Below are 56,119 nucleotides of genomic sequence, written 5' to 3'. Positions count from 1 at the left end.
CGCCAAGGGCCTGTCGGCGAACACGTCCGGCCAGCTGCGTGCCATGATGAACCGCACCGCGACCAGCGGCACCGCGGCCGGGGTGATGAGCGGGCTGCGCGGCACCATCGGCGCCAAGACGGGTTCCGCGGAGGTCGACGGGCAGACCAAGTCGAACAGCTGGTTCGCCGGCTACCGCGACGACATCGCCGCCGCCGCCATGACCCAGGACGGCGGTCACGGCATCGACGCGGCCGGTCCTATTGTCGCAAGCGTGCTACGGATCGGTGGCTGACGTCACCCGCCCAGGGCGGGACTCTAGGCTGTTGCAGTCGTTGGGGAGCGTGAGGGCTACGGGGCGCCGGGGACCCTGGGGAAGTGCGCGGAGGAACTGAACTGTGGGCAAGAGAAGGCGCGTCGCCGAACGCCGCAAGAAGAGACCCGCCGTCATCGGCGGGGTGATCGCCGCCGTCGCCGTCGGCGCCGGGCTCGGCGGTTACGCGCTGTACGGCGGCGGAGCGGCCGACGCGGCGTCGAAGGCCGCCGTCAAGCCCGTCAAGACCGGCCCGCTGTCGGCGACCGAGGTGCAGACGACGGCGCGGACCTTCCTGGCCTCCTGGCAGCAGGGCAAGGTCCCGCAGGCTGCCGCCGTCACCGACGACGCCGCGGCCTGCGTCCGGCTGCTCACCGGCTACGCCAAGGACGCCCACATCACGGGCGTCAAGCTCACCGAGGGCACGCGCACCGGCGCCAAGGTCCCGTTCTCGGTGAAGGCGACGGTGTCGTACAAGGGCGTCAGCAAGCCCCTGTCGTACGACTCCGCGTTCAGCGTCGTGCGGCGCACCAGTGACGGCAAGCCGGTGGTGGACTGGCACGCCGCGGTCGTCCACCCGGACCTCGCCGACGGCGACACCCTGGCGACCGGCGCGTCCGGCACCCCGCCCGTCACCGCCCTGGACCGGGACGGCGGCGAGATCACCACCGCCAAGTACCCCTCGCTGGGCACGGTCCTGGACGGGCTGCGGGAGAAGTTCGGCAAGAAGGCCGGCGGCAAGGCCGGCGTCGAACTGCGGGTGGTGCGCGGTACGGCGTCCCAGAAGGCGAAGCTGTCCGACAAGACCCTCCTGGAACTCAGCAAGGGCACCCCGGGCACCGTGAAGACGACGCTCAGCCCGACCCTCCAGGCGGCCGCGGAGAAGCAGGTCACCACGCAGAAGAACGCCTCGGTCGTCGTGATGCGCCCGTCGACCGGCGAGATCTACGCGGTGGCCAACTCCAGCCACGGCTTCAACGTGGCCTTCCAGGGATCGCTCGCCCCCGGCTCCACCATGAAGATCGTCACCTCGACGATGCTGTTCGAGAAGGGGCTGATCACCCCGGACGCCTCCCACCCCTGCCCCAAGACGTACAAGCTGGCCGGGTGGACGTTCCACAACGACGACGACTCCGAGATCAAGAAGGGCACGTTCAAGATGGCCTTCGGGGCGTCCTGCAACAACGCCTTCATCAACTTCGCGCCCAAGCTCTCCGACAGCGACCTGACGACCGAGGCGCAGCAGGTGTACGGCCTCGGCATGAACAACTGGGCGATCGGCGTCCCGACCTTCGACGGCTCGGTCCCGGTGCAGAGCGGCGCGCAGATGGGCGCCTCGCTGATCGGGCAGGGCGGCGTGCGGATGAACCCGCTGAACATGGCGTCGGTGGCGGCCACCGTGGAGACCGGCACCTTCCACCAGCCGTACCTGGTCGCGCCCTCGGTCGACAACCGGACCCTCGCCAAGGCCTCGCGCACGATGTCCGCGAAGACGCAGTCCGAGCTGAAGGAGGTCATGCAGTACACGGCGGCGTACGGCACGGCCGCCCAGGCGATGGCGGGTCTCGGCCCGGACTACGGCGCCAAGACGGGCTCGGCGGAGGTCGACGGGCAGAAGAAGCCGAACGGCTGGTTCACGGCGTACAAGGGCGACCTGGTGGGCGCGGGCGTGGTGCAGGCGGGCGGCCACGGCGGCGACACGGCAGGACCGATCGTGGCGGCGCTGCTGAAGCTCGGCTCGTCGCTCTAGGCGCGGCTAGCGGGCCACGGGCGCGGCCATGTAGGTGCGCCTGAGGAAGCGCAGCAGCGTCTTCGACTCGAACTGAACCACCGACGTGCCGTGGTCGGAGTGGAGTTCGACCACGGCCTGCACCCGCCCCAGCGGCCACACCCGTACGTCACCGGACTCCGCCGGCACCCTGAGCCCCTGCTCCAGCAGCGCGCGCGAGAACGTCCACTCGTCCGTCCCGGGCAGGCCCACCCGCACCGATCGGGGGTCGGTCTCGGGGTCGTACCGCAGGATGACGGGCACCGCGCCCGGGTCCTCCCGCAGGTCCTCGTCGGTGACGATGTGGGCTCGCGCGTACTGCTCGACTACAGACATCGGATTGCCCTTTACGCTCCGTTACCCTGGCGAAAGCTGTGCAGCCGCTTCTTCTCCAATGTCCCACATTTGACCGATTGCGCCCGTGGGACCCTTGCGACGCCTCGTGTGCGGTACACGACTCCCTCGCTCTTGCAAAAGGTTCGCAACAACATATTAAAATCGGACGGTGCATGTACCTGACGGATTCATAGACGCCCCCACCTCGGCGGTGACCGCGGTGGTCGCGGCCGGCGCCCTCGCCGTGAGCCTGCGCGGCGCCCGCCGCGAACTCGACGAGCGCACGGCGCCGCTCGCCGGCCTGGTGGCGGCGTTCATCTTCGCCGTACAGATGCTCAACTTCCCCGTCGCGGCCGGAACAAGCGGCCATCTGCTGGGCGGAGCCCTCGCCGCCATCCTCGTCGGGCCCTACACCGGTGTGCTGTGCGTGTCCGTGGTGCTGCTGATGCAGGGCATCCTGTTCGCGGACGGCGGCCTGACCGCGCTCGGCGTCAACGTCACCGACATGGCGATCGTGACGACCGTCGTCGCCTACGCCGTCTTCCGGGGCCTGCTGAAGGTCCTGCCGCGCACCAGGCGCTCGGTGACCGCCGCCTCCTTCGTCGCCGCCCTGCTCTCCGTCCCCGCCGCCGCGGTCGCCTTCACGCTGCTCTACGCGGTGGGCGGCACCACCGACGTGTCGATCGGCAAGGTCGCCACCGCCATGATCGGCGTGCACGTCCTCATCGGCGTCGGCGAAGCCGCGATCACCGCCCTCACGGTCGGCGCGGTGATCGCCGTACGCCCGGACCTCGTGTACGGGGCGCGTGAGCTGCGGCAGGGGCTGAAACTGCGGGTGAACGGCGAGCTGGTGGACGCGCCCGCGACGCCCGCGGCACCCGTCGCGGCGCGCACCTCGCGGCGCACGCTGTGGATCACGGGGCTCGCCGCCTCCCTGGTCCTCGCCGGATTCGTCAGCTTCTACGCCTCGGCGTCCCCGGACGGCCTGGAGAAGGTCGCGCACGACAAGGGCATCGACGCGAAGGCCCGGGAGCACGCCTCCGCCGGCTCGCCGCTCGCCGACTACGGCGTCGAGGACGTCTCCGACGCCCGGCTCTCCGGCGGTCTCGCGGGCGTCATCGGTGTCGGCGTGACCGTCGTCGCGGGCAGCGCGGTCTTCTGGGCGGTGCGCAGGCGCCGGGACGCACAGGCACCGTCCGGGGCGCTCTGACATGGGCGCCGTGGGCGGAGCCCACCGGCTCTACCGGCACGCGCACTCCCCGGTGCACGCGCTCCCGCCGCACACCAAGCTCGCCGCCGTCCTCGCCTTCGTGGTCGTCGTGGTCTCGACACCGCGCACGGCGATGTGGGCGTTCGCCCTGTACGCCGTGCTCCTCGCCCTCGTCGCCCGCCACGCGCGCGTGCCCGCCGCCTTCGTGCTGCGCCGGCTGCTGATCGAGGTGCCCTTCGTCGCCTTCGCGGTGCTGATGCCGTTCGTGGCGGAGGGCGAGCGGGTCGACGTCCTCGGCCTCTCGCTCAGCGTGAACGGCCTGTGGGGCGCCTGGAACGTGCTCGCCAAGGGCACCCTCGGGGTCGCCGCCTCCGTCCTGCTGGCGGCCACCACCGAACTGCGCGAACTGCTCCTCGGCCTGCAACGGCTCAGGCTCCCGCCGCTGCTCGTCCAGATCGCCTCCTTCATGATCCGCTACGGCGACGTCATCACCGACGAGATGCGCCGGATGCGGATCGCCCGGGAGTCGCGCGGCTTCGAGGCGCGGGGCGTGCGCCACTGGGGCGTGCTCGCGAAGTCCGCCGGCGCGTTGTTCATCCGCTCCTACGAGCGCGGGGAGCGGGTCCACCTGGCCATGGTGAGCCGCGGGTACGCCGGTTCGATGCCGGTCATCGACGAGGTGACCGCGTCCCGGACGCAGTGGACCCACGCCCTCGCACTCCCCTTGTCCGCCTTCGTCGTCTGCGTGTTGGGATGGGCCCTGTGACCGACTCCTACGCCTCCCTGGAGGTCTCCGGCCTCGCCTTCGCCTACCCCGACGGCCACCAGGCCCTGTTCGGCGTCGACTTCACCGTCGCGCGCGGCGAACGGGTCGCGCTGCTCGGGCCGAACGGCGCCGGCAAGACCACCCTCGTGCTGCACCTCAACGGCATCCTGAGCGGCGGCACGGGCACCGTCACGGTCGCCGGACTGCCGGTCGGCAAGCGGCACATGGCGGAGATCCGGCGCCGGGTCGGCATCGTCTTCCAGGACCCCGACGACCAGCTGTTCATGCCGACCGTCCGCGAGGACGTGGCGTTCGGCCCGGCCGCGGCCGGCCTCAAGGGCGCCGCACTCGACGCCCGCGTGCGCACCGCCCTGGACCGGGTCGGCATGGCCGGCTTCGCCGAACGGCCGCCGCACCACCTCTCCTTCGGGCAGCGCCGCCGGGTCGCCGTCGCCACCGTCCTCGCCATGGAGCCGGAGATCCTGGTCCTGGACGAGCCCTCGTCCAACCTCGACCCGGCCTCCCGCCGCGAACTCGCCGACATCCTGCGCTCCCTGGACGTCACGGTCCTGATGGTCACCCACGACCTGCCCTACGCCCTGGAGCTGTGCCCGCGCTCGCTGATCCTGAGCGACGGCACGATCGCCGCCGACGGGCCCACCGGCGAACTCCTCTCCGACGACGCCCTGATGCGCGCACACCGCCTGGAACTGCCCTTCGGCTTCGACCCGCGCGCCGCGACGGCCGGACACGGCGGCCTGCGCCCCGGCCGGCAGTGAGGCACAGCTCACGCCCGTACCGCCCCGGTGCCGAGGAATCGCAGGCCCGGCGGGGGTGTTGCCCCCTAGGACGCAGGCAACCAGGAGGGACGTGGCGGACGTGGACGTGAACGGCACGGTGGCCGAGGGCTTCGAACCGGTCAGGGACGCGTTCGCGGCCAACTTCGAGCTGCTCGGGGACCGGGGCGCGGCGGTCGCCGTGTACCGGGACGGGCACCGGGTCGTCGACCTGTGGGCCGGTGCGCGGGACGTCGACGGGGACGCCGCACAGGCGCCCTGGGAGCACGGCACCGCCCAGATCGTGCGCTCGGCAACCAAGGGCGTCGCCGCCGCCGCCCTGCTGCTCCTGCACCAGCGCGGCGAACTGGACCTGGACGCCCCGGTGGGCGATCTCTGGCCGGAGTTCAAGGCGGCCGGCAAGGAACGGACCCTGGTACGGCACCTGCTCGCGCACCGCGCGGGCGTACCCGTGCTGGACCGGCCGCTCACGCCCGCCGAGGCCGCCGACCCCGAGCGGGGCGCGGCGGCGGTGGCGGCGCAGGCTCCGGTGTGGGAGCCGGGCACCGACCACGGCTACCACGCGCAGACGTACAGCTGGCTCACCGGCGAGCTGGTGCGGCGGGTGACCGGACGGGACATCGGCGCCTGGATCGCGGACGAGATCGCCGGACCGGCCGGTGCCGCGCTGTGGCTCGGACTGCCCGAGGCGGAGCGGGCGCGTGCCGGGCGGGTCGGTCCCGTCGAGGCCCCGCAGGCCGCCGGCACCCTGCGGACCCGGCCCAAGCGGTCCGTGTCCGAGGCGTACGCCGATCCCGCGTCCCTGACCCGCCGCGCGTTCGGCGCGATCACCCCGCTCCCGGACGAGAACGACCCCGGCTACCGTGCCGCCGCCCTGCCCGCGTCCAACGGCATCGCCACCGCCGACGGCCTGGCCCGCTTCTACGCCGCCCTGATCGGCGAGGTGGACGGCGGCACCCGGCTGTTCACGCCGGAGACCGTGGAGCTGGCCCACGGCGAGCAGGCCGCCGGTCCCGACCGGGTGCTGGTCGTCTCCACCCGCTTCGGGCTCGGCTACATGCTGCACGGCAGCGCGTCCCCGCTGCTCTCCCCCGCCTCCTTCGGCCACCCGGGCCGCGGTGGCGCGCTGGGCTTCGCGGACCCCGCGTCGGGCATCGCCTTCGGCTACGTCACCAACGGGTTCCGCAAGAGCGTGACGGCGGACGCGCGGGCGCAGGCGCTGGTGCGCGCGGTGCGCGCGGCGACGGCGTAGGGACCGCCGCCGCGCGCGTCCGCGCTCTCACACGTTGATCGGGTGCGAGTGCCGCCCGGAGTCCGCGTCGATCTCGCCGTGCGCCTTGCTCAGCAACTGCATGGCCAGTTCGTTCAGGGCGCGGGCGCCCGCGATCTCCTCGCCGACCCTCGGCTGGTTGCTGTCGGACTCGTGCCGGCTCGCATGGCCGTGCGCGCGTATCTCGGTGCCGTCGGCCAGCCGCACCAGGGCCACCGCGCGCGTGTGCGTGTCGTCCTCCAGGAATTCCAGCTCGACGTGCCATCCCACCGCGGTCTGCGTCATGGGGACCACCTCCGCAATCGCTGCTTCCAGGGTGCTCCCTCGGGGCCCGGCCCGTCACGTCGGCACCGGCCGCGCGCGGGTCAGCCGCCGTCGAAGCTGGCAAAGTAGGCCGCGACCATGTCCTCGTCGGCGTGGCCCTGCGCGGCGGCGCGGGCGAAGCGTTCGGCGGCCGCCTCCGCGAGGTCGAGGCGCACGCCGTGGCCGGCGCCCGCGGCGACGATCAGCCGGGCGTCCTTCCCGGCCGTGTCCACCGCGAAGGACGGCGGGGTCAGTCCGCCGTCGAGGATCAGGGCGGCCTTGGCCCGCAGGTAGCCCATGTCGAGCGGGCCGCCGGCGATCAGGTCGAAGAAGCCGTGCGGGTCCACGCCGAGGCCCTTGGCGAGGGCCAGCACCTCGCCGGTGGCGGCGGTGGCCGCGAGGACCCAGCTGTTGGCGACCAGCTTGAGCCGGGTCGCGGCGGCCGACGCGCCGTCGTCGCCGGTCCACAGCGTGCGGGCGCCGACGGCGTCGAAGACCGGGGCGACGGTCTCCCGGCCCTGTTCGGGCCCGGCGGCCAGGACGGTGAGCTGTCCGGCCTCGGCGGGCTGGCGGGTGCCGAGGACCGGGGCGTCGTAGAAGACCAGGCCGTGCTCGCGGGCGAACGCGGCCAGGGCCGGGATCTGGTCGAGTCCCGCGGTGGTGGACTGCACCCAGACGGCTCCGGGCCGCAGCGCGCCGGCGGCCTCGCGGACGACCTCCAGCACGGTGTCGCCGTCGTACAGCATGGTCAGGACGACATCGGCGCCCTCGACGGCCTCGGCGGGGGTGTCGGTGACCTGCGCGCCGTCGGCGGCCAGCGGTTCCGCCTTGGCACGGGTGCGGTTCCACGCGCGGACGGTGTGCCCGGCCTTCAGGAGGTTGCGGGCCATCGCGGCACCCATGATGCCGGTGCCGAGAAGGGCCACGGTGGGCTTGTCGGTCATGACGTCTCCCTGATCGTTCGTAGCTTCCACAGGCCAGCTTGGCGCAGAATCCGCGGGGCACCACATGAACGCCGAGAGGGAGAGCGCGGGAACTAGGCCGTGGGCTCGCGGACGTCCACGACGGTGGCGCCGGCGTGCTCGACCAGCGCGGCCGGCGGGATCGGGAAGACGGCGTGCGGGTCGCCCGCGGCGGCCCACACCACGCCGTGCCGCAGCAGCGCCCGGTCGGCGAGCACGCGCGTGCGGGTGCGGTGCCCGAAGGGCGGCACTCCGCCGATGGCGTACCCGGTGGTCTCGCGGACCACGTCCGCCTTGGCCCGGGTGACCTTCTGCGCGCCCAGCTCCTTGCGGACCAGCTCCACGTCGACGCGGGAGGCGCCGTCCATCAGCACCAGGACCGGCACCCCGTCGGCCGCGAAGATCAGCGACTTGCAGATCTCGCTCAGCTCGCAGCCGACCGCGGCGGCGGCCTCCGCGGCGGTCCTGGTCGCGTCCGGGAACCGCCGGACCCGGGCGGTCAGCTCCCCGAGCCCCAGTTCCTCCAGGGCGGCGGCGAAACGGGGATGGGCTCCAAAGCCCTCGGCATCGGCGTCAGCGGCGGCGGTCGTCGTCATGGGGGCACGGTAACGAAGACGACGCGACGGCGGCGAACGGTTTGCCCGGTTCCGCGCACGAGGAAGCCGGTGAGGGCGCCCCGTCCCCACGGACCCTCACCGGCGGTCTGTCACGAGCCGGGCGTCAGACGCCGACCAGCTCCCGGTCCTCGTCGTCCTTTCCGGCGTTCCGGTCGGACAGCGCGCGCAGGCCCTCGCCCTCCACGTCGACGTTGGGCAGCAGGCGGTCCAGCCACTTCGGCAGCCACCAGGCACGCTTGCCGAGCAGGGCGAGCACGGCCGGGACGATCGCCATGCGGACGATGAACGCGTCGAAGAAGACGGCGATCGCGAGGCCGAAGCCGATCATCTTGATCATGGACTCGCTGGAGCCGATGAAGCCGGAGAAGACGGCCATCATGATGACGGCGGCGGCCGTGACGACCCGGGCGCCGTGCTTGAAGCCGGTGACGACGGCCTGGCTCGGCTTCTCGCCGTGGACGTACGCCTCCCGCATCCGGGTCACCAGGAACACCTCGTAGTCCATGGCGAGGCCGAAGACGACGCCGACCATGAAGATCGGCATCATCGACATGACCGGGCCGGTCTCCTCGACGCCGAGCAGGCCCGACAGCCAGCCCCACTGGAAGACCGCGACCACGGCGCCGAGCGCGGCCATCACGCTGAGCAGGAAGCCGAGGGCCGCCTTCAGCGGGACCAGGACCGAGCGGAAGACCACGATCAGCAGCAGGAACGCGAGGCCGACGACCAGCACCAGGTACGGGATCAGCGCGTCGTTGAGCTTCTGCGAGACGTCGATGTTCATCGCCGTGGAGCCGGTGACCAGGACCTTGGCGTCGGTGTCGGCGGTGATCTCGGTGCCCTGGTCGCGGATGGCGTGGACCAGGTCCTCGGTGGTGGTCGAGGACGGCTTGGACTTCGGGACGACTGTGATGGTCGCGGTGTCGCCGGCCTCGTTGGGGCGGGCCGGGGTGACCGTGACGACGTCCTTGAGGCCCTTGATCTCGCTGTCGACCTTCTTGAAGGCGGACTTGGGGTGGGCGCTGTCCTTGGCGTCGACGACGACCATCAGCGGGCCGTTGAAGCCGGGGCCGAAGCCGTCGGAGAGCAGGTCGTAGGCGCGGCGCTGGGTGGTCGAGACCGGCTGGGAGCCGTCGTCGCCGAGGCCGAGCTGCAGGGAGGTCGCGGGGACCGCCGCCGCGCCGAGGCCGACGACACCGAGCAGCAGGACGGCGACCGGGCGCCGGACCACGAAGCTCGCCCAGCGGGTGCCCATGTTGGGCCGGTCGGCGTGCTTCCTCTTGGGCCGGCCGCCGCCCAGCAGCCTGCTCTTCTCACCGGTCGGCCGGATCCTGCGCCCGGCGAAGCCGAGCAGCGCCGGGATCAGGGTGAGGGCGATCAGGACGGCGACGACGACCGTGCCGGCCGCGGCCACGCCCATCTTGGTGAGCATCGGGATGTTGACGACGGAGAGTCCGACCAGGGCGATCACGACCGTCAGGCCGGCGAAGACGACCGCCGAGCCCGCCGTGCCGACGGCGCGGCCGGCGGCTTCCTCGCGTTCACGGCCCTCGGCCAGCTCCGCGCGGTAGCGGGAGACGATGAACAGGGCGTAGTCGATGCCGACCGCGAGGCCGATCATCGTGGCCAGGGTGGAGGTGGTGGAGCCCAGGTCGAGCGCGCTGGCCAGGGCGGTGATCGTGGAGACGCCGATGCCGACGCCGATGATCGCGGTGAGCAGCGGGAACCCGGCCGCGAGCAGCGAGCCGAAGGTGATGACCAGGACGACCGCGGCGATCGCGATGCCGATGACCTCGCTGGAGCCCGTCTCGGGCGAGGCGCTGAGCGCGTCGCCGCCGATCTCCACGGTCAGACCTGCGTCCCGCGCGTCCTGCGCGGCCGCCTTCAGGGCGTCCCGTGAGGAGTCCTCCAGCTCCATGCCGGAGACCTTGTAGCTGACCGAGGCGTAGGCGACCTCGCCGTTCTTGCTGACGGCGTGCCCCTTGTAGGGGTCGGCGACCGAGGAGACCTCGGAGTCCTCGCCGAGTTCCTTCACGGTCTTCTTGACGGTCGCCTTGTTGAGCTTGTCCGTCATCTTCTCGCCGGCCGGCGCCTTGAAGACGACGCGCGCGGTGGCGCCGTCGGAGCTGGTGCCGGGGAAGCGCTGGTCGAGCAGGTCGAAGGCCTTCTGGGCCTCGGTGCCCGGTATGGAGAAGGACGTGTTGCCGGCGGCGGGGGCGCTGGCGGCGCCGACGCCCGCGAGGGTCAGCAGCGCCACCCACAGGAGGGCGACGTAGTGCCGTCGCCTGAAGGCGAGCCGGCCCAGTTTGTAGAGGAACGTGGCCACGAGGACGTACTCCCGGTGCAGGTCGTGGGGTATTCAGGGCAGGGGTGACCGACCCGGCGGGCGGCACGGGTGATCGGCCCGACGACGTGAGCGGAGACGTCAGGTGGGCTGGGTGTGGGGAGGGGTCAGCCGGTGATGGGTGCGCGGAGCGCGGGGAGCACCACGGCGTCGATGTAGGACAGGAGGAAGGCCTGGTTGGGCGGCTGCTCGTCGATCAGGGAACGGGCGGCGAACCCACCGATCATCATGTGCATCACGTAGCCGATCGCCGGGTTGTCCGCACGGACCTCGCCCCGGTCGACGGCACGCTGCAGCACCTGGTGGAACTCGGCCATCTCGGGCGCGACCAGATGCTCCTTGAACGCTTCCAGGAGATCCGGGTTGCCGTGCACCGCCATGGCGAGACCTCGCATGAGCGCGGAGTTCTGCTCCATCTCGCAGTCGTCCGAGCGCAGGGTCAGGGCGCGCAGATCGCCCCGGAGCGAGCCGGTGTCGATCGTGCCGAAACCCGCGCCACCGGGCTTGTTGTGGCGGACCGCCTTGGCCACCAGTTCGGCCTTGCCGCCCCACTGGCGGTAGAGGGTGGCCTTGCTGGACTTCGTGCGGGCGGCGACGGCGTCCATGGTGAGGGCGTCGTAGCCGACTTCGCGGAGCAGGTCGAGCACGGCCTCGTACAGCTCGGCCTCACGCTCGGGCGTGATCCGACTGCGACGCGCCGTTGCGACCTCAGCCATGCCACTCACCCTTCCTTGCTCCATCGGTACCTGAGTGTGTACATCGTGCACCACAGTGCGTACATACCTCAGTGCGTACATGGTGAAGATACCCCGAGTCCTAGAGAAACGAAACCGTTTCGTACGTGTCCTCGCTCACGTGGATCCGCCCGGTGTCCGCGCCGCACCCGCGCCCACGAGTTGCTGGCCCACCGCACCCGGAAAAGCATGGGGAGGTGAGCTATCTGCGCCTTCCGCACCTCCACGGCGACCTGTTGTGTTTCGTGGCCGAGGACGACCTCTGGCTGACCTCCCTGGACACCCCGGGCCGCGCCTGGCGGCTCACCGTCGACCGCACCAAGGTGGGCCATCCGCGTTTCTCGCCGGACGGCCGCCAGGTGGCGTACACGAGCTGGCGGAGCCTGGTGCCCGAGATCCACCTGGCCGACGTGGACGGCGGGCCGGGACGGCAGCTGACGTACTGGGGCACCGCCGACACCCGGGTGTGCGGCTGGACCCCGGAGGGCGACATCCTCGCGGTGGCCTCGCAGGGGCAGCCGTTCTCCTACTTCACCTGGTCCTACAAGGTCTCCCCGGACGGCGACCCGGGCCGCAGACTCCCCTGGGGCCCGGTCGCCGACCTCCAGGTCGCCGACATCGACGGCGAGCGCAGGACCCTGCTGCTCACCGGCACCCCACCGCACGAGCCGGCCGGCTGGAAACGCTACCGGGGCGGCGCCATGGGCCGGCTCTGGCTGCACGGGCAGCGGCTGCTGGCCGGCATCGGCGGCCACCTCGACTCCCCGATGCTGGTCGCCGGCCGGGTCGCCTTCCTCTCCGACCACGAGGGCGTCGGCAACCTCTACTCGTGCGCCCACGACGGCTCCGACCTGCGCCGGCACACCGACCACGACGCCTTCTACGCCCGCAACGCCGCCAGCGACGGCGTCCGGGTGGTCTACCAGTGCGCGGGCGACCTGTGGATCGTCGACGACCTCTCCCCGGACTCGGTGCCGCGCAGACTGGACGTGCGGCTGTCAGGACCGCGGGCCGGGCGCCGCCCCTACCAGGTGCCGGCCGCCCAGCACGTGGACGGCGTCTCCGTGGACGAGACCGGCCGGGCCAGCGCCGTCGTCGTTCGCGGCAGCCTGTACTGGCTCACCCACCGCGACGGCCCGGCCCGCACCATCGCCGACACCCCGGGGGTGCGGGTGCGGCTCCCGGAGATGCTCGGCTCCACCGGGCAGATCGCCTACGTCACGGACGCCGACGGCGAGGACGCCGTCGAGATCGCCCACCTGCCCCGGGCCACCGGCTGCCGGCCGCCGCGCAGGCTGGCCTCCGGCCGCCTGGGCCGGGTCCTCGAACTGATCTCGGACCCGCTCGGCGAGCGGCTGGCGGTGGCGGCCCACGACGGCAGGCTGCTGCTGATCGACGTGGGCGACGACACCGCGGACGAGGACTCCGACGGCGAGGTCACCGAGCTGATCCGCTCGGACAACGGCCCGGTCCGCGATCTCGCCTTCTCCCCCGACGGGTCCTGGCTGACCTGGTCGCATCCGGGCATCGGCCGTTCGCTGCGGCAGATCAAGCTGGCCCGGATCAGCGACCGCCTCGTCCTCGACCTCACCGACGGCCGGTTCGAGGACGAGAACCCGGTCTTCACCCGTGACGGCCGCTACCTCGCCTTCCTGTCCTGGCGCGGCTTCGACCCGGTCTACGACGTGCACACCGGCGACCTGTCCTTCCCGCTCGGCTGCCGCCCCTACCTGGTCCCGCTCTCCTCGGCGACCCCCTCCCCCTTCGCCCTCAGCCCCGACGGGCGCCCCGCGGCGGGCGGCCTGGACCCGGTCGAGGACGAGGAGAGCGGCGAGGGCGGCACCGTCACCATCGAGGTGGAGGGGCTGGCGAGCCGGGTGACCCCGTTCCCGGTCTCCGCCTCCAAGTACTCGGCGATGTACCCGGTCGCCGGCGGCGGTCTGGTCTGGCTGCGCTGGCCGATCTCGGGCGCGCTGGGCGAGACCTTCGTCAACCCCGCCGACACCAGCGGCCGGCCGACCCTGGAGTACTTCCACATCAGCAAGGCGAAGAAGTCCGAACTCGTCGACCACCTGGACTGGTTCACGGTCAGCGGCGACGGCAGCCGGCTGGTCGTGGTCGACGAGGGCGAGCTGCGGGCGGTGCCCTCGACCGAGTCCGGCGACGCCGACTCGACCGTCTGGATCGACCTGCGCCGCATCCTGCACACGGTCGACCCGCCCGCGGAGTGGCGGCAGTCCTACGCCGAGGCCGGCCGCCTCATCCGCGACTACTTCTGGGACCCGGGGATGTGCGGCATCGACTGGGACGCGGTGCTCGGCCAGTACCGTCCGCTGGTCGAACGGGTCGCCTCCCCCGACGAGTTCGCCGATCTGCTGCGCGAGGTCCTCGGCGAACTGGGCACCTCGCACGCCTATGTCAGCCCCGCCCGCCGCAACGAGGGCCCGCCGCACTACCAGCGCTTCCAGGGCCTGCTCGGCACCGACTTCGTACGCCGGGACGGCGGCTGGACGGTCCGGCGGATCCTGCCCGGCGACTCCTCCGACTCCAAGGCCCGCTCCCCGCTCGCGGGCACCGGGATCCGGGAGGGCGCGGTGCTCACCCACGTGGACGGCAGGCCGGTCGACCCGGTGACCGGCCCGTACCCGCTGCTCGCCGGAGCGGGCGGTACGACGGTGGAGCTGACGTTCGTGCCGGGCGACGGCGAGCCGGGACCCGCACGCCGGGTCGCCGTCCTCCCGCTGCTCGACGAGCGGCCGCTGCGCTACCAGGACTGGGTGGCCAAACGCCGTGCCGTGGTACGGGAGCTGAGCGGCGGCCGCTGCGGCTACCTGCACATCCCGGACCTGGGCGGCTCCGGCTGGGCCCAGTTCAACCGCGACCTGCGCCGGGAGGTCTCGCTGCCGGCGCTCATCGTCGACGTGCGCGGCAACGCGGGCGGCCACATCAGCGAACTCGTCGTCGAGAAGCTGACCCGGACCATCCTGGGCTGGGACCTGACCCGGAACGCGCAGCCGGTGTCGTACGCCTCCAACGCCCCGCGCGGCCCGATCGTCGCGCTCACCGACGAGGCCACCTCGTCCGACGGCGACATGATCACCGCCGCGATCAAACTGCTGCGGCTCGGGCCGGTCGTCGGGCAGCGCACCTGGGGCGGGGTCGTCGGCATCACCGGGCGGCACCGCCTGGGCGACGGCACGGTGATCACGGTGCCGATGAACGCGGCCTGGTTCGAGGAGTACGGCTGGTCGGTCGAGAACCACGGCGTCGCCCCCGACGTGGAGGTCCTGCGCACCCCGCTGGACTGGGCGGAGGGCCGCCACGTGGAGATGGACGACGCGATCCAGCGGGCCCTCGACCTCCTGACCGACCACCCGGCGGCCCAGCCGCCCGACTACAGCGACGCCCCGAACCGCTCCCGCCCCAAACTCCCCCCGAGATAACGTGCCTAAGGGGGCGCGGGGAACTGCGCGAGCAACCACGACGCCCCCGCACCCGCCCCTCCGCCACGCCCCACACCCCTTGGGCGCGCCCTTCCCCCGCAACGACGCAGGGCGCCCTCCCAGAAGGAAGAGCGCCCCACGCTTCGGCTCAGCCAGTGCAACGACTAGGCGTCGTAGTCCTGGTCGAACCGGTCCCGCATCTCACGCTCGGTGTCGTCGATGTTCTGACGACCCCGCTCGGTCATCTGCCGGCCACGCTCCTGCGTCGTCTGCTGGCCACGCTGGGCGGCCTGCTCGCCACGCTGCGCGGCCTGCTCGCCACGCTGCTGGGCCTGCTGGCCGCGCTGCTGCGCCTGCTGCTGACCCTCGTGCATCTTCTGCTTGGCCTGACCCTGCGTCTTGCCGGCCTTGTCCTTCATACCCATGTGGGTTCACTCCCGTGGAGGGTGAGGGGATCGGCCCTCAGTGGGGCCTCGACCAGATTCACACGGGCCGGTCACGCACGCATTTCGATCAGTGACGGTGCGTAGCGCGGGCCTCCTCGTCGGCCGCGCCGCCCGCCCCGACGAGCCCGGTGCGCATGCCCTGGAGGCGGGGCGCGAACCGCTTCATCTCGCGCTGTCCGACCGTCCCGATCAGCGCCGGCAGGTATCCGCGCACGCCCTGCATCCCGCGCAGCCACCACTGCCCGTACACGTGCGCCGAGCGCCGCTCGATGCCCGCCACGATCCGGTCCACCGCCGGGCCCAGCGGATACGTCTTGTTCGACGGCCACGGCAGCCGCTGCCGCAACTCCCGCATCACCGCGTCCTGGTCGGCGCCGCGCACCATGTCGGTGTCGGTCCAGGACAGGTACGCGACCCCGACCCGCACTCCCTGGTGGCCGACCTCCGCGCGCAGACAGTGCGCGTACGCCTCCACACCGGACTTGGACGCGCAGTACGCCGTCATCATGGGCGCCGGCGTGATCGCGGCCAGCGACGCCACCTGCAGCAGGTAGCCCCGGCTCTCGGTGAGCACCGGCAGGAACGCGCGGGCCGTCACCGCCGAGCCGATCAGGTTGACCTCGATCACCCGCCGCCAGGCCTCGGGATCCGACTCGGCGAACGGACCGCCGTTCGCCACACCGGCGTTGGCCACCACGATGTCGGCCTTCCCGAACCGTTCCTTGACCTCGCGCGCCACCCGGCTCATCGCCTCGTGGTCGGTGACGTCGGCGTACCAGTACGCGCTGTCGGTGTGCAGCCGTCCGGAGACCTCCTTGAGCGCCTCCTCCTCCAGGCCGACCAGCGCGACCTTCGCACCGCGCGCGGAGAGCTTGCGGGCGAGCAACTCGCCGACCCCGCGCGCCGCTCCGGTGACGACGGCGACCTGTCCTTCGAGACCGACCCTGCTCATGAGCCCTCCTTGATCCGCTCGGGCGCCTCGGCGCCGGCTCGGCCGTGGGTGTCCGTCACGTACGTGGTGACCAGTTCCCGGATCTTCTTGCTGACCAGTTCCGGCGCCTCGACCGGAGTCATGTGGCCCATGCCGGGCAGTTCGGTGAGACCGACGCAGTTCGGCAGCGCCGCGACCAGCGCGCGGGCGTGCGGAAGGGGCGTGAGCCGGTCGGACGTGCCGCTGATGACCGCGGTGGGCGCGCTCAACTCCCGTACGCCGGCGTCGAGGTCGAGGCCCGCGAGGACCAGCGCCCAGGCGTGGCGGACGGCACGCGGGCAGGCGTGCACGATCCGCGCGCACGCCTCCACCATGTCCGGGGCGGAACCGGGGCCCATGGTCGCGTACTTGAGGACGCGCCGGGCGGCGGGCGTGACCGGGCCGAGCGGGGCGCGCGAGGCCAGGACCTGCGCCGTCAGCCGGGTCCGCACGGTCCCGGCGCGCAACGGCAGGACACGCGCCTCCGCCACCAGCCGCGAACTGCCGGTGCTGCACAGCAGGACGGCGGCGGCGTGCTCCCGGAAGCCCGGCCGTGCGGCGGCCGCCATGACGCTCATGCCGCCCATGGAGTGCCCGGCGATCACGGCCTGTTCCCCGGGCGCGAGCGTGTGCGCGAGCACCGCTTCGAGGTCGTCCGCCAGCGCCCGGGTGGTGCACGCGGAACTCGCGGGACTGCGCCCGTGGCCGCGCTGGTCGTACGCGACGACCCGGTGGTCGACGGCCAGTTCCCGTATCTGGGCGGCCCAGAAGGCGGTCGAGCAGGTCCAGCCGTGGGCGAGGACGACGGGGGGCGCGTCCTCGGGGCCGTGCACCTCGACGTGCAGGTGCGCGCCGTCGGCGGAGACGGCGGTGAGTTCCCGTGCGGGCGCGGGCGGGGCGTACGGCCCGCTGGTCACGTGGGTGAGGCGGCTCACGCGACCGCCTCCGCGCCGGACTCGGCGCCGTGCGCGGCGTCGGCGGCGGCCAGCGGCGGGCGGACCACCTCGTACTCGGAGAGGTCCACGCGCTGGGTCGCGCGCCGGAACTCGGTCGTCGTGCCGGGCCAGATGGTGGTGTTGCGGCCGTTCGCGTCCAGGTACCAGCTGGTGCAGCCGCCGGTGTTCCAGACGGTGCGCTTCATGCGCTCCTGGACCTTGTGGTTCCAGGCGGCCACCGCGGCGGGGCGCGCGTCCAGGGCCGCGCGTCCGCCAAGGACGCGGAGCTGGCGCAGGTAGTCGGCCATGTAGTTCAGCTGGGACTCGATCATGAGGATCATGGAGGAGTTCCCGAGGCCGGTGTTGGGCCCGATGATCGTCATCCAGTTGGGGAAGCCGGCCGCGGCGGCGCCGCGCAGCGCCTCCATGCCGCCCTTCCAGGCCTCCGCGAGGGTCCGGCCGTCGGCGCCGACGACGCGTTCGGCGATGGGCATGTCGGTGACGTGGAAGCCGGTGCCGAAGACGATCGCGTCCACCTCGGCACTGCTGCCGTCGGCGGCCACCAGCGTCGACCCGCGGACCTCGGTGAGCCCGCCGTCCACCACGTCCACGTTGGGCCGCGCCAGCGCCGGATAGTAGGTGCTGGACAGCAGGATCCGCTTGCAGCCGATGCGGTAGTCCGGGGTGAGCCTGGCGCGCAGCGCGGGGTCCTTGATCGCGCGGGCCATGTTGCGCTTGGCGAGGCTCTCCACCAGGCCGAGTTCGTCGGGGCGCTTGGTGAACGCCTGGACCTGGAGTTCCCTGATGCCCCACAGGAAGCCGCGGCGGGCCTGCGTGGTGAAGGGCAGCGCCCGGTGCAGGCGGCGTTCGCCCGCGCTGATGGCACGGTCCACGCGCGGCATGACCCACGGGGGCGTGCGCTGGAAGAGGGTGAGGCGGGCGACCTCGGGCTGGATGGCGGGCACGATCTGGATCGCGGAGGCGCCGGTGCCGACCATGGCGACCCGCTTGCCGCGCAGGTCGTAGTCGTGGTCCCAGCGGGCCGAGTGGAAGACCTTGCCGGGGAAGGTGTCCAGCCCCGGGATCTCGGGGATCTTCGGGTCGGACAGCGGCCCGGTGGCGGACACGACGACGTCGGCGGAGAGTGAACCGGAGGCCGTCTCGATGTCCCAGCGCAGCTTCTCGGGGTCCCAGGTCATCCGCTTGACCTCGGAGTCGAAGCGGAGGTGCGGCCGCAGCCCGAACACGTCGGCGACGTGCTCCAGGTAGGCGCGGATGTGCTCCTGCCCGGAGAAGGTGCGCGGCCAGTCGGGGTTGGGCGCGAAGGAGAAGGAGTACAGGTGGGACGGCACGTCGCAGGCGCACCCCGGGTAACTGTTGTCCCGCCAGGTGCCGCCGACGCTGCCGGCCCGTTCCAGGACGACGAAGTCGGTGATCCCTTCCCGGCGCAACCGCACGGCCGCGCCCAGTCCGCCGAACCCGGACCCGATCACCGCCACCCGTACCTGCTCGTGCTGGGCCATCCGGAGCCTCCACGCATCGACCACGATTACGCCAGTGAACACTGGCACGATTGGACTGTAGAACAGCTCCGTACCGATGGGTAGGGGGCGGGCGGACGAAAGTTACCGGCGGTACAACATAGGCTGCGCATGTGGCAGACGACGGTGGACGGGGCAGCGGGACACGCGAGTACCGCATGGAGGAACTGGCGGGCCTGGCCGGCATCACCGTGCGCACGCTGCGCTTCTACCGCGAGCGCAAACTGATACCGCCGCCGCGCCGCGAGGGCCGTATCGCCTGGTACGACGACCATCACCTGGCCCGGCTGCGCACGATCTCGGCACTCCTGGAGCGCGGCCACACCCTGAACGGCATCGCGGAACTCGCCGAAGCCCTCGACCAGGGCCGCGACGTCGCCGACGTGCTGGGCGTCGAGCCGACCGAGGAGGAACCGGTCCGCCTCACCCCGCAGGAACTCGCCGCCCGCTTCGAGGGCCAGGTCACCACGGAGAACCTCGCCACCGCGCTGGACCTCGGCTACCTCGGCACCGACGGCGACGACATCGTCCACATCAGCCGCCGCCTGCTGGACGCCTCGGAGGCCCTGGTCCGCGAGGGCTTCCCGCTCGCCGAGGTGCTGGCGGCCGGCCGCAGCGTCCGCGAACACGCCGACGCCCTCGCCGAGCTCTTCGCCGAACTCGTCCTGCGCCACGGCCCCGAGGAGGACATGGAGCGCCTGCGCCCACTGGCCCGCAGCGTGGTGGAGGCGGAGGTCTCCCTGGCCCTGGACCGCCGCATGAGCAAACGCCCCCGAGACACCCCCTAGTCCCACCAGAACGACCAGGAAGCCCGCCCGACGAGATCCGCCGCGTAGTCGGGAAACGGCGTCGGCGGGTCGTCGACGATGTTGTCCGCCGCGGCCTCGTTGGGCGTCGGGCCCGTGTCCGCCGTCGGCCGCCGCGTCACCTCTCGAAGGTCACCGTCACCGGTGCGTGGTCCGACCAGCGCTCCGCGTGGGTGGACGCCCGCTCCACGACCGCCTTGACGGCGCGGGCGGCCAGGCCGGGGGTCGCCATCGCGTAGTCGATGCGCCAGCCCGAGTCGTTGTCGAAGGCCCGGCCCCGGTAGGACCACCAGGTGTACGGGCCCTCGGTCTCCGGGTGCAGGGCGCGGACGACGTCGACGTAGCCGCCGTCGGACGGGTCGAGGACGCCGGTCAGCCACTGCCGTTCCTCCGGCAGGAAGCCGGAGTTCTTCGTGTTGCCGCGCCAGTTCTTCAGGTCGGCCTGCTGGTGGGCGATGTTCCAGTCGCCGCAGACGACGACCTCGCGCCCCTCGGCCGCGGCCCGCGTACGCAGCTCCTTCAGGTGGGCGAGGAACTGGTCCATGAACCGGTACTTCTCGTCCTGCCGCTCGGTGCCGACCTCGCCGGAGGGCAGGTAGAGGGAGGCGACGGTGACGCCGGGCAGGTCGGCCTCGACGTAGCGCCCGCTCGCGTCGAACTCGTCCGACCCGAAGCCGACCCGCACGCTGTCCGGCTCGCGCCGGGTGTACAGCGAGACACCCGCACGCCCCTTGGCGGACGCCGGGGCGTGCACGACGTGCCAGCCGGCCGGCGCGCGCACCCCGTCCGGGAGCTGCTGCGGCTCCGCGCGCACCTCCTGGAGGCAGAGCACGTCAGCGGACGTCTGCGCGAGCCACTCCACGAAGCCCTTCTTCGCCGCGGCCCGCAGCCCGTTCACATTCACCGAGGTCACAGTCAGCACCAGGGCACGATACCGGCACACTGGACACAGTCCGATGCCCACCGCGCTTCCGCCTGCACGAATATGCGATGTCTCACATGAACATACGTCCCGTTCCCTTCGATCACCCCGACGCCGTCAAGCTCAACGACGAGGTCCAGGCCGAGTACCACGTGCGCTACGGCGACGGCGGCGACGCCACCGCGCTCGACACGGCCGACTTCACCCCGCCGAACGGCGTCTACCTGATCGCGTACGACGAGTCCGACCGCCCCGTGGCCACCGGCGGCTGGCGCAGCCAGGACGAGAACGGCGAGGGCAACGAGGACGGCGACGCCGAACTCAAGCGCATGTTCGTCGTCGAGGGGATGCGCGGCCGGGGCCTGGCCCGCCGCCTGCTCGCCGCCCTGGAGGACGACGCCCGCGCGGCCGGCCGCCGCCGCATGGTCCTGGAGACCGGCACCAAGCAGCCGGAGGCCATCGCCCTGTACGCCTCCAGCGGCTACGAGCCCTGCGTGAAGTTCGGCTATTACCGCCACTACGAGTCGAGCCGCTGCTACGCGAAGCCCCTGCAGGCGGACTTGTAATCCACGTCACACCCCGCCGCCCCAACTCGCCTTCCGGCACCCGCCGGATCGCGGGCCGGGCCGTTCCGGAAACGCAAGAGATCCCGGCGATCGGAATGACCGCCGGGATCTCTTCGTGCAGTGGACCTGTGGGGATTTGAACCCCAGACCCCCTCGATGCGAACGAGGTGCGCTACCAGACTGCGCCACAGGCCCTTGCAACGAGTGAAACTCTAGCATCCCCGTCGGGGTGCTTGGAAATCCGTTCCCTGACTGGTCAGGGACGGGGTCCCGGCAGGGACCCCGCGCCTTCCCCGGGTCACTCGTTGGCCGCGCGCGGCCGCTCGCCGTCCTCGTACTGGTCGAACAGCGGCGTGCGGCCGCGTTCCCGGGCCCGCCGCGCGGAGGCCGCGCGGCGGGCGTCCGTCCGGCCGTCCGCCGGCCTGTCCTCGGCCGGCTGCTCCTCCGCCTCGGCCTCCGCCACCGCCGGCGCGCTCTCCTGCTCCGGCGCGACGGAGCTGGACCGTGCCGAACTCCAGGCGTCCGGTGCGCCGAGATCCACCTCGGAGGTGGCGCGGGGCGCGACCGGCGCCGTCACGTACGTCGGCAGGGGCACCGGCACCGGGTCCCAGCTCTCCCCCTGCCCCGGCCGCCGCTGCCGCTCGCGCTGCTGGTCGACCCACTCGGCGTGGTCGGTCTGCTCGACGAGGGCGCGCCGGTCGGCCGCGAGCGCGGACAGGCCGGGGTCGGTCTCGGCCCCTGGTCCCTCGTCCGGTTCGTCGGCCGCCGCGCCGGGGTCCACAGGAGCGCGCCGCCGCGGCTGGCGTTCCCGCAGCCGCTGGGCGGCGGCCTCGGCCTGGCGCCGGTCCATCTGGTAGGCGAAGCGCCGCCGTTCCTGCGTGCGCAGGTAGGCGATGTAGGCGCTGAGCATGACGGCGGGCACGCCGGGCGCCCACAGGAACGCGAGCCCGCCGACGGCGGCGACGATCGCGCCCATCGTGAACGCGACGAAGAGCAGCACGGTGGTGCGCCGGCGGCGCGCCAGCGCCTTCGTGCGCCGGGCCCGTGCCGCGGCCGCCTGTGCCGAGCTGGCACGCTGGGCGTCCGTGACCCGCTTGCGTGCGGGGGCGGACGCGGAGGCCGGGGCCGGCGTGGCGCCCGCCGGACGGGCCGGTGCGGACGGGGACTTGGCCGCCGGCGGGACCGCGTGGTCGCGTACCGGTTCCTGGCGCCCGGGCGTCTCCGGCTCCGCGTCCGCCCGGACCTGACGGCGGGTCGGAGGCATGGCGAAGGCCCGGACGTCCACCGACTCGGTGACGACGTCCGGCTCGCCGGCGTCCTGCTCCCCCTCGGGGGCGGAGCGCGCCCGCAGGTCCTTGGCGTACCGGCGCTCCATCCCCGCCCGTCCGGACAGCAGCCGGATGGCGGTGCTGAAGCGTTCCGTCGGACGGGCCTCGTTCAGCTCGTCCTGCCTACGGAGCCACATCGGCACCAAGTAGGCGGCCCAGGCCCCGACAATGACTGCGTAGATGAGGCCGCTGCTGCTCACGCCTCACACGGTAGAGGGGTTTGCGTGGGGCCATCTGCCAATTGCGCCGGTGTGTCGCACGATCTGGCTGATATTTCGAACTTTTTTTGTGACCGATGCGATCAGCGGCCCACCGGAGCCGGGAATTCAATGCCCCGAGACGGTCACCAGGCGATCAATTTCGAACACGTATTCCATTTCCGGGCTAGCCGGGATTCCCTGGAGTGTTCTGCGGATTCCAGGGCAGGTTCGGAGAGCCCGGCCCGTTCGGCGACCCGCTCCTCGAGCGTTCCCGCCGCCAGCGGTTGAGCAACCCTTCGGGCACCTCTTCCGCGGTGAGCGCGAAGACGAGGTGGTCGCGCCATGCTCCGTCGATGTGGAGATAACGCGGTCGCAGCCCCTCCTCGCGGAATCCGAGTTTCTCCACGACCCGGCGGCTGGGCCGGTTCTCGGGGCGAATGCAGACTTCGATGCGGTGCAGGCCGACCGAGCGGAAACAGTGGTCCACGACCATCGCCACGGCCGTCGGCATCACCCCGCGGCCGGCCACCGACCGGTCCACCCAGTAGCCGACGTGCCCCGAGCACATCGACCCCCAGGTGATGCCGGCGACCGTCAACTGCCCGACCAGGCGCCCCTCGTACTCGATGACGAACGGCAGCATGCGGCCCGCGTTCGCCTCCGAGCGCAGGTGCCGGACCATCTGCCGGTAGGTCGGCCGGTGCGTTATCGGCCCGCTGGGCGTGGGCGGCGGGATGGTCGCCTCCCAGGGGCGCAGCCAGTCGCGGTTGCGCCGGTTGACCTCGCGCCAGGCCCGCTGGTCGCGCACCTTTATGGGCCGGAGGACGATGTCGCCGTCCACCAGCACGACGGGCCAGGATGGGCTGTTCAGCTCGCACCCCCGGTACCGGGTCTGGGGTGGTCGCCGCCTCGGATCTGGTCGACGGCGTGGGCCAGCAGCGGTTCCAGGACGGCCAGGCCGTCCCGTACCCCGCCGGTGGACCCCGGAAGGTTGACGATCAGTGTCCGGCCCGCCACCCCGGCCAGTCCCCGGGAGAGCGCGGCGGTGGGCACCTTCTCCCGTCCGAACGCGCGGACGGCCTCGGCGATGCCCGGCACCTCGTGGTCGATCACCGCGCGGGTCGCCTCCGGCGTCCGGTCGGTGGGCGAGATGCCGGTGCCGCCGGTGGTGACGACGACGTCGTACCCGGCCGCGACGGCCTCGCGCAGGGCGGCGGTCACCGGGTCCCCGTCGGGCACGACCCGCGGCCCGTCCACGGCGAAGCCGAGATCCGCCAGACCGGCCGCGACCAGCGGCCCGCCCCGGTCCTCGTAGACGCCGGCGGCGGCCCGGTTGGAGGCGGTCACCACCAGCGCCCGGTACGGCGCGCCGCCGGCGGCCGGCCCGGCGTTCACGACCGGCTCCAGTCGCCCGACTTGCCGCCCGTCTTCTCCTCCACGCGTACGTCCGTGATGACCGCTCCCTTGTCGACCGCCTTGACCATGTCGATCACGGTGAGCGCGGCGACGGAGACCGCGGTGAGCGCCTCCATCTCGACGCCCGTGCGGTCCGTCGTCCGCACGGTGGCCAGGATCTCCACCGCGTCCTCCGCGACCGACAGATCCAGTTTCACACCCGAGACCGACAAGGGGTGGCAGAGCGGGATGAGGTCCGGGGTGCGTTTGGCGCCCATGATGCCCGCGATGCGCGCGGTGGCGAGGGCGTCGCCCTTGGGGACGCCCTCGCCCCGCAGCAGCTCGATCACGCGGGGCGAGACGAGGACGCGTCCGCTGGCGCGGGCGGTGCGCGCGGTCACCTCCTTGCCGGACACGTCGACCATGCGGGCGGCGCCCGCCTCGTCGATGTGTGTGAGGCGGTCTGGCGCAGGGCGGCCGGGGGTCTCCCCCCGGGAAGGCTCAGTCATGCTGTGTGGCGCTCCCGGTCCTGGCCCGTCGCGGTGCGGCGCTCGGGCCTGCTGTGCGCGACACGGTACCGCCAAGGCGGCGCGGACGGCCGGGCAGGACCGCCCGGCGCGGGGGTGCGGGCGCGGGTCAGCCGAGCAGGACGACCTCGACCTCGGTGCCGGGCTCGACGGACTCCGTGTCCTCGGGGACGACGATCAGCGCGTCGGCGTGGGCCAGCGCGGCGATCAGATGCGAACCGGAGCCGCCCACGACGCTCACCTCGCCGTCGGCGTACGCCCCGCGCAGGAACTGCCTGCGGCCCTTGGGCGAGCCGAGCGCCCGGTCCGCCCTGAGGGTCGCCGTGGCCCGGGGCCGGTGCACGTCAGGGAGGCCCATCAGGGTGCGGATGGCGGGGCGGACGAACAGCTCGAAGGAGACGTACGACGACACCGGGTTGCCGGGCAGGGCCAGCAGCGGCGTGTGGTCGGGGCCGATGGAGCCGAAGCCCTGGGGCTTGCCCGGCTGCATGGCGAGCTTGCGGAAGTCGATGCCGCCGCCCGCCTCGTCCGCGTCGCCGACGTGCGCCAGCGCCTCCTTGACGACGTCGTACGCCCCGACGCTGACCCCGCCGGTGGTGACCATCAGGTCGGCGCGCACGAGCTGGTCCTCGATGGTGGCTCGGAGCGTGTCGGCGTCGTCGACGACGGCGCCCACCCGGTAGGCGATGGCGCCCGCGTCGCGGGCCGCGGCGGTCAGCGCGAAGCTGTTGGAGTCGTAGATCTGGCCGCTGCCGAGTTCCTCGTCGGGCTGGACGAGTTCGCTGCCGGTGGACACGACGACCACGCGCGGGCGCGGGCGCACGCGGGCCGTGCCGCGGCCGATCGCGGCGAGCAGCGCGATCTGCGGCGGCCCGAGGATCGTGCCGGCCTCCAGGGCGAGGTCGCCCGCCTTCACGTCGCTGCCCCGCGCGCGTACGTGGGCGCGTGCCTCGGCCGGCCGGTGCACGCGCACGTGCCCCTCGGCGCCCTCGGGCGCGAGGCTGCGCGCCCGCATCCCGGCGACCGGTCCCTCGCCGAGCCCGCCGTCGGTCCACTCCACGGGGACGACGGCCTCCGCGCCGGGCGGCAGCGGGGCGCCGGTCATGATGCGGGCCGCCTGGCCGGGGCCGACCGGGGTCAGCTCGGCCGCGCCCGCCGCGACGTCCCCGACGACCTCCAGGACGGCCGGGAACTCCTCGCTCGCGCCCGCCACGTCCGCGACCCGTACCGCGTATCCGTCCATGGAGCTGTTGTCGAACGGCGGCAGCGACAGCGGCACCATGACGTCCTCGACGAGGACGCAGCCCTGGGCGTCGAGAAGCTGCAGTTCGATGGGGTCCAGGGGGCGGATGGTGGTGAGGACGTCCTCCAGGTGCTCGTCCACCGACCACAGGTGGTCCGGGCCGGCGGGGCGGGTCGCGGTGCTGCTCAACTCTGCTGCATCTCCTCGGCTACGTAACTGCGAAGCCAGGTCCGGAAGTCCGGGCCCAGGTCTTCACGTTCGCACGCGAGCCTGACAATGGCACGCAGGTAGTCGCCGCGGTCGCCGGTGTCATAGCGGCGGCCCTTGAAGACGACACCGTGCACGGGACCGCCGACCCGCTCCTCGGCGGTGGCCGCCGACGAGTAGGCCTCGGCGAGCTGCTGGAGGGCGTCGGTGAGCTGGATCTCGCCGCCGCGGCCCGGTTCGGTGCGCCGCAGTATGTCGAAGACGTGCGGGTCGAGGACGTAGCGGCCGATGATGGCGTAACCGGACGGGGCGTCCGCCGCGTCCGGCTTCTCCACCAGGCCGGTCACCCGGACGACGTCGCCGTCGACGGTGGTCTCCACCGCGGCGCAGCCGTAGAGGTGGATCTGCTCGGGGTCGACCTCCATGAGCGCGATCACGCTGCCGCCGTACTGCTCCTGGACCTCGACCATGCGCTGGAGCAACGGGTCGCGCGGGTCGATCAGGTCGTCGCCGAGCAGGACGGCGAAGGGCTCGTGGCCGACGTGCGGGGCCGCGCAGAGCACGGCGTGGCCGAGGCCCTTGGGGTCGCCCTGGCGGACGTAGTGCATCGTGGCCAGGTCGCTGGACTCCTGGACCTTGGCGAGCCGGCCGGCGTCGCCCTTCTTCTGGAGCGCCGACTCCAGCTCGTAGTTGCGGTCGAAGTGGTCTTCCAGGGGACGCTTGTTGCGTCCGGTGATCATGAGGACGTCGTCGAGCCCCGCCGACACGGCCTCCTCGACCACGTACTGGATCGCCGGCTTGTCGACGACCGGCAGCATCTCCTTGGGAGTGGCCTTGGTGGCCGGCAGGAACCGGGTGCCGAGGCCTGCCGCGGGAATGACAGCCTTGCTGATCCTGGGGTGCGACTGAGTCATGTCCGCAACCTTATCCGGTGCCTTTGCGAAGATTCTGAGGCTCCGGTCAATTGGCACGCATATGAGCACATTAGAGAGGATGCGGGGACGACCAGTGCAGCACGATCAGCCCGGTGGCGAGACTGACAAGCGAACGTTGCGGAGAGAATTCCTGGGAGTGAGGAACAGGTTGACGACGGATGTCGTCGGGGAGTCCGCCACCGCACTCGCCGGACACGCTCTGCGACTGCCGGAGCTGGCACGCGCACGCACGGTGGCGGCGTACGTCTCCGTCGGAACCGAGCCCGGCACCCGCGCCCTGCTGGACGCGCTGCTCACCCGGGGTGTCCGCGTCCTGCTCCCCGCGCTCCTGCCGGACAACGACCTGGACTGGGGGACGTACGCCGGTGCGGACTCCCTCACCGAGGTCCGGCACGGCGGGAAGATGGCGCTGTTCGAGCCCTCCGGTGAACTCCTCGGCCCGGACGCCGTGCTGGGCGCCGACGTCGTGCTGCTGCCGGGCCTCGCCGTCGACGCGCGCGGGATGCGGCTGGGCCGCGGCGGCGGGTCCTACGACCGCGTCCTGGCACGCCTGGAGCGCGCGGGCGCGCACCCGGCGCTCGTGGTGCTGCTGTACGACACGGAGGTCGTCGCGCGCGTGCCCGCGGAGGCGCACGACCGGCCGGTCCTGGCGGTGGTGACACCTTCGGGCGCGCGCCGGTTCACCGGCTCCTGAGACGGCCCCGGGGACCCGCCGCGCGAGGCGGCCCTCCACGCGCGCGTGGAGGGCCGCCTCGGCCGGGGTGCGGGCGTCCGCCTCAGGGCTTGAGGACGAGCGTGTCACCGGTGCTCTTGTCGACCGCCTTGTCCGAGAACGACCACGGGAGCAGTTCGCCGGCCGCCCACTTGCCCGTCTGGTCGGTGTAGTGGGCGCTGAAGGCGTGGCCCGAGGCGCCGGTCAGGTTGATCCACTTCGACTTGTCGAGGTCGGCGAGGTTGACGACCATCCGCATGGACGGCACCCAGACCACGCCGTAGCCGCCCGCCGCGTTCCAGCCGGTCGCGTTGACCGTGGCCTCGCCGCCGCTGAGCTTCCAGGGACCGCGGTTGAGGACGTACTTGACGACGGCGGGCCCGTCGGTGCCGAGGGTCTGGTTCTTCAGGAACAGGCGGTGCAGCCGGCCCCAGCTCCAGGTGTCGATGTCCTTGCCGAGCTTGGCGGTCAGCTCCCAGCGGGCGTCGATCATGGCTCGCTGGAACAGCTGGTCCATGGTGTCGGCCTTGGGCCGGTCGCCCGCTCCGGCCGGCGTCTTCCACCAGTCGCTGTCCGGCTTGTCCATGAGGTTGCGGACCACCTCGAACCAGCGGTCGCCGCCGTCCGGCTGGGCCTGGTCGGCGGCCCGCTCGCCGCACTCGCGGACCTTGGTGTCGTCGTCCACCGGGCCGGTGCTGTCGGCCCTCTCGACCCACAGGCACTGGCCTTTGACCCGCAGCTCCTTGGGCAGCTTGTTGCCGAAGGCGAGCTTGAGGATGTTGCGCCAGACCGAGTTGAAGTAGGCGGCGGCCGCGGAGTCGGAGTCCTGGGTGTAGTCCCAGCCCTCAAGAAGCTTCTGCGCCTCGCGGACGTCCTTGTCGCCGATGTCGATCTTCAGCAGCTTGGGCACCAGCAGCTTGGCGATCTCGCTGCTGTTGTCCAGCTGCATCTGGCGCATGTCGTCCGTGGAGATCTTGCCGCCGTCCTTGATCTTCGACTCGATCAGGTCGGTGATGCGCTGGCTGCGGGTGCCGTAACCCCAGTCCGTGGTGAGCGTGTAGGGGTACTTCTTGTCGACCACGGCCTGGTTGGCGGTGACGATGTAGCCGCGCTCCGGGTCGTACTCGTAGGGCAGCTCGTCCTGCTTGATGTAGCCGGTCCAGCGGTACTTGGAGTCCCAGCCGGGCGCCGGGACGGAGCCGTCGTCGGCCGACGAGCGGGTGGGGATCTTCCCGGGCAGCGTGTAGCCGATGTGGTTCTTGGTGTCGGCGTAGATCAGGTTCTGCGAGGGCACGTCGAACTGGGCGGCCGCGGCGCGGAAACCGGTCCAGTCGGACGCCTTGTCGAGGGCGAAGACGGCGTCCATGGTGGTGCCCGGTTCGAGGGCGGTCCACTTCAGCGCGACGCCGTAGCCGTCGCCGCGGTCGGGGGCGGCGTTGGCGACGGAGGCCTTCTTGCCGACCTGGACGAGTTCGTCGTCGCGGTCGGACAGCAGCGGCATCCCGTCGGCGGTCTGGCGTACGACGATCTTCTTCGAGGCGCCGCCGGCGACCTTGATGGTCTCCGTGCGGGTCGTGAAGGGCTTGGTCCCGCCGTCGTACTGGTAGCCGTCGCCGGAGACCTTCTCCAGGTAGAGGTCGGTGACGTCGACACCGGAGTTGGTCATGCCCCACGCGATGTCCGCGTTGTGGCCGATGACCACACCGGGCATGCCGGCGAAGGTGTACCCGGTGACGTCGTACTGGCACTTGCTGGAGACCGTCGTGCAGTGCAGGCCCATCTGGTACCAGACGGACGGCAGCGAGGCCGACAGGTGCGGGTCGTTGGCGAGCAGCGGCTTGCCGGTGATCGTGTACTTGCCGCCGACGACCCAGGAGTTGGAGCCGATGCCCTGCCCGTTCACGCCGACGGCGGTCGGGACGTCGTCCAGGACGTTGTAGAGGCCCGCCAGCTGGCTCGTCAGCGCCGAACCGGTGGTCGACGAGGACGAGGTGTCACCGGTGCCCGCCGAGGTCCCGGACGTGCTCGTGGAGCCGCTCGTGGAGCCCGTGCCGCTCTGCTCGAACGCCTGGGAGATCTCGTTGTACTGGCCCTCCTGGACGATCGTCTTGTTCCGGCTGTACGGGTAGTCCGGGTAGAGGTCCTTGATCTGCTGCGCGTCCAGGCGGCTGGTCATCAGGGCGCGGTCGATCTCGTCCTGCATGTTGCCGCGCAGGTCCCAGGCCATCGCCTTGAGCCAGGAGATCGAGTCGACGGGCGTCCACTGCTCGGGCTTGTAGTCGTTGACGAACCCGAGGGCCGCGTACTCCAGGGAGATGTCCTTGCCGTCCTTGCCCTGGAGGTAGGCGTTGACCCCCTCGGAGTAGGCCTGGAGGTACTTCTTGGTCGAGTCCGACAGCTTGGTGTCGTACTCCTGCTTGGCCACCCGGTCCCAGCCCAGGGTGCGCAGGAACTCGTCGTTCTTCACCTGGCCCTTGCCGAACATCTCGGACAGGCGTCCGGACGTCATGTGGCGGCGCACGTCCATCTCGTAGAACCGGTCCTGCGCCTGGACGTAGCCCTGCGCCATGAACAGGTCCTGGTCGGAGGAGGCGTAGACCTGCGGGATCCCGTTGCCGTCCCGCTTCACGGTCACGGGCCCGGAGAGGCCCTTGAGCGTGAGCGAGCCCTTGGTCTGCGGGAACGACGCGCGGACCGTGCTGATCGACCAGTACGCCCCGTAGGCGACGCCCCCGACGATGGCGAGGACGAGCACCAGGACGATCAGGCGGGCCCTGCGCCCCTTCTTCCTGCCGGACTTGCCAGGCTTGTCACCCGTTGTGGCGGTGGTGTTGGGGGGCATCGCTGTCCTTGCTGTCCTAACGCGAGCGGCAGGCGGTCCTGGAGTGCTGGAGCAACCATAGGCGCAGGGCCTGACGCGCCTTGACGCGGAGTCGGGAACCGGCGGGCGCGGGCGTTCGATCCTGCCTCGCCGAACGTCAAGAAAGCGTCAAGAGTTAGGTAAGGTAACGAAGTACTTGGGTGCGGAGCGCCGCAGCCTCGGTCCTGTACGTGAGCTTCCGCGTCGCCCGCGCGCGAGCCGAGGAAGGGAACCGCCACTGACTGTCCAGCACCTCAACCAGCTCCTGCTCGTCTGCTCGCTGGTCCTCCTCGTCGCCGTGGCGGCGGTCCGGATCTCCTCGCGCAGCGGGCTCCCCAGCCTGCTCGTGTACCTGGGGATCGGCGTCCTCATGGGCCAGGACGGCATCGGCGACGTCCGCTTCGACAACGCCGAACTGACCCAGGTCATCGGATACGCGGCCCTGGTCGTGATCCTGGCCGAGGGCGGCCTCGGCACGAAGTGGAAGGAGGTCGAACCGGTCCTCGCCTCGGCGTCCGTCCTGGCCCTGGTCGGGGTCGGGGTGAGCGTCGGGGTCACCGCGGCCGGCGCGCACTATCTGGTCGGGCTGGAGTGGCGGCAGGCGCTCATCATCGGGGCGGTGGTGTCCTCCACGGACGCGGCGGCGGTGTTCTCCGTGCTCCGGCGCATCCCGCTGCCCGCGCGCGTGACGGGCACCCTGGAGGCGGAGTCCGGCTTCAACGACGCCCCGGTGGTCATCCTGGTCGTCGCCTTCTCCACCGCAGGCCCGGTCACGCACTGGTACGTCCTGGTGGGCGAGATAGCGCTGGAACTGGCGATCGGCGCGGCCATGGGGCTCGCGGTCGGCTGGCTCGGCTCCTGGGGCCTGCGGCACGTGGCGCTGCCCGCCTCCGGCCTCTACCCGATCGCCGTGATGGCCATCGCGGTCACCGCGTACGCGGCCGGCGCGCTGGCGCACGGCAGCGGCTTCCTCGCCGTCTACCTCGCCGCCATGGTGCTCGGCAACGCCCGGCTGCCGCACTGGCCGGCCACGCGCGGGTTCGCCGAGGGCCTCGGCTGGATCGCCCAGATCGGCATGTTCGTCCTGCTCGGCCTGCTCGTCACCCCGCACGAACTCGGCGACGACGTCTGGCCCGCCCTGATCATCGGCCTCGCCCTGACCATGGTGGCCCGGCCGCTGAGCGTGATCGTCAGCCTCGCGCCGTTCCGGGTGCCCTGGGGCGAGCAGATCCTGATGTCCTGGGCCGGCCTGCGCGGCGCCGTCCCCATCATCCTGGCGACGATCCCGATGGTGAACGGCGTCGACGCGAGCCACCGGATCTTCAACATCGTCTTCGTCCTGGTCGTCGTCTACACGCTGGTCCAGGGGCCGACCCTGCCCTGGCTGGCCCGCAAGCTGCGGCTCGGCGACGACCAGGAGGCGGCCGACCTCGGCATCGAGTCCGCGCCGCTGGAACGGCTGCGCGGGCACCTGCTGTCCGTGACGATCCCCAAGGGCTCGCGGATGCACGGCGTCGAGGTCAACGAACTGCGGCTGCCCGCGGGCGCGGCCGTCACGCTGGTCGTCCGCGACGGAAAATCGTTCGTGCCGCTGCCCACGACGGTGCTCCGGCGCGGCGACGAACTCCTCGTGGTCACCACCGACCCGGTGCGCGACGCGGCCGAGCGCCGGCTGCGCGCGGTCGCGCACGGCGGCAAGCTGGCGAGCTGGCTGGGCACGAACGGCACGACGGGAGCGGGGACCGGCTCCGGGATGCGTTAAGGGCGTGTTTCCGACGATTCACACCCCGGCCAATCCCAGGTGAACGCCCCTCGTGGTGCCCGTTTTCACAGGTGCACGAGGGGTCCGGCCCTGTAGGATGAAAGCACCCTGATCGAACCAACTCTGCCTGACGCAGAGCTGGCGCGACCGTATGGCGGCCGGATCGCTCCTCCCTGTGGACACCGGTATCTACCGCAGTTCCGCGCAAGAGGACAGCTCTCGGCGCCGCCCCCCTATCCGAAGGGGCCGCGCTACCAGGCGGCAGAAAGGCACGGGCCGTGGAATCCACGGTCACCACCGAGCCGTCGGAGGACTCGGCGACGCCGCCCCGCCCGGGTTACGGCCGGCTGCTGCGCACCCGTGGCGCCTGGACGTTCCTGCTTCCCGGTTTCGCGGCGCGCCAGCCGTTCGCGATGCTCACCATCTCGATCGTGCTCCTCGTCCAGCACACGACCGGCTCGTACGGGGCCGCCGGCGCAGCCGCCGCGGTCACCGGTGTCTCCATGGCCCTGTTCGCCCCGTACAGCGGCCGCCTCGCCGACCGCCACGGTCAGCGCGCGGTGCTGATCCCCGGCGTGCTGGTCCACACCGTGTCGGGCCTCGCCTTCACCGCTCTCGCGCTGGCGCACGCGCCCCTGTGGGCGCTGTTCGTGGCGGCGGTGCCGACCGGTGCCTCGGTGCCGCAGATCGGCCCCATGGTGCGCGCCCGCTGGGGCGTGCGGCTCCAGGACTCGCCCCTCATGTCCACCGCGGCCGCCTTCGAGTCCGTCACGGACGAGCTGACCTTCGTCTTCGGCCCGCTGCTCGCGACCGCCCTGTGCACCACCGTGGCCCCGGCCGCGGGCCTGGTCACCGAGTCCGCACTGACCCTGGTCGGCGGTCTGCTCTTCGCGGCGCGCAAGAGCACCCAGCCGCAGGTCACCGCCGCCGGCCACGCGCGCGTACGGCACGCCTCGGCGCTCGGCGTCCCGGGCGTCCGGGTACTGGTCGCCGTCTTCCTCGGCATCGGATCGGTCTTCGGCGGCATGCAGGTCTCGCTTGCCGCGTTCACCGAGTCGATCGGCGAGCCCGGCCTGAACGGCGTCCTGTACGGCACCTTCGCCGCGGGCAACATGCTCTCGGGCGTCGTCTGCGGCGCGATCGCCTGGAAGGCCGCACCGCACCGCCGTCTGGTCGTCGGCTACGCGGCGCTCGCGCTCACCGCGTCGGCGCTGTGGACGTCCCACTCCGTGCTCGTGCTGGCCGGCCTCGGACTGCTGGTCGGCATGTGCATCGCGCCCGCGCTGATCACCGGCTACACGCTGGTCGAGAGCCTGGTCCCGGCCGGTGCCCGCACCGAGGCCTTCACCTGGCTGACCGGCGCGGTCGCGCTCGGCCAGGCGGCCGCCGTCACGGTCGCCGGACAGCTGGAGGACCGCCTGTGGGGCGGCGCCGGATTCCTGGTGCCGATGGCGGGCACCGTGCTCGCGCTGGTGACCCTTCTGGCCCTGCGTTCGCGGCTCGTCACCCGGCCCCGGAACCGTACGGTGGCACGTGGCGTCGGTCACCGCGTGCCGGTGACGGTGGACTGATCCCCGGGAATACGTCACTATGGACCGTCGTTAGCACTCATCGAGTGAGAGTGCCAGGAGGAAGACAGTGCCGACCTACCAGTACCAGTGCACCGAGTGCGGCGAGGGCCTCGAGGCGGTGCAGAAGTTCACCGACGACGCCCTGACCGAGTGCCCCAACTGCGGTGGCCGCCTGAAGAAGGTGTTCTCCGCCGTCGGCATTGTCTTCAAGGGCTCGGGTTTCTACCGCAACGACAGCCGCGGCTCGTCGTCGAGCAGCAGCCCCGCGTCGAAGCCGTCGGGCTCCGGCTCGTCGAGCACGTCGTCCGACACGAAGTCGTCCTCGGCGTCGTCGTCGAGCACGTCCTCCTCGGGCTCGGCGTCCTCCGGCTCGGCCAGCACCTCCGCCGCCTGAGACACCTTCTCCGGACCCCGCCGTCGAACCGACGGCGGGGTCCGAGGCGTTCCCGGACACTGGGTCCTGGCCGCCGCGACGGCCCGCTACTGTGCTGAGCATGGTGAACGCAGAGATCGGCGTAATCGGTGGCTCCGGCTTCTACTCCTTCCTGGACGACGTGACCGAGGTCCAGGTCGACACGCCCTACGGGCCGCCCAGCGACTCCCTCTTCCTCGGTGAGATCGCCGGCCGCCGGGTCGCCTTCCTGCCCCGCCACGGACGCGGCCACCATCTGCCGCCGCACCGCATCAACTACCGGGCCAACCTCTGGGCACTGCGCTCCGTCGGCGTGCGCCAGGTGCTCGGCCCGTGCGCGGTGGGCGGTCTGCGCCCCGAGTACGGGCCGGGCACGCTCCTCGTGCCGGACCAGCTGGTGGACCGGACGAAGTCCCGGGCGCAGTCCTACTTCGACGGCCTGCCGCTGCCCGACGGCACCGTGCCGAACGTGGTGCACGTGTCCGTGGCCGACCCCTACTGCCCCACCGGGCGGACCGCGGCGCTCAAGGCGGCGCGCGGCCGGGACTGGGAGCCGGTGGACGGGGGCACGCTGGTCGTGGTCGAGGGCCCGCGGTTCTCGACCCGCGCCGAATCGCTGTGGCACCGGGCGCAGGGCTGGTCCGTGGTGGGCATGACCGGGCATCCCGAGGCGGCGCTCGCCCGTGAACTGGAACTCTGCTACACGTCGCTGACGCTGGTCACCGACCTGGACGCGGGCGCGGAGACCGGCGAGGGCGTCTCCCACGACGAGGTCCTGCGGGTCTTCGCGGCCAACGTGGACCGGCTGCGGGGCGTGCTGTTCGACGCGGTGGCGGCCCTGCCGGACAGCGCGGACCGGGACTGCCTGTGCACGAGCGCGCTCGGTGGCATGGACCCGGGGTTCGCGCTGCCGTAGCGGTCCGGGGTTCCGCCGCCCCGGCAGGGGCGGAACTCCTCGTTCGGGTGGCGGAGTTGTCCACAGCCCCTGGGTGACCCACAGGCTCCGGCGCGTTCCGGCGCACGGCCTCATCGTGGCCGTGCAAGCCGATTCCTCGTCGCAGGTGGTGATCCGCATGTCCCTCCCTCCGCCCTCCTCGCCCGCCTTTCCGCCTCCGCCGCCCTCACCGGCCGTGCCGCCGCCTCCGCGGGTCCCGCGCCCGCTGGGCACGGACGCCCCCGCGACCTGCGAGGTCCCGCACTTCGACCCGGTGCGCGTAGGGGGTGCGGGCCATCGGCTGGGGCGGCTGCTGCGGCACCGCAGGCGGGCCCTCGCGGCCGGCCTGGCGGTCACGGCGGCGGCGCTGGTCGCGGCCGGACCACGGGCCGCCACGGATCCGGCGCGGGCCGAGCGGCCCCGGAAGCATCCCGCCACCCAGCCGGTACGGCGGCACGCGCCGCCCGTGGACCTGGTGAGGGCGCCGGTGCGCATCGCCGACGCCGCCACGGTCCGCCTGCTGCGTCCCGGCGACCGGGTGGACGTCGTGGCCGCCGGGGACCCCGCGACGGGCGGGACGGCCCGGGTCGTCGCGCGCGGGGTACGGGTGACGGAGCTGCCGGAGCCCGCCGGGGACGCCTCGCAGAGCGGGGCGCTGGTCGTGCTCTCGGTTCCGCACCCGGTGGCGGCCCGGCTGGTCGGCGCGAGCGCCACGGCACGGCTGGCGGTGACGATGTGCTGAACATGCTGGGGAGATTTCTTGGCCGAATCCGGTCAAGTCTCTCGTTCGAGCGAACCCATTGGGCAGGATGGCCGCATGGTGACGTAGGTTGCGGAGCGCTTTGTTCCCCACCCTGTGCATGCGAGGAGAGTCCCCGAGGTGATCGAGAAGAAGGAACCGGGTATCTGGCAGGGCTTCAAGGCCTTCCTGATGCGCGGCAACGTCGTCGACCTGGCGGTCGCGGTGGTCATCGGCGCCGCCTTCACCAACATCGTCAACTCGGTGGTGAAGGGGCTCATCAACCCGCTGGTCGGCGCGATCGGCACGAAGAACCTCGACAGCTACAGCACGTGTCTGCAGGAACCCTGCAAGACAGCTGCGGACGGCACGATCACGAGTGGCATTCAGATCATGTGGGGCTCCGTCCTCGGAGCCACCCTGAGCTTCGTGATCACCGCCGCGGTCGTGTACTTCCTGATGGTCCTGCCGATGGCGAAGTACCTGGCCCGGCTGGAGGCCCGCCGGAAGGCGCGCGAGGGCACGCACGAGGTCGTCGAGGTGACCGAGCTGGAGGTCCTGAAGGAGATCCGCGACGCCCTGGTCGCGCAGCGCGTCGCCGGTCAGAACGGCGGCGGGACCGGGCAGGGCGGCGCTCCCGGGCAGGACTGGCGCTAGCGGCGCCGCCGCGGGCGGTTCAGAGGTGGTGGGGCGGCTTCTCGTCGAGGAAGCGCTTGAGGTCGGCGGCGGAGTCCCCCGCCGGCCGCTCGCCCCAGCCGCCGTCCGTGTCGTCCGAGGACTGCCGGTCCAGCGGGTCGTCGAAGATCAGCGCGGCCTTCGGGTCGCGCGGCTCGGGCTCGGGGGCGGCGGTGGTCATGGCTCCAGGGTACGGCCGCGGGCCCGGCGCACCGGCCGCCGCCTCCGCTCCCCCGCCCCGCGTGATCACCACCACAGGCTTTCGGGATCCTTTTCTGCTGTGCTGGACGCATGACGTCGAGTTCCGCTCCGGCGCCCGCTTCCCAGGGCGCACCCCCGCACCTCCGGCCGCTGCGCCCGCTCACCGCGCGCGGGCGCCACGAAGCCCACCGCGTGGCCTCGCCGCTGGAGCTCTTCTTCGACCTGTGTTTCGTGGTGGCCATCTCGCAGGCGGGCGGCGAGCTGGTGCACGCGGTCGCGGAGGGGCACGCCGGCCAGGGCGTGCTGAACTACGCGATGCTGTTCTTCGCCATCTGGTGGGCGTGGATGAACTTCAGCTGGTTCGCCTCGGCGTACGACAACGACGACGCGCTCTACCGGATCGTCACCCTCGTCCAGATCGCCGGTGTCCTGGTGCTGGCGGCCGGTGTCTCACGGGGCTTCGCCGACCACGACTACACCGCGGTGTGGCTCGGGTACGTGATCATGCGGGTGGCGATGGCCGCGCAGTGGCTGCGGGCCGCGCGGTCGGCCGAGGGCCCGGAACGCAGGATGGCGCTCCGGTACGCGGGCGGCGTGCTGCTGTGCCAGGTCGGCTGGGCGGGCCTGGTGCTGCTGCCGCAGGACGCGCGCGGCTGGCTGTACCTGGCGATGGTGATCCTGGAGATGTGCGTGCCGCTGTACGCGGAGCGGGAGCACACCACCTCGTGGCATCCGCACCACATCGCCGAACGCTTCGGCCTGTTCACGATCATCGTGCTCGGGGAGACCATCGCGGCGGCGACCGTCGCCGTGAAGTCGGCCCTGGCCGAGCACAACGCGCTGGGCGAACTGCTGCCGATCGCCGCGGGCGGCCTGCTGATCGTCTTCTCCGCGTGGTGGATCTACTTCGTGGTGCCCATCCACGGTCATCTGCGCTCCAACCGGCAGTCCTTCCTGTGGGGTTACGGCCACTACGTGATCTTCGCGTCGGCGGCCTCGATCGGCGCGGGCCTGGAGGTCGCCGTGGAGCAGGCGGTGGGCGCGGCGCACATCTCGGCGGTGGCCGCCGCGGCGGCCGTGACCGTGCCGACGGCGCTGTACCTGCTGACCGTGTGGGGCCTGCACTCGCGGTACTTCAAGGTCGGCGTCGCCCAGCAGCTGGTACTGCCGGTGACGGCGCTGCTGGTGCTCTGCTGCACCTTCCTGGGCGACTGGGCAGTGCCGGCGGCGGGTGCGGTGTGCGCGCTGGCGGTGGCGACCGGGACGACCCTGACGGCGCGCACGGCCGCCCAGGGACACCCCACGGAGGCGACCCCGGGCGTCTCCTGACGGTCCGGCGGCGGGGCGTCCTGGGCCAGACTGGCGGGCATGACAGTGGACGCATTGACGGACGTGGCCGGAGTGCGGGTGGGACACGCGTCCCGCAGCGGCGGCGGCTGGCTCACCGGGACGACGGTGGTCCTCGCGCCCGAGGGCGGCGCGGTCGCCGCGGTGGACGTACGCGGCGGCGGCCCGGGCACCAAGGAGACGGACGCGCTCGACCCGCGCAACCTGGTCCAGCGGGTGGAGGCGATCGTGCTCACCGGCGGCAGCGCCTACGGGCTGGACGCGGCGTCCGGGGTGATGGCCTGGCTGGAGGAGCGGGGACGCGGGGTGCGGGTGGGGGCCGATCCCGCGCACGTCGTGCCGGTGGTGCCCGCCGCCTGCGTCTTCGACCTCGGTCGGGGCGGGGACTTCCGGGCCCGACCGGACGCGGCCATGGGGCGCGCGGCGGTCGAGGAGGCCGCGGCGAGCGGGGCCGGGGCGCCGGTGCGGGAGGGCTGCGTGGGGGCCGGGACGGGAGCCGCGGCCGGGGCGCTGAAGGGCGGCGTGGGCAGCGCGAGCACGGTGCTGGAGTCCGGGATCACGGTGGCCGCGCTGGTGGTGGCCAACGCGGCGGGCGCGGTGTTGGATCCCGGCACGGGCGTGCTGTACGGGGAGTTGTACGAGGGACGCGTGCGGTATCCCGAGGAGCGGGTGCACGAGGCCGCGCGCCGACGGCTCGCCGAGGCCGCCGCCGCGGGCGGGCCCCCGCCGCTCAACACCACCCTCGCGGTGGTGGCGACCGACGCCGACCTCTCCAAGGCGCAGGCGCAGAAGCTGGCCGGGACGGCGCACGACGGCATCGCGCGGGCCGTGCGGCCGGTGCACCTGCTGCACGACGGGGACACGGTGTTCGCGCTGGCGACGGGTGCCCGCCCGCTCGACGGCGGTCCGCTCGCGCTCAACGAGATCCTCGCGGCCGGCGCGGACCTGGTCACGCGCGCTCTCGTGCGCGCCGTACGGGCCGCCGAGTCGGTGGCGGGACCGGGCGGAGCGTGGCCGTCCTACCAGGAGTTGTACGGGGCGCGATGACGGCGGCGGGGGGGCGTGCCGGACACGCGCGCGCCTTCGCCGATTGTCCCGGTTCTGTCACGTGATGGGGTTCCCGGCCGTTCCGCGGAACCCGGACCCGCCCCGGCGCCCTCTCTCTCCACGCATCGGAGCGGAACACGCACATCACAAGAACTTGGAGCAGCCCGTGACAAGGCCGGACATTGCAGCGCGGCGCGGACTGGGGGCCTGTGCCGCCCTGATGGTCGGCGCCCTCGCCCTGACCGCGTGCGGCGGCAACGCCAACGCCAAGAGCAATGACAGCAAGGGCGAGCAGGACAGCGCGGCGCGGACGTCGGCCGCGAAGATCGCGATCTCGGCGAAGGACGGTTCGACCGGCGCGTCCATCAACACGACCGGCGTGCAGGTCAGCGGCGGCAGGCTGACGGTCGTGAAGATGACCGTGGCGGGGTCGGGGCAGGCGGTGGACGGCACCGTCTCGGCGGACGGCAGTACCTGGAAGCCGAAGGAGCAGCTGGAGCGCGGCACGAAGTACGAGATATCGGCGACCGCCAAGGACGCCAAGGGACTCACGGCGGCGGCCAACTCCATCTTCACCACCGTCAACTCGTCGAACAGCTACATCGGGACGTACACGCCCGACGACGGGACGACGGTCGGGGTCGGGATGCCGGTGTCCTTCACCTTCGACAAGGCCATCACGGACAAGAAGGCCGTGCAGTCGCACATCACGGTCACGTCCAGCAGCGGCCAGCAGGTGGTGGGGCACTGGTTCGGCGGGCAGCGGCTGGACTTCCGGCCGCAGGACTACTGGAAGGCCGGCTCCAAGGTCACGATGAAGATCGACCTGGACGGGGTCGAGGGCGCCAACGGCGTCTACGGGGTGCAGAAGAAGACGGTGACCTTCACCGTCGGCCGTGCGCAGGTCTCCACGGTGGACGTGAACACGCAGACCATGACGGTGGTCCGGGACGGCGCCACGCTGAAGTCGGTGCCGGTGTCCACGGGCAGCCCGCAGCACACGACGTACAACGGCCAGATGGTGATCTCCGAGAAGTTCACCCAGACCCGGATGAACAGCCAGACGGTCGGCCTCGGCGGCGAGTACGACATCCCGGACGTGCCGCACGCGATGCGCCTGACCCAGTCGGGGACGTTCATCCACGGCAACTACTGGTACAACAAGGGCAACCCGCCGTTCGGCCGGGAGGGCACCAGCCACGGCTGCGTGGGGCTCGCGGACGCGCAGGGCGCGCAGGGCGACACGAGCGCCAAGTGGTTCTACGACAACTCCCTCATCGGGGACGTCGTGATCGTGAAGAACTCCCCCGACAAGACCGTGCAGCCGGACAACGGGCTCAACGGGTGGAACCTGTCGTGGAACGAGTGGACCGCCGGAAGCGCGGCCTGACCGGCCGGTTTTGACGGATCGGCGGGCCGCGCGGGAACTTTTCGCGCGGCCCGGGTGTTTTCCCGGCGTACGTTTTCTCGGTTCCCGGACATGATGTCCGACCGAGGGGCTACGGTATGCACCCACAAGGTGACATGCAGCAACGCCGGGAGAAACCTTGAGCGTTCCGTACGAGACGGCAGCGTACGAACCAGCCGAGTCGCCCGAGTCTCCGGAGGAGCATCTCGCGCGGCTCCTCGGCCGTGCCCTGAACTCCTTCGAACTGCCCGACGAGGCCATAAGGCAACTGGACTGCGCGCTGGCGCACGACAGTTCGCTGCACTCCGCGCACCACAGCGCGGGGCTGCACCGGGAGACCTACCGGCACACCTGGCTGCTCGCGGACGGCTCGGCGGTCACTCTGTGGGAACTCGTGCACAACACCGCGCCGGGCAGCGACCCGCAGGCCGAGGTGTACGTCGACGAGGAGGAGCTGCGGGCCGCGACGGCGCGGCTGCCGCTTCCGCCGGACACCCCGGACTTCGAACTGCCGGTGCTGATGACGCTGGCCGCGGTCCCCGAACCCCGGCACGTGTACGTGCCGGACGACTCGGCGGACCACGCGCGCCGGCTCCTGCGCCGGGCGGAGAACCCGGACCGGCCGGACACGGAGACGGCGCACACGCTGGAGACGGCGTTCGCGCACCAGATCACCCAGGCGTTCGGGCGGCCGGGGCGGGCGGGCCGTACCGGCCTGAGCTTCTCGCTCTACGAGCACGCGTTCCTGCTGAGCGACGGCCGGGAGCTGTCCCTGTGGGAGGTCGAGCACACGGCGACGCCGGACGGCCGGCACATGTGCGAGGTGTATCCGTCGGAGAGCGCGGCCCGTCAGGCCATGGAGCGGCGGGCGGCGCGGCAGTCCTGACCGGGCGCGGCAGGCTACCGGGCGTCAGCGGCCGCCGAGCCGGCGCACCAGCCCGGCGAAGGCGTCCTGTTCGGCCGGGGTGAGTTCGACGGCTTCCTGCGGCGGACCGGTCCTGAACCGCCGCGAGCGGCCCGGAAGGACATGGCCCGGGTCCCCGGCGGTGGCACCGCGGCGGGTGTGGCGCACCACGCGGGCCAGCACGACCATCCAGACGACGGTCGCCAGGGCGAGGGCGGTCACCCCGATCAGCTGCAGGGGCGCGACATGATCGGACATACACCCCAGTACACACCACAGTCCGGGACTTCGGCCCGGACCGTGACGTATCTCGCAGGTGCCGCGAACAACTCACAGCGCACCAAAGGGACAAGAAGCCGTGGCCATCAGGCCGCGACGGGCTGCTGGGCCTCCTTCGTGGCGGCGGCCGGGCCGGTCGCGGAGCCGTCCGCCGGAATCCCCTGGACGGGCCTGCGCAGGCTCTTGAGGACGACGACCAGGGCCGTGGAGACGCAGACGCCGGCGGCGATGGCGATCAGGTAGAGGAACGGGTTGCCGATCAGCGGCACCACGAAGATGCCGCCGTGCGGGGCGCGCAGGGTGGCGCCGAAGGCCATCGACAGGGCGCCGGTGAGCGCGCCGCCGACCATCGAGGAGGGGATGACGCGCAGCGGGTCGGCGGCCGCGAACGGGATCGCGCCCTCGGAGATGAAGGAGGCGCCGAGGACCCAGGCCGCCTTGCCGTTCTCGCGTTCGGTCGCGGTGAAGAGCCTGCCGCGCACGGTGGTGGCCAGGGCCATCGCCAGCGGCGGGACCATGCCGGCCGCCATGACCGCGGCCATGATCTTCATCGCGGAGTCGCTGGGGTTCGAGACGGCGATACCGGCGGTGGCGAAGGTGTACGCGACCTTGTTGACCGGGCCGCCGAGGTCGAAGCACATCATCAGGCCGAGCAGCGCCCCGAGCAGGACGGCGTTGGAGCCGGTCAGGCCGTTCAGCCAGTCCGTCATGCCCTTCTGGGCGGACGCGATGGGCTTGCCGATGACGACGAACATCAGGAACCCGACGATCGCGGAGGAGATCAGCGGGATCACCACCACGGGCATGATGCCGCGGACGGCTGCCGGGATCTTCACCTTCTGGATCGCCAGCACCACACCACCGGCGATCAGACCGGCGACCAGGCCGCCGAGGAAGCCCGCGTTGATGGTGGACGCGATCATGCCGCCGACGAATCCGGGCACCAGACCGGGCCGGTCCGCCATGCCGTAGGCGATGTAGCCGGCCAGCACCGGTACCAGGAAGCCGAAGGCCACGCCGCCGATCTGGAAGAGCAGGGCGGCCCAGCTGTCGCTCTGGGTCCACGCGAAATGGGTCATGACCGAGGGCGCGGACTTGATCTCGTAGCCGCCGATCGCGAAGCCGAGGGCGATCAGCAGACCGCCGGCCGCGACGAACGGGACCATGTAGCTCACGCCGGACATCAGCCACTTGCGCAGCTTGGTGCCGTAGCCCTCGCTCGCGTCCCCGGCGCGTTCGACCGGCGTGGACGGCGCGGCGCCGGAGGTCACCTCGCCGCGGGCGGCCCGTGCGCGGACCTCGCCGATCAGCTCGGCGGGGCGGTTGATGCCGGCCTTCACGCCGACGTCGACGGTCGGCTTCCCGGCGAAGCGGTCCTTGTCCCGCACCGGCACGTCGTGCGCGAAGATCACGCCGTCCGCCGCCGCGACGACCGCGGGATCGAGCCGGGTGAACCCGGCCGAGCCCTGGGTCTCGACGACGAGTTCGACGCCCGCCTCGCGGCCCGCGTTCTCCAGGGACTCGGCCGCCATGTAGGTGTGGGCGATACCGGTGGGGCAGGAGGTGACGGCGACGATCCGGAACGGGCGCCCGGCGGCCGGGTCCGCGTCGGCGCCCGGGGCGGCGGCCCGTGCCGTGGGGGCCGCCGCGGCGCCGGCGGAGGCCGCCGCCGGCGTCGCAGCGGTGCTCGGGGCGGCTTCCGGGGCCGCGGTGGCGCCCGTGCCGTCGGCGGCCGCGGCCTCGGCGGGGGTCTCGTCGCCGCGGATCAGCGCGGCGGCCGTCGCCGCGTCGTCCGCCGACCGCAGCGCGTCCGTGAACGCGCCGTTCATCAGCTGGCGGGCCAGTGCGGAGAGGATCGTGAGGTGGGCGTCGTCGGCACCGGCTGGGGCCGCGATCAGGAAGACCAGGTCGGCCGGGCCGTCCGCCGCACCGAAGTCGATGCCCGCGGCGCTGCGCCCGAAGGCGAGCGTCGGCTCGGTGACGTGGGCGCTGCGGCAGTGCGGGATGCCGATGCCGCCGTCGAGGCCGGTCGGCATCTGGGCCTCGCGGGCGGCCACGTCGGCGAGGAAGCCCTCCAGGTCGGTCACCCGGCCCAGGGCCGCCATGCGCTCGGCGAGGGCACGCGCCGCCGCCTCTTTGGTGTCGGCGGACAGGTCGAGATCGACCAGGTCCGCGGTGATCATGTCGCTCATCGCGGGCTCCTATGCGCGCGTATCGCCCGGGGTGCGGAGTGGGCGGTTTCGGGGACGGGGGTGCCGTGGGGGGCGGAAGGGGAGGGAGCGGAGGAAAGGGAGGCGGGACCGGGGAAGCCCCGCCTCCTGGGGACGCCGGGCCGGCTCAGGGTGCCCCGTCGGCCCGTCGGCGCGGCGGGTGACGAGGAGGCGCCCCGCCGTTCCCGGGCCGGTGGACGGCGGACGGCGCCGGGGAGGAGCGCGGCCGCGTGCGGGGTCGTACGGGCGTTCATGACACCGGCTCCGTCAGTTCGCGGTCGACGGGGACGAGGTCGGTGACGGTCACCGCGGTGGGGTCCAGGTCGGCGGGGGTGGGCATCACGCTGCCGGGCAGCTGGACGGCTGCGGCCCCGTGCGCGACGGCGGAGGCGAGCGCCTGGGGGCCGCTGCCGCCGGCGACGAGGAATCCGGCGAGGGAGGAGTCACCGGCGCCGACGTTGCTGCGGACGGTCTCCACCCGGGCGCTCGCGAACCAGGCACCGGCGTCCTCCACGAGGAGCTGGCCGTCGGCGCCCAGGCTCGCGAGGACGGCGCGTGCGCCCATGGCACGCAGTTCCTCGGCCGCCTTGAGCGCGTCGCCGACGGTCGCCAGGGGGCGTCCGACGGCCTCCGCGAGTTCCTCGGCGTTCGGCTTGACCACGTCCGGGCGCTCGCGCAGCGCTTCCAGGAGCGCACGCCCCGAGGTGTCCAGTGCGATGCGCGCGCCTCCGGCGTGCGCCCGGGCGACCACGTCGGCGTACCAGGACGGGGCGAGCCCGCGGGGCAGGCTGCCGCAGCAGGCGATCCAGTCGGCGTCGCGGGACTGTCCGCGCACCGTCTCCAGGAGCAGTTCCTGTTCGGCGCGCGAGAGGAGCGGACCCGGCGCGTTGATCTTGGTGAGCACTCCGTCGGACTCGGCGAGGGCGATGTTCGAGCGGGTGGCTCCGGCGACCGGGACCGGCGCGACCTCGATGCCCTGCGCGTCGAGCAGTTCGGCGACGAGCGCACCGGGCGCACCGCCCAGCGGCAGCACGGCGACCGTGCGACGGCCGGCGGCCGCGACGGCGCGGGATACGTTCACGCCCTTGCCGCCGGGGTCCATGCGTTCGCCGCCGGCCCGGATGACCTCGCCGCGTTCCAGCGCGGGAATCTCGTAGGTGCGGTCCAGGGAGGGGTTGGGGGTGACGGTGAGGATCATGGCCGTACCGCCGGTGCCGTCCGTCGCGTTCGCGCTGTCCGCGGTGCTCATGCTCGTACCACTTCCGTGCCCCCGCGCTCGATGGCGGCGGCGTCCTCGGGGCTCAGCCCGCTGTCGGTGATCAGCAGGTCCACGTCGCCCATGTCGCCGAAGCGGGCGAAGTGTTCCTGGCCGTGCTTGGCGGAGTCGGCGAGCAGGACCACCCGGCGGGCCGCGGCGACGGCCGCCCGCTTGACGGCGGCCTCGGCGAGGTCCGGGGTGGTCAGGCCCTGGTCGGCGGAGAAGCCGTTGGCGGCGACGAACACGACGTCCGCGCGGATCTCGCCGTACGCGCGCAGCGCCCAGGCGTCCACGGCGGCGCGCGTACGGTTCCGTACCCGCCCTCCGACCAGGTGGAGCTGGATGCCCGGGTGGTCGGCGAGCCGGGCCGCGATCGGCAGGCTGTGCGTGACGACGGTGAGGGACGCCTCCAGCGGGATGGCGGCGGCCAGCCGGGCGACCGTGGAACCGGCGTCCAGGATCAGGGTGCCCTCGGCCGGCAGTTCCGGGACGGCGGCCTTCGCGATGCGGTCCTTCTCGTCGGCGGAGGTGGACTCGCGTTCGGCGAGGTCGGGTTCGAAGTCGAGGCGGCCGGCCGGGATCGCGCCGCCGTGCACCCGGCGGAGCAGGCCCGCGCGGTCCAGGGCCTTCAGGTCGCGGCGGATCGTCTCCGCGGTGACCTGGAACTCCTCGGCGAGCGACACGACGTCCACCCGCCCGCCGTCACGGGCGAGCCGGAGGATCTCCTGCTGTCGCTCCGGTGCGTACATGCCCTGCGCCTCCACTCGACTGTACGTCCCGGCTCGCGTCCGACCGCTTCCGACTCATGCCCGAACGTGTGGTTTCGCTGGGAGGCTACGCCCGGATTTCCGGAAAGTAAACAGGTTCGGGCTTCAACCGGACACGGCCGGGCTTTCGCTGGGTCACCACGCCCCACCCCGCCTCTCCCCCGCCCAGCGCGGGCGCCCATGCGAAAGGGCCCGGCACCGGAAGGTGCCGGACCCTCTCCGGGCGCGCCCAGCGGCGGGCCCGGACACCGAACGCGGGGTCGGAGGAGGAGCGGCTCAGGGAACGAGCGCCGGCTCGCCCTCCGCCTGCGCCGGCAGCGGCGCCGGTGCGTCGCCGCCCTCCAGGTGCTGCGCCGGGCGCTTCGGCAGCGCGGACATCAGCAGGAACATCACGGCCATGATCGCCGCCACCCAGAGGAGCGCGTGCTGGAAGGCGTGCGCGAAGGCCGGCCCGACCCGCTCCGAGGTCAGGCGGTCGTCGACGACACCGAAGAAGACCACCGAGACCAGGCCGAGGCCGAGCGCGTTGCCCATCTGCTGCACGGTGTTGATCAGGCCGGACGCGGAACCGGCGTGCTCGCGCGGTACCTCCGACAGCACCGCGTCGGTCAGCGGCGCGACGATCAGGCCCATGCCCAGGCCCATCACGACCAGCGGCAGCGCCATCTGCCAGGAGGCGAGGGCGAGGCCGTAGTGGCGGGACTCCCAGACGTAGAGCAGGACGCCGAGCCCCATCACCAGCGCGCCCGCCTGGAGCACCTTGCGGCCGAAGCGCGGCACCAGCTTCTGCACGGACAGTCCGGCCGCGACGGAGACGGCGATCGAGAACGGCACCCCGGTCAGCCCCGCGTGCAGCGGCGTCCAGCCGAGGCCGACCTGCATGTAGAGGGTCCAGACCAGGAAGAAGATGCCGAGCGCGACACCGAAGACGGTCTGCACGGCGATGCCCGCGGCGAAGCTCTTCACCTTGAACAGGGACGGTTCGATGAGCGGGGAACCGTCCCGGGCGGCCTTGCGCCGCTCGTACGCCACCAGCACGCCGAAGACGACCAGCGCCCCGGCCATCGACGCGTACCCCCACAGCGGCCAGCCCAGCTCGCGGCCGCGGGTCAGCGGGTAGAGCAGCATCAGCAGTCCGAGGGTGACCAGGGCGACGCCGACGAGGTCGAGCTTCAGGGCGTGCGGGGCCTTGGATTCGCTGATGTAACGGCGGCCGAGGAGGAGGGCGCCGATGCCGACCGGGAGGTTGATGAGGAAGATCGGACGCCATTCGAGACCGAGGACGTTCCACTCCGTCAGCAGGGCGCCGAGCAGCGGGCCGGAGACCGCGCCCAGGCCCACGATCGCGCCGAACAGGCCGAAGACCTTGCCGCGCTCGTGTGCCGGGAAGGTGGCGTGCACGATCGACAGGACCTGCGGGACCATCAGCGCGGCCATCCCGCCCTGCAGGATGCGGGCGGCGACCAGCATCTCCGGGTTGGCGGCGAACCCGCACAGCGCGGACGCGAGGGTGAAGCCCGCGATTCCGACGAGGAAGATCCGTTTACGGCCGTGAATGTCGCCGAGGCGGCCGCCGGTGATCAGCCCGGCCGCGAAGGCGAGGGCGTAGCCGGCCGTTATCCACTGGATCTGGCTGAAGGAGGCGTGCGCGGTCCGCTGGATGGACGGGATGGCGATGTTGACGATCGTCACGTCGACGAGGTCCATGAAGGCGGCGGTCATCACGATGGCCAGGGCCAGCCAGCGGTGCGGTGCGCCGGGCGCGTCCGCCGTCCCGGGCGTGGCAGGTGCGGTGCGGTCCGTGCCGGTCCGCTGTGGCCGGTCGCGCAGTTCCCCGCGCCCCTTCAGGGTGCCGTCGTCGACGTCGGTGGAAGTCATGACCTCAATCTAGGAGCCCATTAGGACAGATCGCGTCCTAGTTCTACGGCATCCTCGGACGCATGACGACGGACACTCCGGCTCGACTGCTCCAGCTGCTGTCCCTGCTCCAGACGCCCCGCGAGTGGCCCGGCGGCGAGCTGGCCGACCGGCTCCGGGTCTCCCGGCGCACCGTGCGGCGCGACATCGACCGGCTGCGGGAGCTGGGGTATCCGGTGGAGGCCAGCAAGGGGGCCGACGGCGGGTACCGGCTGGTCGCCGGGAAGGCGATGCCGCCGCTGCTCCTGGACGACGAGGAGGCGGTGGCCATCGCGGTCGGGCTGCGCGCCGGCGCGGGACACGCGCTTCAGGGCGTGGACGAGGCCTCGGTGCGGGCGCTGGCCAAGCTGGAGCAGGTGCTGCCGGCCCGGCTGCGGCACCGGGTGGCCACGCTGCAGGCCGCGACCACACCGCTGGTCAGCGGGGACGGGGCGAGTATCGCGCCCGAGACGCTGACCGTGATGGCGTCGGCGGTGGCGGGGCAGGAACGGCTGCGGTTCGCCTACCGGGCGGCGGACGGCAGCGAGACGCGCCGGCAGGCCGAGCCGTACCGCCTGGTGTCGACGGGACAGCGGTGGTACCTGGTGGCCTACGACCTCGACCGCGACGACTGGCGCACGTTCCGGGTCGACCGGGTGAGCGAGCCGTTCGCGACCGGGGCGCGGTTCGCTCCGCGGGAGCTGCCGACCGGGAGTGCGGCGGAGTTCCTGCGCCGGTCGATCCAACGGCGCCAGGAGACCTACGAGTTCGCGGTCGCGTTCGCCGGGACGGTGCCGGAGGTCGCGGCGCGGGTGCCGGCGTGGGTGGGGACGCCGGTGGACGAGGGGGGCGGGTGGTGCGTGGTGCGGGGGACCACCGGGGACCCGATGGAGTGGCTCGCGGTGCGGCTGGTGATGACGGGCGGCGAGTTCGCGATCCGGGAGCCCGCGGAACTCGCCGCATGCGTGCGGGAGTTGGGGGGACGGCTGACGCGGGCCGGCGAAGGGGCGTGAACGGGCGGTCCGCGTCCGCCTCCGGGCGACCGCTTCTACGCCCGTTCCCCCCAGGCGAAGCCGCGCAGATCCGCGAGGTTGCGCAGCGCGAGCGCCGCCGGTCCTTCCGCCTGTGACGCGGACGCGGTGCCCGCGGCCCAGGACTCCACCGCCACCCGCACCGCCGCGCCGGCCACCGCCGCGGCGAACCGGAGGTGCGGGGCGGGGGCAACGTTGTCGGGGCCGATCCGCTCCGCCAGGATCCCCGCCAGGACGTCCTCCGAGGACTGGCAGACCTCGGCCCACACCTTGCGCAGGGCGGGGCTGGTGTCCGCGAGGTGGATGAGGGTGCGCACCCACTCCCAGGACGCCGCCGAGACGCCCTCGCCGGGCGTCAGGGTGTGCCGGACGGCGTGTTCGAGGGCCTCGGGGACCGAGAGGGCCGCGGGGGCCGCCCGTACGGCCTCCGCCCACCGTTGCGCGCCGGCCGCGTAGAGCGGGGCGACCGCTTCCTCCTTCGTGGCGAAGTAGCGGTAGAACGTGCGGGGGGCGATGCCGGCGGCGTGTGCGATGTCCTCGGCGCGGGTGGCCCGCAGGCCCTGCCGCACGAAGAGGCCCGCGGCCGCGCGGGCGATCTCCATCCGGGTCTCCGCCTTGCGCCGTTCCGTCAGGGACGTGCCGGGAGGGTCCTGCCGAGGGGTGTTGCCGGTGGTGCTGGGGGTGCTCACCTCGGCAGGCTATGCCGCTGTGGCAGAATCTGCCATCCGGTGGTTCACCCCGTGGTTCAGGTACGGGGTGAGCCACCGCTCCAGCATGCCGGGGAAGCCACCGCACCGGCAAACGCGGACCGCGCGCGCCCACGGCACCTCGCGCGGCGAGACGGCGGACAGGACCGGGACGGCATCCGCGGAACGGCGGGGCACGACCGACCGGCACCGCGGAACCGTCGGGCGGCGCAGGCGCGCACAAGCGGAAGCGCGCACAAAAGGAACCGGGCTCCGGCACCCGGGGGGGGTTGGGCGCCGGAGCCCGGCTCTGCGGATGTCCCGGCGCCGGGGGGGTGGCGCGTCGGGACATGGCTCACTGGGGATCGTCGTCGTCGGAGGCCGGACGGGTCGTCACCCGGTGCCGGCCAGGCACGTGCCCGCCGGAGCGGACCACCCTCGCCCGGCCGGAGCCTCGATTCCCCGGCCCGGAATGGTTGTTCCCTACACGCGAGGCCCTGAAGCGGCGGTACCGCGCCATGTATGCGCCGTCTTTCGCCACCCGGCGCACGCGCTCCGCGTGAGCGGAACCACGCGCGCCCCTCGGAGCCCCCGCCGACGCGGGAGCCCCCACCGCTCGGGCCCCGCCCCCAACTCCCTTACGCCGCCGGTTCGAAGCCCGTGCTGCGCGCCAGCTTCTTCAGCTCCAGCAGCGCGTGCTTCTCGATCTGGCGGATGCGCTCACGGGTCAGCCCGTGCTCCTTGCCGACCTCGGTCAGGGTGCGCTCGCGGCCGTCCTCGATGCCGTACCGCATCTTGATGATGGAGGCCGTGCGCTGGTCCAGGCGGCCGATCAGGTCGTCCAGTTCCTCGCTGCGCAGCAGGGTCATGACGGACTGCTCGGGGCTGACCGCCGACGTGTCCTCCAGGAGGTCGCCGAACTGGGTCTCGCCCTCGTCGTCCACCGACATGTTCAGGGACACCGGGTCGCGGGCCCAGTCCAGGACGTCGATGACGCGCTCGGCGTTGGAGCCCAGCTCCGCCGCGATCTCGGCGGGCTCCGGGTCACGTCCGTGCTCCCGGTTGAACTCCCGCTGGACACGCCGGATCCGGCCCAGCTCCTCCACCAGGTGGACGGGGAGCCGGATGGTCCGGGACTGGTCGGCTATGGACCGGGTGATCGCCTGACGGATCCACCAGGTGGCGTACGTCGAGAACTTGAAGCCCTTGCGGTAGTCGAACTTCTCGACGGCGCGCACCAGGCCCGCGTTGCCCTCCTGGATCAGGTCGAGGAGGGGCAGGCCGCTCCTCGGGTACCGTCGGGCGACGGCCACGACCAGGCGGAGGTTGGAGCGGATGAAGACGTCCTTCGCCCGCTCGCCGGCGGCGAAGAGCGCCTCCAGCTCCTCGCGGGTGGCGTCCGACCCGGACTCCTCCTCGCCGTCGAGGACCTGCCGCGCGAACACACCCGCCTCAATGGTCTGGGACAGCTCGACTTCCTTGGCGGCGTCGAGGAGCGGTGTGCGCGCGATCTCGTCGAGATACATGCCGACCAGATCGCGGTCGGCGATCTCGCCGCCATGGACGCGGCGAACACTGCTTGCCGAGTCGGCCGTCTCGCCGGTGGCGGACTGACGACGGGCGACGGCACGGGTTGCCATGCGGTGCTCCCTTGCGATGGTGGGCGGGCGGGGTGGTCCTATCCGGTTTTCTCGGTCTTCCGGTGGATGCTCGGCACTCGGCCTGCTGCCCCGTGCGGCCCCTTCCGGAACCCCCGGTGTGCTGATCGGGTGCCCGGCATCCGAAGGAAACAACGACTGGAATCCGGACAGAATTCCCATGCCGTCCCCCCATTTTTCTGATCATGCAGTACCCTGTGCGACCGACCGAGGGGGCATGATGTCGCCGGAACGTACAGAGGTGCAGGTCAGACCGGGAGTCGAGGCGGACCTCGACGCCCTCACGAACCTCTACAACCACTACGTACGTGAGACGTCCATCACATTCGACACGGTGGTCTTCACGCCGGAAGAGCGTCGTGCGTGGTTGCTCTCCCACCCGGAAGACGGCCCGTACCGCCTGATGGTTGCCACGCCGGCGGACTCACAGCGGATTCTCGGGTACGCCACATCCAGCCCCTACCGCGCGAAGCCCGCCTACCGGACCTCGGTGGAGACCACGGTCTACGTCGCCCCGGACGCCGTCGGACGCGGAGTCGGGACGCTCCTGTACGAGGCCCTCTTCGCGGCGCTCGCGGGCGAGGACCTGCACCGCGCCTACGCGGGCGTCGCCCAGCCGAACGAGGCGTCCGCCCGGCTGCACGCGCGCCTCGGTTTCCGGCACGTCGGCACCCACCGCGAGGTGGGCCGCAAGTTCGGCCGCTACTGGGACGTGGCCTGGTACGAGCGCCCGCTCTAGCGGACGGCCCGCCCAGGCCACCGCACCACGTCGCGGCCGGGGGCCGGACTCAGCCGAACTGGACGGACCGCTTGGCCATCCCCATCCAGAACCCGTCGATCACCGACTTCTGCGCGTCCAGTTCGCCGCCCGCCTCCGCCGCGCCCATGGTGACGAAGAGCGGGGCGAAGTGCTCGGTGCGCGGGTGGGCGTACCGGCCCGCCGGCGCCTTGTCGAGGAAGGCCAGCAGCGCGTCCCAGTCGCGGTTCTCCAGCGCCCGGTGCCCCCAGTCGTCGAACTCCGAGGACCAGGACGGCACCCCGCCCCCGGTGTGGCGCAGGGCGGCCAGGTTGTGGGTGAAGAAGCCGGAGCCGACGATCAGCACGCCCTCGTCGCGCAGCGGGGCGAGCCGGCGGCCGATCTCCATCAGGCGGACCGGGTCGAGGGTGGGCATGGAGATCTGGAGGACGGGGATGTCCGCGGCCGGGAACATCTCCACCAGGGGCACGTAGGCACCGTGGTCGAGTCCGCGGTCGGGGATGTCCTGCACGGGGGTGCCGGGGGCGCGCAGCAGCTTGCGCACGGACTCGGCGAGCTCCGGCGCGCCGGGGGCGGCGTACTGCACCTGGTAGTAGTGCTCGGGGAAGCCCCAGAAGTCGTAGACGAGGGGCACGGTCCGCACGGCGCCGAGGGCGAGCGGGGCCTCCTCCCAGTGCGCGGAGACCATCAGGATCGCCTTGGGGCGGGGCAGGCCGGCGCTCCAGGCGGCCAGTTCGCCGGGCCAGACCGGGTCGTCGGCGAGCGGCGGCGCGCCGTGGCTCAGGTAGAGGGCGGGCATGCGCTCCCGGGAAGCGGCGGACCGTTCCTGTGCGACGGCGGTCATGACGACGGCTCCCTCCACGGACGGGAGCCTTCCGCGGCCCCCATGCTTTAACTCTCAAGCTTTTCGTGGAACAGGATACGCTCCACTTGTTTAACTTTCAAGGAGAGGGCTCGTAGAGTGGGCCGCATGAATACGGCATCCACGTCCGCAACCGCCGCCGCAGACCGCTGGCTCAGCGACGAAGAACAGCGCGTCTGGCGCGCGTACCTGCACGCCACGACCCTGCTGGAGGACCACCTGGACCGCCAGCTCCAGCGGGACGCCGGGATGCCGCACATCTACTACGGCCTGCTGGTCGGGCTCGCCGAGGCGCCGGGACGGCGGCTGCGGATGACCGAACTGGCCATGGGGGCGAAGATCACCAGGTCCCGGCTCTCGCACGCCGTCGCACGCCTGGAGAAGAACGGCTGGGTGCGCCGGGAGGACTGTCCCGACGACAAGCGGGGCCAGTTCGCCGTCCTGACCGACGAGGGGACCGAGGTGCTGCGGCGCACCGCGCCGGGCCACGTGGCCGCCGTACGGCAGGCGCTGTTCGAGCGGCTCACCCCCGAACAGCAGCAGGCCCTCGGCGAGATCATGGAGATCGTCGCCGAGGGCCTGCAGCCCGACGAAGCGGGCGCGGACCTGCCCTGGCTCCGCTGAGGAGCCCGGGACAGGCCCGCGTGCGGGTACCCGGTCGGCCGGTGCGGGCCGCTCAGCGGCTCAGTGGGCGACCACCGGAACCGGCAGCTCGTCCTCCGCGCCCTCGCCCGAGGCCACCGGAGTGGCGCTCGGCGCACCGGCGTTGACGAAGGTCACCACGATCACCGCGGCCAGCACCAGCATGCCGACGGCGAACCAGATGGCGTTGGTGTAGCCGTGCACCGCGCCCTCCATCTGGACCAGCTGCTGCTGCGACCTGGAGGTCGCGGTCGCGATGTGGTCCTTGATGTACGCCGTCGTCGCCGACGCGGCGATGGTGTTCAGCAGCGCGGTGCCGATCGCGCCGCCCACCTGCTGCGAGGTGTTGACCATCGCGGAGGCGACACCGGCGTCGCGGGGCTCGACGCCGAGCGTGGCCAGGGACATGGCCGGCATGAACGCCGTACCCATGCCGAGACCGAGCAGCAGCATCGCCGGCAGGACCGTCGAGGCGTACGACGAGCCGATCTCCAGGCGGGTCATCAGCAGCATGCCGACGGAGGCGACCAGGAAGCCGGGACCCATCAGCGCGCGGGCCGGGACCCGGGTCATCAGACGGGCGCCGATCTGGGTGGAGCCGATCATCATGCCCGCGATCATCGGCAGGAAGGCGAAGCCGGTCTTGATCGGCGAGAAGCCCTGGATGACCTGGAGGTAGTAGGTCAGGAAGAGGAAGGTGCCGAACATCGCGATGATCGCGATGCCGAGGGAGAGGTAGATGCCGCCGCGGTTGCGGTCGGTGACCACGCGGAGCGGCAGCAGCGGCGCCTTGACGCGCATCTCGGTGACCACGAACGCGATCAGCAGCACCGCGGAGGCGACGAACAGGCCGACGGTGCTGACGTCGCTCCAGCCCTCGGACTCGGCGCGGGTGAAGCCGTACACCAGGGAGACCAGGCCGAGGGTGGACAGCAGCACGCCCGGGATGTCGAGCGGGTTGCGGTTGCGGCCGCCCTCCGGCTCGCGGATGACGAAGTACGCGCCGAGCGCGGCGACGGCGGCGAACGGGATGTTCACGAAGAACGTCCAGCGCCAGTCCAGGTACTCGGTGAGCACACCGCCGAGGATGAAGCCGACGGCGCCGCCGCCACCGGCGATCGCGCCGTAGATGCCGAACGCCTTGGCGCGCTCCTTGGCGTCCGTGAACATCACGGCGAGCAGGGAGAGCGCGGCCGGGGCGAGCATGGCGCCGAAGACGCCCTGGAGGGCACGCGCGCCGAACATCATCGCGCCGCTGGTCGCCGCGCCGCCGAGGGCGGAGGCGGCGGCGAAGCCGATCAGGCCTATGACGAAGGCCCGCTTGCGGCCCCACAGGTCGGCGATCCGGCCGCCGAACAGGAGCAGACCGCCGAAGGCGAGGGCGTAGGCCGTGACGACCCACTGCCGGTTGCCGTCGGAGATGCCCAGGTCGGTCTGGGCGGAGGGCAGGGCGATGTTCACGATGGTGGCGTCGAGGACGACCATCAGCTGGGCGAGCGCGATGAAGACCAGCGCTTTCCAGCGGTTGGCGTCGCCGGACTGCGCCGGTGCGCCAGGAGCCTTGGCGGCTGTTTCAGACATGGGGGTACCCACTTCGTGACTTCGTGAATGTGTGACGGAAAGTCAGTGCTCCGTCACGGACGTCCGGCGTTCGCGCACGTTCATGCGTTCATGCGGGAGGCGTTCGTGGCGGAAGGCGTTCGTGACGGAAAAAGGGATCGGTGAAGCGCAGACGGTGGTCGGTGCGGAACGAGGGGCGCGCCTGATGAAGGACCGGCGCTCGGCCCGAAACTGTTCGCCCCCCCGTGGGACGGTGCGGTCGCTCTCGGTCGTTCAGGCCTGGCGGAGGTCCTCCATGGTCACGGCCGTACCCGGCAGGGCGGTACGGGCCGGGGCCCGCAGTCCGTCCAGGAACAGCTGCAGATGACGGTGGACGAAACGGTCACCGACCAGGCAGTCGGTGCCGAACGGAGGCCGGCTGAGCTGAGCCACGGCGATCATCACGTCGCCGACCCCCACGTCCGGCCGGAGCTGCCCGGCCGCCTTGGCGCGGTCCATGAGCCGCCCGATGAGCTGCTCGCACCGCCGGCGTGCCGACTCCAGGTCCGGATGGTTCTTGTCGAAGGTGCTGGAGACCATCGGGCACAGCGCGCTGACCCGCTCGTCGGCGGAGGCGTGCACGAACCTCTCCAGCGCCTCATAGGCGTCCCCGGTCTCCGCGAGCGCGAGCTCGGCCGCCTCCGACGTCCGGTCCATCACGGAGCAGACGACCTCGCGGACGAGCGCGTCACGGTCGGGGAAGTTGCGGTACACCGTGGCGTTGCCGACGCCGGCCCGGCGGGCGATCTCGTCGAGCGGCACGTCGGGGCCGTACTCGGTGAACATCTCGCGGGCGGCGATGACGATCCGCTCCCGGTTGCGCAGGGCGTCGGCGCGGGGCCTGGGCGCCTTGCGCACGGTGGGGGTGGCGGTCGCGGTCTGCACGGCGCACTCCTGGTCTGGTCGGTCTGGGTGGGACTCGGTACTTCCACGATCCGGGGATCGGCTCCCCGTTTCGCGCGGACACAGGTCTAAACGGGGAGCCGGTCCCCGGTTATTTCCCCCCTTCCCCCTCATCTCATGTGACCTGCATCACACC

Annotated in this window: 53 protein-coding genes and 1 tRNA gene (1 of these 54 only partly in view); 23 read left to right on the top strand and 31 right to left on the bottom strand. The window is 72.3% G+C overall.

Annotated features, from left to right (window positions below; translation table 11 throughout):
• Positions 1-274, top strand: partial view of a penicillin-binding transpeptidase domain-containing protein gene (locus tag ACIQOE_RS28425; RefSeq protein WP_401414493.1) — the 3' end only. 1,337 nt of this gene lie to the left of the window's left edge; only the last 274 of its 1,611 coding nucleotides appear in the window; the start codon falls outside the window, past its left edge; the stop codon is at positions 272-274.
• 103 nt (positions 275-377) lie between these two features.
• Positions 378-2,042, top strand: coding sequence for a penicillin-binding transpeptidase domain-containing protein (locus ACIQOE_RS28420; RefSeq protein WP_401414491.1), 1,665 nt, complete (start codon positions 378-380; stop codon positions 2,040-2,042).
• A gap of 6 nt (positions 2,043-2,048) precedes the next feature.
• Here ACIQOE_RS28420 and ACIQOE_RS28415 read toward each other — a convergent pair whose 3' ends face one another.
• Positions 2,049-2,396, bottom strand: coding sequence for an SsgA family sporulation/cell division regulator (locus tag ACIQOE_RS28415; protein ID WP_351321055.1), 348 nt, complete (start codon positions 2,394-2,396; stop codon positions 2,049-2,051).
• Between the two features lie 169 nt (positions 2,397-2,565).
• Between ACIQOE_RS28415 and ACIQOE_RS28410 the strand changes: the two genes are divergently transcribed.
• From ACIQOE_RS28410 to ACIQOE_RS28395, 4 genes are all read left to right on the top strand, one after another.
• On the top strand, positions 2,566-3,606 hold the full coding sequence (locus tag ACIQOE_RS28410; protein WP_365563142.1) for an energy-coupling factor ABC transporter permease: 1,041 nt from the start codon (positions 2,566-2,568) through the stop codon (positions 3,604-3,606).
• Position 3,607: 1 nt separating this feature from the next.
• Positions 3,608-4,372 carry a cobalt ECF transporter T component CbiQ gene (gene cbiQ / locus ACIQOE_RS28405; RefSeq protein ID WP_351321059.1) on the top strand — a complete coding sequence of 255 codons (765 nt, stop codon included), beginning with the start codon at positions 3,608-3,610 and terminating at the stop codon, positions 4,370-4,372.
• Complete coding sequence (locus ACIQOE_RS28400; RefSeq protein WP_365563147.1) at positions 4,360-5,151, top strand: ABC transporter ATP-binding protein; 792 nt, start codon at positions 4,360-4,362, stop codon at positions 5,149-5,151. Before cbiQ ends, ACIQOE_RS28400 begins: the two co-directional genes overlap by 13 nt.
• 100 nt (positions 5,152-5,251) lie before the next feature.
• Positions 5,252-6,421 carry a serine hydrolase domain-containing protein gene (locus tag ACIQOE_RS28395; RefSeq protein ID WP_365576692.1) on the top strand — a complete coding sequence of 390 codons (1,170 nt, stop codon included), beginning with the start codon at positions 5,252-5,254 and terminating at the stop codon, positions 6,419-6,421.
• 27 nt (positions 6,422-6,448) lie between these two features.
• Here ACIQOE_RS28395 and ACIQOE_RS28390 read toward each other — a convergent pair whose 3' ends face one another.
• From ACIQOE_RS28390 to ACIQOE_RS28370, 5 genes are all read right to left on the bottom strand, one after another.
• Positions 6,449-6,724, bottom strand: coding sequence for a DUF1876 domain-containing protein (locus ACIQOE_RS28390; protein ID WP_351321063.1), 276 nt, complete (start codon positions 6,722-6,724; stop codon positions 6,449-6,451).
• Positions 6,725-6,804: 80 nt separating this feature from the next.
• Entirely contained in the window at positions 6,805-7,686 is an 882-nt protein-coding gene (locus ACIQOE_RS28385) for an NAD(P)-dependent oxidoreductase (protein WP_351321065.1), read from the bottom strand.
• 92 nt (positions 7,687-7,778) lie between these two features.
• On the bottom strand, positions 7,779-8,300 hold the full coding sequence (locus tag ACIQOE_RS28380) for a YbaK/EbsC family protein (RefSeq protein ID WP_401414487.1): 522 nt from the start codon (positions 8,298-8,300) through the stop codon (positions 7,779-7,781).
• A 124-nt stretch (positions 8,301-8,424) separates the two neighbouring features.
• Entirely contained in the window at positions 8,425-10,647 is a 2,223-nt protein-coding gene (locus tag ACIQOE_RS28375) for an MMPL family transporter (RefSeq protein WP_362649842.1), read from the bottom strand.
• A gap of 125 nt (positions 10,648-10,772) precedes the next feature.
• Complete coding sequence (locus ACIQOE_RS28370; RefSeq protein WP_351321071.1) at positions 10,773-11,381, bottom strand: TetR/AcrR family transcriptional regulator; 609 nt, start codon at positions 11,379-11,381, stop codon at positions 10,773-10,775.
• Between the two features lie 215 nt (positions 11,382-11,596).
• Between ACIQOE_RS28370 and ACIQOE_RS28365 the strand changes: the two genes are divergently transcribed.
• On the top strand, positions 11,597-14,842 hold the full coding sequence (locus ACIQOE_RS28365; protein WP_365576552.1) for a S41 family peptidase: 3,246 nt from the start codon (positions 11,597-11,599) through the stop codon (positions 14,840-14,842).
• 164 nt (positions 14,843-15,006) lie between these two features.
• On the opposite strand, the gene ACIQOE_RS28360 is transcribed toward ACIQOE_RS28365, so the two are convergent.
• The 4 genes from ACIQOE_RS28360 to ACIQOE_RS28345 form a co-directional block, all read right to left on the bottom strand.
• Positions 15,007-15,261 (bottom strand): hypothetical protein, encoded by a 255-nt coding sequence (locus ACIQOE_RS28360; RefSeq protein WP_351321075.1) that lies wholly within the window; start codon positions 15,259-15,261, stop codon positions 15,007-15,009.
• Between the two features lie 94 nt (positions 15,262-15,355).
• Complete coding sequence (locus tag ACIQOE_RS28355; RefSeq protein ID WP_351938299.1) at positions 15,356-16,240, bottom strand: SDR family oxidoreductase; 885 nt, start codon at positions 16,238-16,240, stop codon at positions 15,356-15,358.
• On the bottom strand, positions 16,237-17,193 hold the full coding sequence (locus ACIQOE_RS28350) for an alpha/beta hydrolase (RefSeq protein ID WP_365565640.1): 957 nt from the start codon (positions 17,191-17,193) through the stop codon (positions 16,237-16,239). Before ACIQOE_RS28350 ends, ACIQOE_RS28355 begins: the two co-directional genes overlap by 4 nt.
• Positions 17,190-18,716, bottom strand: a complete 1,527-nt coding sequence (locus ACIQOE_RS28345) for a flavin-containing monooxygenase (protein ID WP_401414483.1) — start codon at positions 18,714-18,716, stop codon at positions 17,190-17,192. The genes ACIQOE_RS28350 and ACIQOE_RS28345 overlap by 4 nt, the downstream gene beginning before the upstream one ends.
• 176 nt (positions 18,717-18,892) lie before the next feature.
• On the opposite strand from ACIQOE_RS28345, the gene ACIQOE_RS28340 reads away from it, so the two are divergent.
• On the top strand, positions 18,893-19,522 hold the full coding sequence (locus ACIQOE_RS28340; protein ID WP_351321504.1) for a MerR family transcriptional regulator: 630 nt from the start codon (positions 18,893-18,895) through the stop codon (positions 19,520-19,522).
• Here the strand turns inward: ACIQOE_RS28340 and ACIQOE_RS28335 are convergent.
• Positions 19,519-19,662: a hypothetical protein gene (locus tag ACIQOE_RS28335; protein ID WP_351321082.1), complete on the bottom strand. Its 144-nt coding sequence runs from the start codon at positions 19,660-19,662 to the stop codon at positions 19,519-19,521. The genes ACIQOE_RS28340 and ACIQOE_RS28335 overlap by 4 nt on opposite strands.
• Entirely contained in the window at positions 19,659-20,483 is an 825-nt protein-coding gene (locus ACIQOE_RS28330) for an exodeoxyribonuclease III (RefSeq protein ID WP_351321084.1), read from the bottom strand. Before ACIQOE_RS28330 ends, ACIQOE_RS28335 begins: the two co-directional genes overlap by 4 nt.
• A 56-nt stretch (positions 20,484-20,539) precedes the next feature.
• Between ACIQOE_RS28330 and ACIQOE_RS28325 the strand changes: the two genes are divergently transcribed.
• Positions 20,540-21,028, top strand: coding sequence for a GNAT family N-acetyltransferase (locus ACIQOE_RS28325; RefSeq protein ID WP_351321086.1), 489 nt, complete (start codon positions 20,540-20,542; stop codon positions 21,026-21,028).
• Between the two features lie 121 nt (positions 21,029-21,149).
• Here the strand turns inward: ACIQOE_RS28325 and ACIQOE_RS28320 are convergent.
• The 7 genes from ACIQOE_RS28320 to galU all read right to left on the bottom strand — a co-directional run bounded on the left by ACIQOE_RS28320 (position 21,150) and on the right by galU (position 26,842).
• A tRNA-Ala gene (locus ACIQOE_RS28320) sits at positions 21,150-21,223 on the bottom strand.
• A 103-nt stretch (positions 21,224-21,326) separates the two neighbouring features.
• Positions 21,327-22,556 (bottom strand): gephyrin-like molybdotransferase receptor GlpR, encoded by a 1,230-nt coding sequence (gene glpR, locus ACIQOE_RS28315; protein WP_401414480.1) that lies wholly within the window; start codon positions 22,554-22,556, stop codon positions 21,327-21,329.
• Between the two features lie 184 nt (positions 22,557-22,740).
• Positions 22,741-23,403 (bottom strand): GNAT family protein, encoded by a 663-nt coding sequence (locus tag ACIQOE_RS28310; protein WP_351321090.1) that lies wholly within the window; start codon positions 23,401-23,403, stop codon positions 22,741-22,743.
• A 20-nt stretch (positions 23,404-23,423) separates the two neighbouring features.
• On the bottom strand, positions 23,424-23,951 hold the full coding sequence (locus ACIQOE_RS28305; RefSeq protein ID WP_399012641.1) for a molybdenum cofactor biosynthesis protein B: 528 nt from the start codon (positions 23,949-23,951) through the stop codon (positions 23,424-23,426).
• Entirely contained in the window at positions 23,948-24,460 is a 513-nt protein-coding gene (moaC, locus tag ACIQOE_RS28300; RefSeq protein WP_351321094.1) for a cyclic pyranopterin monophosphate synthase MoaC, read from the bottom strand. The genes ACIQOE_RS28305 and moaC overlap by 4 nt, the downstream gene beginning before the upstream one ends.
• A 127-nt stretch (positions 24,461-24,587) precedes the next feature.
• The gene (gene glp, locus ACIQOE_RS28295; RefSeq protein ID WP_351321096.1) at positions 24,588-25,910 is read right to left on the bottom strand and encodes a gephyrin-like molybdotransferase Glp; all 1,323 of its coding nucleotides are present in this window, start codon (positions 25,908-25,910) and stop codon (positions 24,588-24,590) included.
• Positions 25,907-26,842: a UTP--glucose-1-phosphate uridylyltransferase GalU gene (galU, locus tag ACIQOE_RS28290; RefSeq protein ID WP_401414477.1), complete on the bottom strand. Its 936-nt coding sequence runs from the start codon at positions 26,840-26,842 to the stop codon at positions 25,907-25,909. Before galU ends, glp begins: the two co-directional genes overlap by 4 nt.
• Positions 26,843-26,921: 79 nt before the next feature.
• Between galU and ACIQOE_RS28285 the strand changes: the two genes are divergently transcribed.
• Positions 26,922-27,557, top strand: a complete 636-nt coding sequence (locus ACIQOE_RS28285) for a 5-formyltetrahydrofolate cyclo-ligase (RefSeq protein ID WP_365576562.1) — start codon at positions 26,922-26,924, stop codon at positions 27,555-27,557.
• An 82-nt stretch (positions 27,558-27,639) separates the two neighbouring features.
• Here the strand turns inward: ACIQOE_RS28285 and ACIQOE_RS28280 are convergent, their stop codons facing one another.
• Positions 27,640-30,417: a penicillin acylase family protein gene (locus ACIQOE_RS28280; RefSeq protein ID WP_401414475.1), complete on the bottom strand. Its 2,778-nt coding sequence runs from the start codon at positions 30,415-30,417 to the stop codon at positions 27,640-27,642.
• A 175-nt stretch (positions 30,418-30,592) separates the two neighbouring features.
• On the opposite strand from ACIQOE_RS28280, the gene ACIQOE_RS28275 reads away from it, so the two are divergent.
• From ACIQOE_RS28275 to mscL, 6 genes are all read left to right on the top strand, one after another.
• Entirely contained in the window at positions 30,593-32,197 is a 1,605-nt protein-coding gene (locus ACIQOE_RS28275; RefSeq protein WP_365564869.1) for a potassium/proton antiporter, read from the top strand.
• Between the two features lie 278 nt (positions 32,198-32,475).
• Positions 32,476-33,768, top strand: coding sequence for an MFS transporter (locus tag ACIQOE_RS28270; RefSeq protein WP_365564871.1), 1,293 nt, complete (start codon positions 32,476-32,478; stop codon positions 33,766-33,768).
• 67 nt (positions 33,769-33,835) lie between these two features.
• Positions 33,836-34,162, top strand: coding sequence for an FmdB family zinc ribbon protein (locus ACIQOE_RS28265; RefSeq protein ID WP_365564874.1), 327 nt, complete (start codon positions 33,836-33,838; stop codon positions 34,160-34,162).
• Positions 34,163-34,262: 100 nt separating this feature from the next.
• On the top strand, positions 34,263-35,096 hold the full coding sequence (locus ACIQOE_RS28260; protein ID WP_365576566.1) for an S-methyl-5'-thioadenosine phosphorylase: 834 nt from the start codon (positions 34,263-34,265) through the stop codon (positions 35,094-35,096).
• A 157-nt stretch (positions 35,097-35,253) separates the two neighbouring features.
• Positions 35,254-35,856, top strand: a complete 603-nt coding sequence (locus tag ACIQOE_RS28255) for a hypothetical protein (RefSeq protein ID WP_401414472.1) — start codon at positions 35,254-35,256, stop codon at positions 35,854-35,856.
• Positions 35,857-35,994: 138 nt separating this feature from the next.
• A complete protein-coding gene (mscL, locus tag ACIQOE_RS28250) occupies positions 35,995-36,510 on the top strand; it encodes a large conductance mechanosensitive channel protein MscL (protein ID WP_365564878.1) in 516 nt (171 codons plus the stop codon).
• A gap of 19 nt (positions 36,511-36,529) precedes the next feature.
• Here the strand turns inward: mscL and ACIQOE_RS28245 are convergent, their stop codons facing one another.
• Positions 36,530-36,709, bottom strand: coding sequence for a hypothetical protein (locus ACIQOE_RS28245; RefSeq protein ID WP_351321116.1), 180 nt, complete (start codon positions 36,707-36,709; stop codon positions 36,530-36,532).
• Between the two features lie 110 nt (positions 36,710-36,819).
• Between ACIQOE_RS28245 and ACIQOE_RS28240 the strand changes: the two genes are divergently transcribed.
• The 4 genes from ACIQOE_RS28240 (at position 36,820) to ACIQOE_RS28225 (ending at position 41,417) form a co-directional block, all read left to right on the top strand.
• Positions 36,820-38,058: a low temperature requirement protein A gene (locus ACIQOE_RS28240; protein WP_365564881.1), complete on the top strand. Its 1,239-nt coding sequence runs from the start codon at positions 36,820-36,822 to the stop codon at positions 38,056-38,058.
• 39 nt (positions 38,059-38,097) lie between these two features.
• Positions 38,098-39,123: a P1 family peptidase gene (locus tag ACIQOE_RS28235; RefSeq protein ID WP_401414469.1), complete on the top strand. Its 1,026-nt coding sequence runs from the start codon at positions 38,098-38,100 to the stop codon at positions 39,121-39,123.
• Positions 39,124-39,289: 166 nt separating this feature from the next.
• On the top strand, positions 39,290-40,513 hold the full coding sequence (locus tag ACIQOE_RS28230) for an Ig-like domain-containing protein (RefSeq protein ID WP_401414467.1): 1,224 nt from the start codon (positions 39,290-39,292) through the stop codon (positions 40,511-40,513).
• 157 nt (positions 40,514-40,670) lie between these two features.
• A complete protein-coding gene (locus ACIQOE_RS28225) occupies positions 40,671-41,417 on the top strand; it encodes a DUF6227 family protein (protein WP_351321124.1) in 747 nt (248 codons plus the stop codon).
• Positions 41,418-41,441: 24 nt separating this feature from the next.
• On the opposite strand, the gene ACIQOE_RS28220 is transcribed toward ACIQOE_RS28225, so the two are convergent.
• The 5 genes from ACIQOE_RS28220 to ACIQOE_RS28200 form a co-directional block, all read right to left on the bottom strand.
• Positions 41,442-41,693, bottom strand: coding sequence for a hypothetical protein (locus ACIQOE_RS28220; RefSeq protein WP_401414464.1), 252 nt, complete (start codon positions 41,691-41,693; stop codon positions 41,442-41,444).
• 107 nt (positions 41,694-41,800) lie between these two features.
• A complete protein-coding gene (locus ACIQOE_RS28215) occupies positions 41,801-43,906 on the bottom strand; it encodes a fructose-specific PTS transporter subunit EIIC (protein ID WP_401414462.1) in 2,106 nt (701 codons plus the stop codon).
• Positions 43,907-44,174: 268 nt separating this feature from the next.
• A complete protein-coding gene (gene pfkB / locus ACIQOE_RS28210; RefSeq protein WP_362181960.1) occupies positions 44,175-45,122 on the bottom strand; it encodes a 1-phosphofructokinase in 948 nt (315 codons plus the stop codon).
• Positions 45,123-45,169: 47 nt separating this feature from the next.
• Positions 45,170-45,931 (bottom strand): DeoR/GlpR family DNA-binding transcription regulator, encoded by a 762-nt coding sequence (locus tag ACIQOE_RS28205; RefSeq protein ID WP_365564890.1) that lies wholly within the window; start codon positions 45,929-45,931, stop codon positions 45,170-45,172.
• Positions 45,932-46,225: 294 nt separating this feature from the next.
• Positions 46,226-47,827 (bottom strand): MFS transporter, encoded by a 1,602-nt coding sequence (locus tag ACIQOE_RS28200; protein WP_399012634.1) that lies wholly within the window; start codon positions 47,825-47,827, stop codon positions 46,226-46,228.
• A gap of 62 nt (positions 47,828-47,889) precedes the next feature.
• On the opposite strand from ACIQOE_RS28200, the gene ACIQOE_RS28195 reads away from it, so the two are divergent.
• On the top strand, positions 47,890-48,858 hold the full coding sequence (locus ACIQOE_RS28195) for a YafY family protein (RefSeq protein ID WP_365576572.1): 969 nt from the start codon (positions 47,890-47,892) through the stop codon (positions 48,856-48,858).
• 35 nt (positions 48,859-48,893) lie between these two features.
• Here the strand turns inward: ACIQOE_RS28195 and ACIQOE_RS28190 are convergent, their stop codons facing one another.
• Together ACIQOE_RS28190 and ACIQOE_RS28185 are read right to left on the bottom strand one after the other, a co-directional pair.
• Positions 48,894-49,478: a TetR/AcrR family transcriptional regulator gene (locus tag ACIQOE_RS28190; RefSeq protein WP_390634475.1), complete on the bottom strand. Its 585-nt coding sequence runs from the start codon at positions 49,476-49,478 to the stop codon at positions 48,894-48,896.
• Between the two features lie 722 nt (positions 49,479-50,200).
• Positions 50,201-51,202, bottom strand: a complete 1,002-nt coding sequence (locus ACIQOE_RS28185) for a sigma-70 family RNA polymerase sigma factor (protein ID WP_351321137.1) — start codon at positions 51,200-51,202, stop codon at positions 50,201-50,203.
• Between the two features lie 238 nt (positions 51,203-51,440).
• On the opposite strand from ACIQOE_RS28185, the gene ACIQOE_RS28180 reads away from it, so the two are divergent.
• On the top strand, positions 51,441-51,959 hold the full coding sequence (locus ACIQOE_RS28180) for an N-acetyltransferase family protein (protein WP_362649763.1): 519 nt from the start codon (positions 51,441-51,443) through the stop codon (positions 51,957-51,959).
• A 49-nt stretch (positions 51,960-52,008) separates the two neighbouring features.
• Here ACIQOE_RS28180 and ACIQOE_RS28175 read toward each other — a convergent pair whose 3' ends face one another.
• On the bottom strand, positions 52,009-52,821 hold the full coding sequence (locus ACIQOE_RS28175; protein WP_365564896.1) for a class III extradiol ring-cleavage dioxygenase: 813 nt from the start codon (positions 52,819-52,821) through the stop codon (positions 52,009-52,011).
• Between the two features lie 126 nt (positions 52,822-52,947).
• On the opposite strand from ACIQOE_RS28175, the gene ACIQOE_RS28170 reads away from it, so the two are divergent.
• A complete protein-coding gene (locus ACIQOE_RS28170; protein ID WP_401414459.1) occupies positions 52,948-53,463 on the top strand; it encodes a MarR family winged helix-turn-helix transcriptional regulator in 516 nt (171 codons plus the stop codon).
• A 60-nt stretch (positions 53,464-53,523) separates the two neighbouring features.
• On the opposite strand, the gene ACIQOE_RS28165 is transcribed toward ACIQOE_RS28170, so the two are convergent.
• The gene (locus ACIQOE_RS28165) at positions 53,524-55,062 is read right to left on the bottom strand and encodes an MFS transporter (protein ID WP_351321143.1); all 1,539 of its coding nucleotides are present in this window, start codon (positions 55,060-55,062) and stop codon (positions 53,524-53,526) included.
• Positions 55,063-55,314: 252 nt separating this feature from the next.
• On the bottom strand, positions 55,315-55,965 hold the full coding sequence (locus ACIQOE_RS28160) for a TetR/AcrR family transcriptional regulator (RefSeq protein WP_351321145.1): 651 nt from the start codon (positions 55,963-55,965) through the stop codon (positions 55,315-55,317).
• Positions 55,966-56,119 lie beyond the last annotated feature (154 nt).

The sequence above is a fragment of the Streptomyces sp. NPDC091282 genome, assembly GCF_044757385.1.
GTDB classification, from domain to species: domain Bacteria; phylum Actinomycetota; class Actinomycetes; order Streptomycetales; family Streptomycetaceae; genus Streptomyces; species Streptomyces gramineus.
This window is presented reverse-complemented; position numbering and strand designations above follow the sequence as displayed.

What these genes read in the sequence shown, in the direction of transcription:
- ACIQOE_RS28415 (WP_351321055.1), bottom strand. Translation starts at nt 2,396, where the DNA reads ATGTCTGTAGTCGAGCAGTACGCGCGAGCCCACATCGTCACCGACGAG.
- cbiQ (WP_351321059.1), top strand. Translation starts at nt 3,608, where the DNA reads ATGGGCGCCGTGGGCGGAGCCCACCGGCTCTACCGGCACGCGCACTCC.
- ACIQOE_RS28400 (WP_365563147.1), top strand. Translation starts at nt 4,360, where the DNA reads ATGGGCCCTGTGACCGACTCCTACGCCTCCCTGGAGGTCTCCGGCCTC.
- ACIQOE_RS28390 (WP_351321063.1), bottom strand. Translation starts at nt 6,724, where the DNA reads ATGACGCAGACCGCGGTGGGATGGCACGTCGAGCTGGAATTCCTGGAG.
- ACIQOE_RS28385 (WP_351321065.1), bottom strand. Translation starts at nt 7,686, where the DNA reads ATGACCGACAAGCCCACCGTGGCCCTTCTCGGCACCGGCATCATGGGT.
- ACIQOE_RS28380 (WP_401414487.1), bottom strand. Translation starts at nt 8,300, where the DNA reads ATGACGACGACCGCCGCCGCTGACGCCGATGCCGAGGGCTTTGGAGCC.
- ACIQOE_RS28370 (WP_351321071.1), bottom strand. Translation starts at nt 11,381, where the DNA reads ATGGCTGAGGTCGCAACGGCGCGTCGCAGTCGGATCACGCCCGAGCGT.
- ACIQOE_RS28360 (WP_351321075.1), bottom strand. Translation starts at nt 15,261, where the DNA reads ATGAAGGACAAGGCCGGCAAGACGCAGGGTCAGGCCAAGCAGAAGATG.
- ACIQOE_RS28355 (WP_351938299.1), bottom strand. Translation starts at nt 16,240, where the DNA reads ATGAGCAGGGTCGGTCTCGAAGGACAGGTCGCCGTCGTCACCGGAGCG.
- ACIQOE_RS28345 (WP_401414483.1), bottom strand. Translation starts at nt 18,716, where the DNA reads ATGGCCCAGCACGAGCAGGTACGGGTGGCGGTGATCGGGTCCGGGTTC.
- ACIQOE_RS28340 (WP_351321504.1), top strand. Translation starts at nt 18,893, where the DNA reads ATGGAGGAACTGGCGGGCCTGGCCGGCATCACCGTGCGCACGCTGCGC.
- ACIQOE_RS28325 (WP_351321086.1), top strand. Translation starts at nt 20,540, where the DNA reads ATGAACATACGTCCCGTTCCCTTCGATCACCCCGACGCCGTCAAGCTC.
- moaC (WP_351321094.1), bottom strand. Translation starts at nt 24,460, where the DNA reads ATGACTGAGCCTTCCCGGGGGGAGACCCCCGGCCGCCCTGCGCCAGAC.
- galU (WP_401414477.1), bottom strand. Translation starts at nt 26,842, where the DNA reads ATGACTCAGTCGCACCCCAGGATCAGCAAGGCTGTCATTCCCGCGGCA.
- ACIQOE_RS28285 (WP_365576562.1), top strand. Translation starts at nt 26,922, where the DNA reads ATGCGGGGACGACCAGTGCAGCACGATCAGCCCGGTGGCGAGACTGAC.
- ACIQOE_RS28280 (WP_401414475.1), bottom strand. Translation starts at nt 30,417, where the DNA reads ATGCCCCCCAACACCACCGCCACAACGGGTGACAAGCCTGGCAAGTCC.
- ACIQOE_RS28260 (WP_365576566.1), top strand. Translation starts at nt 34,263, where the DNA reads ATGGTGAACGCAGAGATCGGCGTAATCGGTGGCTCCGGCTTCTACTCC.
- ACIQOE_RS28255 (WP_401414472.1), top strand. Translation starts at nt 35,254, where the DNA reads ATGTCCCTCCCTCCGCCCTCCTCGCCCGCCTTTCCGCCTCCGCCGCCC.
- ACIQOE_RS28245 (WP_351321116.1), bottom strand. Translation starts at nt 36,709, where the DNA reads ATGACCACCGCCGCCCCCGAGCCCGAGCCGCGCGACCCGAAGGCCGCG.
- ACIQOE_RS28240 (WP_365564881.1), top strand. Translation starts at nt 36,820, where the DNA reads ATGACGTCGAGTTCCGCTCCGGCGCCCGCTTCCCAGGGCGCACCCCCG.
- ACIQOE_RS28235 (WP_401414469.1), top strand. Translation starts at nt 38,098, where the DNA reads ATGACAGTGGACGCATTGACGGACGTGGCCGGAGTGCGGGTGGGACAC.
- ACIQOE_RS28220 (WP_401414464.1), bottom strand. Translation starts at nt 41,693, where the DNA reads ATGTCCGATCATGTCGCGCCCCTGCAGCTGATCGGGGTGACCGCCCTC.
- ACIQOE_RS28215 (WP_401414462.1), bottom strand. Translation starts at nt 43,906, where the DNA reads ATGAGCGACATGATCACCGCGGACCTGGTCGATCTCGACCTGTCCGCC.
- pfkB (WP_362181960.1), bottom strand. Translation starts at nt 45,122, where the DNA reads ATGATCCTCACCGTCACCCCCAACCCCTCCCTGGACCGCACCTACGAG.
- ACIQOE_RS28205 (WP_365564890.1), bottom strand. Translation starts at nt 45,931, where the DNA reads ATGTACGCACCGGAGCGACAGCAGGAGATCCTCCGGCTCGCCCGTGAC.
- ACIQOE_RS28200 (WP_399012634.1), bottom strand. Translation starts at nt 47,827, where the DNA reads ATGACTTCCACCGACGTCGACGACGGCACCCTGAAGGGGCGCGGGGAA.
- ACIQOE_RS28195 (WP_365576572.1), top strand. Translation starts at nt 47,890, where the DNA reads ATGACGACGGACACTCCGGCTCGACTGCTCCAGCTGCTGTCCCTGCTC.
- ACIQOE_RS28190 (WP_390634475.1), bottom strand. Translation starts at nt 49,478, where the DNA reads ATGGAGATCGCCCGCGCGGCCGCGGGCCTCTTCGTGCGGCAGGGCCTG.
- ACIQOE_RS28185 (WP_351321137.1), bottom strand. Translation starts at nt 51,202, where the DNA reads ATGGCAACCCGTGCCGTCGCCCGTCGTCAGTCCGCCACCGGCGAGACG.
- ACIQOE_RS28180 (WP_362649763.1), top strand. Translation starts at nt 51,441, where the DNA reads ATGTCGCCGGAACGTACAGAGGTGCAGGTCAGACCGGGAGTCGAGGCG.
- ACIQOE_RS28175 (WP_365564896.1), bottom strand. Translation starts at nt 52,821, where the DNA reads ATGACCGCCGTCGCACAGGAACGGTCCGCCGCTTCCCGGGAGCGCATG.
- ACIQOE_RS28170 (WP_401414459.1), top strand. Translation starts at nt 52,948, where the DNA reads ATGAATACGGCATCCACGTCCGCAACCGCCGCCGCAGACCGCTGGCTC.
- ACIQOE_RS28165 (WP_351321143.1), bottom strand. Translation starts at nt 55,062, where the DNA reads ATGTCTGAAACAGCCGCCAAGGCTCCTGGCGCACCGGCGCAGTCCGGC.